The 57,521-nt window shown below is 68.7% G+C and carries 49 protein-coding genes (2 of these 49 cut by a window edge); 32 read left to right on the top strand and 17 right to left on the bottom strand.

The genetic code is table 11. The features are described from left to right. Together CDO46_RS16905 and argF are read right to left on the bottom strand one after the other, a co-directional pair. Positions 1-674, bottom strand: the 5' portion of a protein-coding gene (locus tag CDO46_RS16905; protein WP_087839657.1) for an argininosuccinate synthase. It extends 553 nt beyond the left edge of the window; 674 of the gene's 1,227 nt are visible here — the first part of the coding sequence; it begins with the start codon at positions 672-674; its stop codon lies beyond the left edge, outside the window. A gap of 402 nt (positions 675-1,076) precedes the next feature. Continuing rightward, a complete protein-coding gene (argF, locus tag CDO46_RS16900) occupies positions 1,077-2,027 on the bottom strand; it encodes an ornithine carbamoyltransferase (RefSeq protein ID WP_087839656.1) in 951 nt (316 codons plus the stop codon). Between the two features lie 459 nt (positions 2,028-2,486). Here argF and CDO46_RS16895 point away from each other — a divergent pair, with 459 nt between their 5' ends. Continuing rightward, complete coding sequence (locus CDO46_RS16895) at positions 2,487-2,810, top strand: DUF3579 domain-containing protein (RefSeq protein ID WP_087839655.1); 324 nt, start codon at positions 2,487-2,489, stop codon at positions 2,808-2,810. A gap of 140 nt (positions 2,811-2,950) precedes the next feature. Here the strand turns inward: CDO46_RS16895 and rpsT are convergent, their stop codons facing one another. Then, positions 2,951-3,214, bottom strand: coding sequence for a 30S ribosomal protein S20 (rpsT, locus tag CDO46_RS16890; protein ID WP_087780818.1), 264 nt, complete (start codon positions 3,212-3,214; stop codon positions 2,951-2,953). A gap of 193 nt (positions 3,215-3,407) precedes the next feature. On the opposite strand from rpsT, the gene murJ reads away from it, so the two are divergent. The 5 genes from murJ (at position 3,408) to CDO46_RS16865 (ending at position 9,139) form a co-directional block, all read left to right on the top strand. Beyond that, positions 3,408-4,976, top strand: coding sequence for a murein biosynthesis integral membrane protein MurJ (murJ, locus tag CDO46_RS16885; RefSeq protein WP_087839654.1), 1,569 nt, complete (start codon positions 3,408-3,410; stop codon positions 4,974-4,976). 30 nt (positions 4,977-5,006) lie between these two features. Next, positions 5,007-5,942, top strand: coding sequence for an AraC family transcriptional regulator (locus CDO46_RS16880; RefSeq protein WP_087839653.1), 936 nt, complete (start codon positions 5,007-5,009; stop codon positions 5,940-5,942). Between the two features lie 120 nt (positions 5,943-6,062). Further along, positions 6,063-7,043: a tripartite tricarboxylate transporter substrate binding protein gene (locus CDO46_RS16875; protein ID WP_165963079.1), complete on the top strand. Its 981-nt coding sequence runs from the start codon at positions 6,063-6,065 to the stop codon at positions 7,041-7,043. Continuing rightward, positions 7,043-8,212 (top strand): enolase C-terminal domain-like protein, encoded by a 1,170-nt coding sequence (locus CDO46_RS16870; protein WP_087839651.1) that lies wholly within the window; start codon positions 7,043-7,045, stop codon positions 8,210-8,212. Before CDO46_RS16875 ends, CDO46_RS16870 begins: the two co-directional genes overlap by 1 nt. An 18-nt stretch (positions 8,213-8,230) precedes the next feature. Beyond that, positions 8,231-9,139, top strand: coding sequence for a fumarylacetoacetate hydrolase family protein (locus tag CDO46_RS16865; protein ID WP_087839650.1), 909 nt, complete (start codon positions 8,231-8,233; stop codon positions 9,137-9,139). A 31-nt stretch (positions 9,140-9,170) separates the two neighbouring features. Here the strand turns inward: CDO46_RS16865 and CDO46_RS16860 are convergent, their stop codons facing one another. From CDO46_RS16860 to CDO46_RS16830, 7 genes are all read right to left on the bottom strand, one after another. Next, the gene (locus tag CDO46_RS16860) at positions 9,171-11,246 is read right to left on the bottom strand and encodes a sodium-translocating pyrophosphatase (RefSeq protein WP_087839649.1); all 2,076 of its coding nucleotides are present in this window, start codon (positions 11,244-11,246) and stop codon (positions 9,171-9,173) included. Between the two features lie 155 nt (positions 11,247-11,401). Beyond that, positions 11,402-12,055, bottom strand: a complete 654-nt coding sequence (gene adk / locus CDO46_RS16855) for an adenylate kinase (protein ID WP_087839648.1) — start codon at positions 12,053-12,055, stop codon at positions 11,402-11,404. A 224-nt stretch (positions 12,056-12,279) separates the two neighbouring features. After that, on the bottom strand, positions 12,280-13,056 hold the full coding sequence (gene kdsB, locus CDO46_RS16850) for a 3-deoxy-manno-octulosonate cytidylyltransferase (protein ID WP_087839647.1): 777 nt from the start codon (positions 13,054-13,056) through the stop codon (positions 12,280-12,282). Then, complete coding sequence (locus tag CDO46_RS16845; protein WP_087839646.1) at positions 13,049-13,252, bottom strand: Trm112 family protein; 204 nt, start codon at positions 13,250-13,252, stop codon at positions 13,049-13,051. Before CDO46_RS16845 ends, kdsB begins: the two co-directional genes overlap by 8 nt. Beyond that, positions 13,233-14,276, bottom strand: a complete 1,044-nt coding sequence (lpxK, locus tag CDO46_RS16840) for a tetraacyldisaccharide 4'-kinase (protein WP_087839645.1) — start codon at positions 14,274-14,276, stop codon at positions 13,233-13,235. The genes CDO46_RS16845 and lpxK overlap by 20 nt, the downstream gene beginning before the upstream one ends. Continuing rightward, the gene (locus tag CDO46_RS16835; protein WP_087839644.1) at positions 14,273-14,701 is read right to left on the bottom strand and encodes a biopolymer transporter ExbD; all 429 of its coding nucleotides are present in this window, start codon (positions 14,699-14,701) and stop codon (positions 14,273-14,275) included. The genes lpxK and CDO46_RS16835 overlap by 4 nt, the downstream gene beginning before the upstream one ends. A gap of 19 nt (positions 14,702-14,720) precedes the next feature. Further along, positions 14,721-15,320 (bottom strand): MotA/TolQ/ExbB proton channel family protein, encoded by a 600-nt coding sequence (locus CDO46_RS16830; RefSeq protein WP_087839643.1) that lies wholly within the window; start codon positions 15,318-15,320, stop codon positions 14,721-14,723. A 291-nt stretch (positions 15,321-15,611) separates the two neighbouring features. Between CDO46_RS16830 and xseA the strand changes: the two genes are divergently transcribed. The 9 genes from xseA to pcaF all read left to right on the top strand — a co-directional run bounded on the left by xseA (position 15,612) and on the right by pcaF (position 30,591). After that, positions 15,612-16,979: an exodeoxyribonuclease VII large subunit gene (gene xseA, locus CDO46_RS16825; RefSeq protein WP_087839642.1), complete on the top strand. Its 1,368-nt coding sequence runs from the start codon at positions 15,612-15,614 to the stop codon at positions 16,977-16,979. Between the two features lie 148 nt (positions 16,980-17,127). Then, positions 17,128-17,703: a superoxide dismutase gene (locus CDO46_RS16820; RefSeq protein WP_087839641.1), complete on the top strand. Its 576-nt coding sequence runs from the start codon at positions 17,128-17,130 to the stop codon at positions 17,701-17,703. A gap of 91 nt (positions 17,704-17,794) precedes the next feature. Further along, positions 17,795-19,213, top strand: coding sequence for a chloride channel protein (locus CDO46_RS16815; protein WP_087839640.1), 1,419 nt, complete (start codon positions 17,795-17,797; stop codon positions 19,211-19,213). Positions 19,214-19,303: 90 nt separating this feature from the next. After that, positions 19,304-24,430 carry an alpha-2-macroglobulin gene (locus tag CDO46_RS16810; protein WP_087839639.1) on the top strand — a complete coding sequence of 1,709 codons (5,127 nt, stop codon included), beginning with the start codon at positions 19,304-19,306 and terminating at the stop codon, positions 24,428-24,430. Positions 24,431-24,498: 68 nt separating this feature from the next. Beyond that, complete coding sequence (gene pbpC / locus CDO46_RS16805) at positions 24,499-26,796, top strand: penicillin-binding protein 1C (RefSeq protein WP_087839638.1); 2,298 nt, start codon at positions 24,499-24,501, stop codon at positions 26,794-26,796. Positions 26,797-26,933: 137 nt separating this feature from the next. After that, positions 26,934-27,623, top strand: a complete 690-nt coding sequence (locus tag CDO46_RS16800; protein ID WP_087839637.1) for a 3-oxoacid CoA-transferase subunit A — start codon at positions 26,934-26,936, stop codon at positions 27,621-27,623. 11 nt (positions 27,624-27,634) lie between these two features. Next, complete coding sequence (locus CDO46_RS16795; protein WP_087839636.1) at positions 27,635-28,273, top strand: 3-oxoacid CoA-transferase subunit B; 639 nt, start codon at positions 27,635-27,637, stop codon at positions 28,271-28,273. 4 nt (positions 28,274-28,277) lie between these two features. Next, on the top strand, positions 28,278-29,357 hold the full coding sequence (locus CDO46_RS16790) for a maleylacetate reductase (RefSeq protein ID WP_087839635.1): 1,080 nt from the start codon (positions 28,278-28,280) through the stop codon (positions 29,355-29,357). A 28-nt stretch (positions 29,358-29,385) separates the two neighbouring features. Then, positions 29,386-30,591: a 3-oxoadipyl-CoA thiolase gene (gene pcaF, locus CDO46_RS16785; protein ID WP_087839634.1), complete on the top strand. Its 1,206-nt coding sequence runs from the start codon at positions 29,386-29,388 to the stop codon at positions 30,589-30,591. 92 nt (positions 30,592-30,683) lie between these two features. Here the strand turns inward: pcaF and CDO46_RS16780 are convergent, their stop codons facing one another. After that, entirely contained in the window at positions 30,684-31,499 is an 816-nt protein-coding gene (locus tag CDO46_RS16780; RefSeq protein ID WP_217896322.1) for an intradiol ring-cleavage dioxygenase, read from the bottom strand. 140 nt (positions 31,500-31,639) lie between these two features. Further along, on the bottom strand, positions 31,640-32,554 hold the full coding sequence (locus CDO46_RS16775; protein ID WP_087839633.1) for a LysR family transcriptional regulator: 915 nt from the start codon (positions 32,552-32,554) through the stop codon (positions 31,640-31,642). Between the two features lie 130 nt (positions 32,555-32,684). Between CDO46_RS16775 and CDO46_RS16770 the strand changes: the two genes are divergently transcribed. Next, positions 32,685-33,272: a malonic semialdehyde reductase gene (locus CDO46_RS16770; protein ID WP_087839632.1), complete on the top strand. Its 588-nt coding sequence runs from the start codon at positions 32,685-32,687 to the stop codon at positions 33,270-33,272. Positions 33,273-33,332: 60 nt separating this feature from the next. Here the strand turns inward: CDO46_RS16770 and CDO46_RS16765 are convergent, their stop codons facing one another. From CDO46_RS16765 to CDO46_RS16745, 5 genes are all read right to left on the bottom strand, one after another. After that, positions 33,333-34,310, bottom strand: coding sequence for a tripartite tricarboxylate transporter substrate binding protein (locus CDO46_RS16765; RefSeq protein ID WP_087839631.1), 978 nt, complete (start codon positions 34,308-34,310; stop codon positions 33,333-33,335). A 74-nt stretch (positions 34,311-34,384) separates the two neighbouring features. After that, entirely contained in the window at positions 34,385-34,981 is a 597-nt protein-coding gene (locus tag CDO46_RS16760; protein WP_087839630.1) for a nuclear transport factor 2 family protein, read from the bottom strand. Positions 34,982-35,001: 20 nt separating this feature from the next. Then, complete coding sequence (locus CDO46_RS16755) at positions 35,002-35,877, bottom strand: intradiol ring-cleavage dioxygenase (protein ID WP_087839629.1); 876 nt, start codon at positions 35,875-35,877, stop codon at positions 35,002-35,004. Positions 35,878-36,109: 232 nt separating this feature from the next. Beyond that, positions 36,110-36,574 carry a DUF192 domain-containing protein gene (locus CDO46_RS16750; RefSeq protein WP_087839628.1) on the bottom strand — a complete coding sequence of 155 codons (465 nt, stop codon included), beginning with the start codon at positions 36,572-36,574 and terminating at the stop codon, positions 36,110-36,112. Positions 36,575-36,779: 205 nt separating this feature from the next. Further along, complete coding sequence (locus CDO46_RS16745) at positions 36,780-37,013, bottom strand: cold-shock protein (protein ID WP_087839627.1); 234 nt, start codon at positions 37,011-37,013, stop codon at positions 36,780-36,782. A 247-nt stretch (positions 37,014-37,260) separates the two neighbouring features. Between CDO46_RS16745 and clpS the strand changes: the two genes are divergently transcribed. The 16 genes from clpS to CDO46_RS16665 form a co-directional block, all read left to right on the top strand. Beyond that, the gene (gene clpS / locus CDO46_RS16740) at positions 37,261-37,581 is read left to right on the top strand and encodes an ATP-dependent Clp protease adapter ClpS (protein WP_087839626.1); all 321 of its coding nucleotides are present in this window, start codon (positions 37,261-37,263) and stop codon (positions 37,579-37,581) included. After that, a complete protein-coding gene (clpA, locus tag CDO46_RS16735; protein ID WP_087839625.1) occupies positions 37,578-39,869 on the top strand; it encodes an ATP-dependent Clp protease ATP-binding subunit ClpA in 2,292 nt (763 codons plus the stop codon). Before clpS ends, clpA begins: the two co-directional genes overlap by 4 nt. Positions 39,870-40,698: 829 nt before the next feature. After that, a complete protein-coding gene (locus CDO46_RS16730) occupies positions 40,699-42,327 on the top strand; it encodes a DEAD/DEAH box helicase (protein ID WP_087839624.1) in 1,629 nt (542 codons plus the stop codon). A 194-nt stretch (positions 42,328-42,521) separates the two neighbouring features. After that, positions 42,522-43,454, top strand: coding sequence for an ectoine/hydroxyectoine ABC transporter substrate-binding protein EhuB (ehuB, locus tag CDO46_RS16725; protein ID WP_087839623.1), 933 nt, complete (start codon positions 42,522-42,524; stop codon positions 43,452-43,454). Further along, on the top strand, positions 43,451-44,104 hold the full coding sequence (gene ehuC, locus CDO46_RS16720) for an ectoine/hydroxyectoine ABC transporter permease subunit EhuC (RefSeq protein ID WP_087839622.1): 654 nt from the start codon (positions 43,451-43,453) through the stop codon (positions 44,102-44,104). Before ehuB ends, ehuC begins: the two co-directional genes overlap by 4 nt. Beyond that, positions 44,101-44,769 (top strand): ectoine/hydroxyectoine ABC transporter permease subunit EhuD, encoded by a 669-nt coding sequence (gene ehuD / locus CDO46_RS16715; RefSeq protein ID WP_087839621.1) that lies wholly within the window; start codon positions 44,101-44,103, stop codon positions 44,767-44,769. The genes ehuC and ehuD overlap by 4 nt, the downstream gene beginning before the upstream one ends. Positions 44,770-44,796: 27 nt before the next feature. After that, complete coding sequence (gene ehuA, locus CDO46_RS16710) at positions 44,797-45,567, top strand: ectoine/hydroxyectoine ABC transporter ATP-binding protein EhuA (RefSeq protein ID WP_087839620.1); 771 nt, start codon at positions 44,797-44,799, stop codon at positions 45,565-45,567. A gap of 97 nt (positions 45,568-45,664) precedes the next feature. Further along, positions 45,665-46,348: a response regulator transcription factor gene (locus tag CDO46_RS16705; RefSeq protein WP_087839619.1), complete on the top strand. Its 684-nt coding sequence runs from the start codon at positions 45,665-45,667 to the stop codon at positions 46,346-46,348. Further along, positions 46,345-47,769 (top strand): HAMP domain-containing sensor histidine kinase, encoded by a 1,425-nt coding sequence (locus tag CDO46_RS16700; RefSeq protein ID WP_243724431.1) that lies wholly within the window; start codon positions 46,345-46,347, stop codon positions 47,767-47,769. Before CDO46_RS16705 ends, CDO46_RS16700 begins: the two co-directional genes overlap by 4 nt. Positions 47,770-47,891: 122 nt before the next feature. Beyond that, positions 47,892-49,004, top strand: coding sequence for an efflux RND transporter periplasmic adaptor subunit (locus tag CDO46_RS16695; RefSeq protein WP_087839618.1), 1,113 nt, complete (start codon positions 47,892-47,894; stop codon positions 49,002-49,004). Between the two features lie 9 nt (positions 49,005-49,013). Then, positions 49,014-52,133, top strand: coding sequence for an efflux RND transporter permease subunit (locus CDO46_RS16690; protein ID WP_087839617.1), 3,120 nt, complete (start codon positions 49,014-49,016; stop codon positions 52,131-52,133). Then, a complete protein-coding gene (locus tag CDO46_RS16685) occupies positions 52,126-53,346 on the top strand; it encodes a TolC family protein (RefSeq protein WP_087839616.1) in 1,221 nt (406 codons plus the stop codon). The genes CDO46_RS16690 and CDO46_RS16685 overlap by 8 nt, the downstream gene beginning before the upstream one ends. Before the next feature lie 104 nt (positions 53,347-53,450). After that, entirely contained in the window at positions 53,451-54,620 is a 1,170-nt protein-coding gene (locus tag CDO46_RS16680) for an ABC transporter substrate-binding protein (RefSeq protein WP_087839615.1), read from the top strand. 113 nt (positions 54,621-54,733) lie between these two features. Further along, on the top strand, positions 54,734-56,299 hold the full coding sequence (locus tag CDO46_RS16675; RefSeq protein WP_087839614.1) for an acyl-CoA carboxylase subunit beta: 1,566 nt from the start codon (positions 54,734-54,736) through the stop codon (positions 56,297-56,299). Next, a complete protein-coding gene (locus CDO46_RS16670; RefSeq protein WP_165963078.1) occupies positions 56,296-57,066 on the top strand; it encodes a GntR family transcriptional regulator in 771 nt (256 codons plus the stop codon). Before CDO46_RS16675 ends, CDO46_RS16670 begins: the two co-directional genes overlap by 4 nt. A 25-nt stretch (positions 57,067-57,091) precedes the next feature. Then, a protein-coding gene (locus tag CDO46_RS16665) for a tripartite tricarboxylate transporter substrate binding protein (RefSeq protein WP_176400773.1) crosses the window boundary here: on the top strand, positions 57,092-57,521 show its 5' end (the start). Its footprint extends 593 nt past the window's final position; the window shows 430 of its 1,023 coding nt (coding positions 1-430); the start codon lies at positions 57,092-57,094; its stop codon lies off the right edge, out of view.

The following is a 57,521-nucleotide window of genomic DNA, read 5'->3' as shown; positions in this document are numbered from 1 at the left end:
AGGTATTCGGGGGCGTCGGGCGCGGCTTCAGGCGCCACGGTCCAGCGCCACATCGATTCCTCGGCCTCGGCCTTCGGGTCTTCCAGGTGACGGCCTTCGTAGCTGATGTGCAGCAGGTTCGCGTCCATCGAGTAGGGCGCGCCGCCCTGCTTGTGCTTCATTTCGATGGGGATGCCGGCTTTTTCGGCGTAGGCCAGCAGCTTCTCGCGCGAGAGCAGGTCCCACTCGCGCCACGGGGCGACGACCTTGATGCCCGGCTCCAGCGCGTAGTAGCCCAGTTCGAAGCGGACCTGGTCGTTGCCCTTGCCGGTGGCGCCGTGGGAGACGGCGTCGGCCTTGACCGCGCGCGCGATCTCGATCTGGCGCTTGGCGATCAGCGGGCGGGCGATGGAGGTGCCCAGCAGGTACTCGCCTTCGTAGATGGTGTTGGCGCGGAACATCGGGAAGACGAAGTCGCGGACGAATTCCTCGCGCAGGTCGTCGATGTAGATGTGTTCCGGCTTGATGCCGAACTTCAGGGCCTTGGCGCGTGCCGGCTCGAGCTCTTCACCTTGGCCGATGTCGGCGGTGAAGGTGACGATTTCGCACTGATACGTGTCCTGGAGCCATTTCAGGATCACGGATGTGTCAAGACCGCCCGAGTAGGCAAGTACGACCTTCTTTACTTCGCTCATTGATGTTCCCAGGGCATGGACGGCCCGCGCTTGGGCGGTGCAGCTTTCTGGCCGGTCAGGTCACCGGGATATGGGGGCGCACCCAAGGGGCGCTCCGTGCCATATGCGCGGGATCGTGCAATCGCCCCCCGGCCTCACAAGGGCGATCCGGGATTGTACCACCCCCTACCCGCTTCGCGGGCCCCCTCCAGGGGGCGGCGCTGGCGGACCGGCAAAGCCGGATCCGCGGCGCCCTGGGTCTAGGACCTGTTTCTTGGTACGCCACACCGTTGCCGCCGTTGGCAGCCAGCGAAGCTGGGTGCGCAATTCAAAGAGCCGGTACTAGACCCAGGATGCGGCGGATCCGGCTTTGCCGGTCCGCCCGCATCGCCCCTGGGGGCGCGCGTAAGCGCGTAGGGGGGGTCATAGTTTGCCCAGAAGCAGAAATTCCATCAGGGCTTTCTGGACGTGCATGCGGTTTTCGGCTTCGTCCCACACCACGCTCTGGGGGCCGTCGATGACTTCGGCGGTGACTTCCTCGCCGCGGTGGGCAGGCAGGCAGTGCATGAAGACCGCGCCGGGGTCGGCCACGGCCATCATGTCGCTGTCGACGCACCAGTCGGCGAAGGCGGCGCGGCGCTCCTCGTTCTCGGCTTCGAAGCCCATGCTGGTCCAGACGTCGGTGGTGACCAGGTGCGCGCCCTTGCAGGCTTCCATGGGGTCGGCGAACTGCTTGAGCCGCTCGGCGTCGACGACGCCCGCGCGTTCGGGCTCGAGCTCGTATCCGGGCGGGGTCGAGACGTGGAGGTTGAAATCCAGCAGCTCGGCGGCCTGCAGCCAGGTGTTGCACATGTTGTTGGAGTCGCCCACCCAGGCCACGGTCTTGCCCTGGATCGAGCCGCAATGCTCGATGTAGGTGAAGATGTCGGCCAGGATCTGGCAGGGGTGGAACTCGTTGGTCAGGCCGTTGATGACCGGCACGCGCGAGTAGGCGGCGAAACGCTCGATCTTGGTCTGCTCGAAGGTGCGGATCATGACCAGGTCGACCATGCGGGAGATGACCTGGGCGGAGTCCTCGACCGGCTCGGAGCGGCCGAGCTGGGAGTCGCCCGTGGTCAGGTGGATGACCGAGCCGCCCATTTGGTACATGCCGGCTTCGAACGACACGCGGGTGCGGGTGCTGGCTTTCTCGAACACCATGGCGAGGGTGCGGTCGCTCAGGGTGAAGTGCGGTTCGTAGTTCTTGAACTTGCGCTTGATCAGCGCGGCGCGGCTGAACAGATATTCGATTTCCTCGCGCGTGAAGTCGTTGAACTGGAGGAAATGGCGCAGCGGAGGAGAGGTCTTCGGGTTTTGCTGGAGATTTGCGTTCATACGACGCCTCTGACAGGGAGTTGCCGAATCGGCGGGCGGTGCCGTGGCGCCGCGGGCCATCGACTCATCGGCTCGTTTCGCGGAAAGGGTCAATGATACCCGAGGCATTGTTACAGGCGGCGGGGGCGGTATCGGCCGCGCCAAGATTGTGCGCGTCGCGCCGGCGACCTGGTCCGCGTGGCGCCGGAAGCGGTCGTGCCGCGCTGCCCGCCGTTGAGCATGCGGGTGGAGGGCGAGGGGGACGATACGCTACAATGGCGAGCTTCCCTGGCGGGGCGTGCACCCGCCCGCTGCGAGCCTGGCGGGACCCTATCGGGCCTTGCCGGGTCCGCGTCGAGCCCCGCCGTCGCGCGGGGCGGCCCGGTCGGCGCATGCAACGCCGGTGTGCAACAGACCGGGCTCAGGATCCATCGGGTTCACGAGACCCCTCACCGCGGACTCCTTCCGCAGACAACGACGATGGCTGAAAGCGTCAGGCAGTTCATTATCCAGGGTATCACTTCCAACGGCAGCAAGTTCCGCCCCAGCGATTGGGCCGAACGCCTGGCCGGCGTGATGTCGCCTTTTCGGCCCAAGGGGAGCGTGGCGAGTCCTTTCACCTATTCGCCCTATGTCGTGCCCACCTTCATCGACGGCGTCAAGTGCGTGGTGGTCGACGAACGGCTGCGGGCGCTCGAGCCCCTGGCCTGGCAGTTCGTGAACGATTTCGCGCGCGACAACGATTTGCGCACGGTCGAGGCCTGCCTGATTCCCGACGCCCAGGGCAAGCCCCGGCAGCCCTGAGGGGCGGCGGGGCGTCTCCCTGCGCGAGCGGGGTATCTGCTTGCGATATGTATGGACGAACGAACGCCAGCCTGGCAGGAGGATATCCTGCCAGGCTGGCGTCTTGCGCGCGCGGCGCCGGGCCGCGCAGCGGAGTCAGATCAGGCCAGGGCCTTGACGGCGGCGGCCAGGCGGCTCTTGTGGCGAGCGGCCTTGTTCTTGTGAATGATCTTCTTGTCCGCGACGCGGTCGATGACGCTGGTGGCTTTCTGCAGCACTTCCGTGGCGGCGGCCTTGTCGCCGGCTTCCACGGCCTGGCGCACGCGCTTGATGGACGTGCGCAGCATCGAACGCAGGCTGGAGTTGTGCTTGTTGCGGACCACTGCTTGGCGGGCGCGCTTGCGTGCTTGGGCGGTATTAGCCATGAAAATTCCGTATCTGGTAGGGCGAAGTCACGACTTGCTATATGTGCTATACGCGGCGGCAGGAGCTTCGCAAAGCCAAAGACTATAGCCCCAAATGGCCGTAAAATCAAATGCTTCGTGGCGAAGTCCCCGCAAAACCACGAGCAAGGCAACCATACTCGCGCGGCGCGCCGCGTACAAGACAAGGTCATCCATGAATTTGCTGCGCGCCGCGGCCACGATCAGTAGTTATACCCTGTTGTCCCGCATCACCGGCCTCGTGCGCGACGTGCTGATCGCCCGGGCGTTCGGCGCGGGCAGCCTGACCGACGCGTTCTGGGTCGCCTTCCGCATTCCCAACCTGCTGCGGCGGCTGTTCGCCGAGGGAGCGTTCTCGCAGGCTTTCGTGCCGATCCTGGGCGAGGTCCGGAACCGCCATGCGCCCGAGGACACCCGCCGCCTCCTGGATCACGTGGCATCGCTGCTGACCTTCGCGCTGATGGCGGTGACGGCAGTGGGCGTGATCGCCGCGCCCTGGGTGGTCAGCGCAATGGGCAGCGGGCTGCGGGGCGCGGAGCGCGCGGCCGACTTCCAGGCGGCGGTCTGGATGACCCGCGTCATGTTCCCCTACATATTGTGCATGTCGCTGGTGGCCTTTGCCTCGGGCGTGCTCAATACCTGGCGGCATTTCGGCGTGCCGGCGTTCACCCCGGTGCTGCTGAACCTGTCGATGATCGCCGCCAGCCTCTGGCTCGCGCCGCATCTGGACGTCCCCCTCTATGCCCTGGCGCTGGGGGTGATGGCCGGCGGCGTGGCGCAGCTGGCGATGCAGTTCGCCGCCCTGGCGCGGCTGGGCCTGTGTCCCCGCATCGGCACGGGGCTGCGCGCGGCCTGGGCGGACCCTTATGTGCGGCGCATCCTGAGACAGATGCTGCCGGCCATCGTGGGTGTCTCGGTGGCCCAGGTGTCGCTGCTGATCAACACCAACATCGCCACCTGGCTGGCCCCGGGCAGCGTCACCTGGCTGTCCTTCGCCGACCGGCTGATGGAGTTCCCCACCGCGCTGCTGGGCATCGCGCTCAGCACCGTGCTGCTGCCCAACCTGTCGCAGGCGCATGCCGCCGGCCATGCCGAGGAATACAGCGCGTTGCTGGACTGGGGGTTGCGCCTGACGCTGCTGCTGGGCCTGCCCGCCTGCCTGGGCATGGCGCTGATGTCCAAGGCCCTGGTCAGCACGCTGTTCCACTACGGCGCCTTCACCGCCGCCGACGTCGCCCAGACCCGCATGGCGGTGGTCGCCTACGCGGTGGGCCTGATCGGACTCCTGTCCGTGAAAATCCTGGCGCCCGGTTTCTACGCCAGGCAAGATATCCGTACGCCGGTCAAGATCGCGCTGGTGGTGCTGGTGGCCACGCAGTGCCTGAACCTGGTGTTCGTGCCGTGGCTGCATCACGCCGGGCTCGCGCTGTCCATCGGGCTGGGCGCCTGCATCAATGCGCTCGCTCTTCTTGCGGGCCTGCGCCGGCGCGGCGTCTATCGGCCGGCGGCCGGGTGGGGCGGTTTCCTGGCGCGGGTGGCGGTGGCGCTGGCGGCCATGGGCGCCGCATTGTGGCTGGCCGAACAGCGTGTGGACTGGCTGGGCCTGCAGGCTCACGCCTGGCTGCGTGTGGCCCTGCTGCTGGGCGCGGTGGCCGGCGCCGCCGTGATCTATTTCGGCGCGCTGTTCGCGCTGGGTTTCCGGCTGCGCGATTTCCGGCGCCGCGCGGCTCCGCCCAGGGAATAGGAAGCGCCGGCAACCGGGAGCACCGAAGCGATGCCTGACGCGCCGATCAACCGCACGAGCGAATTCCTTCCGCATACCGCGTTCTGGATCCGCGATCAGGCCACCGCGGTCGGGCAGCCGCCGCTGCACAAGCACGAGTACTTCCAGGTCTACGTGAACCTGGCGGGCCGCACCGAGCACGTGCTGGGCGCGACAGTGCGGCCCATCCTGCCGGGCACGCTCAGCTTCATCATGCCGCTGCCCGTGCATTGCATCCGGCATGTCGAGCCGGCCGAATTCTTCGTCATCAACTTCCGCCGCGATTTCCTGCGGCCGGAGTCGCGCATCGACCTGCTGGAGCTGGAGGATGTCTCCGTCGACGAGATGCCCGAACTCGCGCCCTTCCTGTATCAGGAACACCTGGATTTCGAACTCGGCGCCGACGAACTGGCCGAGGTGCGCCGCTTGTGCCTGCGCATGCAGGCCGAGCACGACCGGGGTGGCTTCTATGCCATCGAATTCATCCGCGCCGACCTGTTCCGCCTGATCGGCCTGGTGTGCCGCCGGTACCAGGACGACCTCCAGGCACTGGCCCGAACCTCGATGCTCCAGGGCAGCCGCCGCGCATCGCTGGCCCGCGTGAGCCGCTTCATGCGCGAGCACCTGTCCGAGCCCATCACGCTGGCGGACGCGGCGGCCGCCGCCTACCTGTCGACCCACTATCTTGCGCATCTGCTCAAGCGGGAGACCGGCCGCACCTTCACCGAGATCCTGGCCGACCAGCGCATGGACCTCGCGTGCCGGATGTTGACGGGATCGTCGCGGCCGATCGCCGAGATCGCGGCCAGCGTGGGCTTTCCCGACGAGGCCTACTTCGCCCGGCGTTTCCGGCAGCTGCGCGGCGTGACGCCCAGCGCCTATCGCGGCCAGGCCGCGGGCCGCGATAGCCCGGCCGAACGGGGCGAGGCCTGGCAGGCGCCGTCCTGATTTTGTCCAAATAGTCGCCAATCCCGTCCATGGCCGGCGGCGGCCGCGCTTCCTATACTTTTTCGCATGCGCGGGGCGTGCGGGGCATGCCGTCCGCGCCACCGGAAAAGGGAGGGCGCCATGTATCGACCGTTACGCCGGCTGGGACTTGCCGCATGCCTGTGGGCAAGCGCGATGGGAGCGGCCGCCGCGGCCGAGGCGGACTACCCGTCCCGTGCGGTCCGCATGGTGGTGCCCTATGTCGTGGGCGGCAGCACCGACCTGCTGGGCCGCCAACTGGCGCAGCGGCTGGGCGCCGCGCTGGGCCAGCAGGTCTTCGTCGAGAACCAGGGCGGCGCCGGCAGCACGATAGGCACGGCCACGGTGGCGCGGGCGCAGCCCGACGGCTACACCATAGGACTGCTGGATACGGCCTTCGCCATCAATCCCAGCCTGTACGCCAACCTGCCCTACGACAGCCTGAAGGATTTCGATTTCCTGTCGGTGGTCGCCACCGCGACCGGCGTGCTGGTGGTCAACAGCAAGCGCATCAAGGCGCGGACGGTGCGGGAACTGGTGGCCGAGGCCAAGGCCAGGCCCGACCAGCTCAGCTTCGCGTCCGCCGGCGCGGGCACCGTCGTCCACCTCCATGGCGAGACCTTCAAGACCGCCGCCGGGATCAAGCTGCTGCACGTCCCCTACAAGGGTGCGGGGCCGGCGATCGCGGACCTCCTGGGAGGGCAGGTGGACATGATGTTCAACCTGCCGGCGCTGGTCGTGCAGCAGGTCAAGAGCGGCGTGCTGGCTCCGATCGCGGTGACCGGCGACAAGCGTTCGCCGCTGTTCCCCGACACCGCGTCCTTCGCCGAGGCGGGCTATCCGGGCGTCGATGCCGTGTCGCTGTGGGTGGTGGCCGCGCCCAAGGGCCTGCCCGCCGCCGTCCACGACAAGCTGGTGGCCGCCATCGAACAGGCCATGGCGGGGCCGGACATGCAGGCCAAGCTGGCCGAGAGTTCGTTCGAGCGCACCGTCGTGCCGTATCCGCGCAGCGTGGATTTCGTGCGCGAGCAGATGGCCAAGTTCGCCGCCGCGGTGAAGGCTTCCGGCGCGACGGTGAACTGATGCGCATCGTCGACGTCATCGAGAAGACGGTCGCGCTGGAGTCGCGCCTGTCCAACGCCCGCTCCGATTTCAGCCAGATGACCGCCACCGTGGTGGCGGTGGTCTCGGACGTGATCCGCGACGGGCGGCCGCTGGTGGGATTCGCGTTCAACTCCTTCGGCCGCTATGCCTGCGGCGAGCAGATCCGCGACCGGATCGCGCCGCGCATCCTGGGGGCCGATCCCGACAGCCTGCTGGATGCGACGGGACGCAACTTCGATCCGGCGGCGATCCTGGCCTGCGGGCAGCGGCGGGAGCGGCGCGGCGGCTACGCGGAACGCGCCATTCCCATGGGCACGGTGGACGTGGCCGTATGGGACCTGGTGGCCAAGGTCGAGGACAAGCCGCTGCACGCCGTGCTGGCCGAGCGCCACGGCGGCGGGCGGGCACGGACGCATGCCCCGGTGTATGTCGGTGGCGGCTGGTATTTCCCGGGCCAGGCCGCGCGCGACCTGAAGGACGAGATGATCCGTTACCGCGACGCCGGCTACCGGATGGTGAAGATGAAGATAGGCGGTTTGTCCGTGGACGAGGACTGCCGGCGCATCGAGGCGGTGCTGAGCGAGATGGGCGACGGCCGGGCCCTGGCCGTGGACGCGAGCTGCGCGTTCGGCCGCGACACCGCGCTGGACTATGCCCGGGCCATCGCGCCCTACGGCCTGCGCTGGTTTGAAGAGCCCTGCGATTTCCTGGAGTACGACATCTATGCCGAACTGGCCCGCGCCTACGAGGGGCCCCTAGCCACCGGCGAGAACATGGCCTGCGGCAAGGAGCTGGACCATTTCCTGTCCTACGCGGGCTTTCGTCCGGATCGCGACATCATCCAGCTCGATCCTCCGCTGTCCTTCGGCATCACCGAATACCTGAACGTGCTGGAGGTGGCCGGCAGGCACGGCTTCGCCCGTTCCGCGATGTATCCGCACGGCGGCAACCTGATGTGCCTGCACCTGGTCGGCGGCCTGGGGCTGGGAGGATGCGAGTCCTACCCGGACACGTTCGGGATCTTCAGCGGCTTCGGCGAGGAAGTCGCCATCGCAGACGGGCAGGCCATCCTGCCGCAGTCGCCGGGCATCGGCTTCGAGCGCCAGCCCGGCCTGTACGCCGTGATGAAGGACATGGCGGGACGTTGACACAAGAAAGGAGCAAGGATGAAGATCGGACGCATGGCCACCGTGGCCGGAGCGCACGTGTGCGCGATCGAGGGAGATCGCGTCGTCGACCTGGCGCTGGCCGCCTGCGCGGCGGACCGAGAATGGATGGCGCCGTTGTTTCGCGACCTGCGGCTGTTCCTGGCAGCGGGCGACATGGCCCGCGAGGCGGCCGCCGGCCTGGCCGCGTCCGGGCCGGCCGTCCCGCTGGAGTCGGTGCGCCTCCTGGCGCCCATCGAGGCGGGATCGAAGATCCTCGCGCACGTCGTCAACTACTTCGACCATGGCGCCGAGGGCAAGCTGACGCCGCCCGAGCAGCCTTTCTTCTTCACCAAGCTGCCCGGCACGGTGGTGGCTCCCGGCGACCCCATCGGCGGCCACGACTTCTCGAGCAAGATGGACTACGAGGCGGAACTGGCGGTCGTGATCGGCAGGGAAGGGCGCGACATCGCCGAAGAGGACGCCTACGACCACGTGGCGGGCTACACCGTCTGCAATGACGTGAGCTACCGCGAGCTGCAGGCCAACGAGGCGGCGCCGACGCTGACCGGCCGCTACGGACAGAACTGGCTGCAGGGCAAGAGCCTGGACCGCTCCTGCCCGCTGGGGCCGGCCATCGCGCTGGCGCGGGACATTCCCCGGCCGTATCCGCTGCGCATCATGTGCCGGGTCAACGGCGAGACCCGCCAGGATGCGTCCACCGAGCAGATGATCTTCAAGATCCCGGCGCTGGTCGCGCACATTTCGCGTGCGATGACCCTGCGGCCGGGCGACGTCATCGCCACCGGCACGCCCGCGGGCTGTGGCGTGGCCGACGGCCGCTACCTGCGGCCGGGCGATGTCGTCGAATGCGAGATCGAGAGGGTGGGAAGCCTGCGCAACACGGTGATGGCGGCGGTCCGGGCCTGAGCGGCCCGGACCCCGCCGCCGCGCCCGGCCGCTAGAGCAGCGGCACCAGCAGCAGCGCGACGATGTTGACGATCTTGATCAGCGGGTTCACCGCCGGTCCGGCCGTGTCCTTGTAGGGGTCGCCCACGGTGTCGCCGGTGACGGCGGCCTTGTGGGCCTCGGAGCCCTTGCCGCCGTGGTGGCCTTCCTCGATGTATTTCTTGGCGTTGTCCCAGGCGCCGCCGCCGGTGCACATGGAAATGGCGACGAACAGCCCGGTCACGATGGCGCCCATCAGCATGCCGCCCACCGCCATGCGCGCCGACTCGCCGCCCATCAGCACGCCGATGACCAGGGCCAGAACGATGGGCACCACCACGGGCAGCGCCGAGGGCACCATCATTTCCTTGATGGCAGCCTTGGTCAGCATGTCCACCGCCTTGCCATATTCTGGCTTGCCGGTGCCTTCCATGATGCCGGGGATCTCGGTGAACTGGCGCCGGACCTCGACCACCACCGATCCCGCGGCGCGGCCCACGGCTTCCATCGCCATCGCCGCGAACAGGAAGGGAATGAGGCCGCCCACGAACAGGCCGATGATGACGGCCGGCTCGGCCAGCGAGAAATCGACGTTCTTGCCGAGATGGTCGAGCGCGTGGGTGAAGTCGGCGAACAGCACCAGCGCGGCCAGGCCGGCCGAGCCGATGGCGTAGCCCTTGGTGACCGCCTTGGTGGTGTTGCCCACCGCGTCCAGCGGATCGGTGATGTTGCGCACCGATTCGGGCATCTGCGCCATCTCGGCGATGCCGCCGGCGTTGTCGGTGATGGGGCCGTAGGCATCCAGCGCGACGATGATGCCGGCCATGGACAGCATGGCGGTGGCCGCGACGGCGATGCCGTACAGGCCCGCCAGCGTATAGGCGGCGTAGATGGCCAGGCAGACCAGGATCACGGGCGCGGCGGTGGACTTCATCGAGACCGCCAGGCCGGCGATGATGTTGGTGCCGTGTCCGGTGGTCGAGGCCTGCGCCACGTAGCGCACCGGCTTGTATTCGGTGCCGGTGTAGTACTCGGTGATCCAGACGATCAGGCCGGTCAGCACCAGGCCCACCACCGTGCAGCCGTAGAGCCGGCCCAGGCTGTTGCCGTCGTCCAGCGGGGTGCCGGCGAACACCCAGGCCGTCAGCGGGTAGAACACCACCAGCGCCAGGATGCCCGCCACCGCCAGGCCCCGGTACAGTGCGCTCATGATGCGCTTGCCGGGGCTGGCCTTGACCGCCATGCAGCCCAGGATCGAGGCGATGATGGAGAAACCGCCCAGGACCAGCGGGTAGATCACCGCCTGCAGCGGCGCCACCTCGATCACCAGCGAGCCCAGCAGCATGGTGGCCACGATGGTGACGGCATAGGTCTCGAACAGGTCCGCCGCCATGCCGGCGCAGTCGCCCACGTTGTCGCCGACGTTGTCGGCGATGACGGCGGGATTGCGCGGGTCGTCCTCGGGGATGCCGGCCTCGACCTTGCCCACCAGGTCGGCGCCCACGTCGGCGCCCTTGGTGAAGATGCCGCCACCCAGCCGGGCGAAGATGGAAATCAGCGAGGAGCCGAACGCCAGGCCGATCAGGGGCTGCAACTGCTCGTGCAGCCCGGCGCCTTCGGCGCCCGACAGGTTGGTGCCCAGCAATACCCACAGCAGCACGGTGATGCCGGTCAGCCCCAGGCCCACCACCAGCATGCCTGTGATGGCGCCGCCGCGGAAGGCGACGGTCAGGGCTTCGTTCAAGCCCCGGGTGGCAGCCTGGGCGGTACGCACGTTGGCGCGCACCGAGACGTTCATGCCTATGAAGCCCGCGGCGCCGGAAAGCACGGCGCCCACTGCGAAGCCCAGCGCGCACGGCCAGCCCAGGCCGGGCACGAGGCCGATGACGATGAACAGCACCACGCCGACGATGGCGATGGTCGTGTACTGACGGGCGAGATAGGCTTGAGCGCCCTGCTGCACGGCCGTCGCGATTTCCACCATGCGGGTATTCCCGCTTTCCTGCTTGAGGATCCAGAAGGTGGAAATCGCGCCGAACGCCACGGCCAGAAGGCCGCATACGAGCGCGAATGACAGACCGGTTGCCATGCAACTCCTCCTTTTGTTCAACTACGAAAGTTTCAAAAACTACCGAGCAAACAAAAAACAGTGCAAGACATCCCCGATCCAGGGCACAGCGGATCCGGCTTTGCCGGTCCGCTAGTGCCGCCCCTGGGGGCGCGCGTAAGCGCGTAGGGGGGGCTTTATTTCAGCGCATCGAACAGGCGGGTCTTGATCTCGTCGACCGAGCCGACGCCGGAGATCTTGCGGTAGCGGGGCGCCTTCGCGTCGCCTTCGGCGGCCCACTGAGAGTAATAGTCGACCAGCGGCCGGGTCTGCTGCCGATAGACCTCGAGACGCTTGCGCACCGTCTCTTCCTTGTCGTCGTCGCGCTGGACGAGCGGTTCGCCCGTGACGTCGTCGACACCGGCGTTCTTGGGCGGGTTGAAGCGCAGGTGGTAGGTGCGGCCGCTGGCCAGGTGCACCCGGCGGCCGCTCATGCGTTCGATGATCTCTTCCTCGGGGACGTCCACCTCGATCACGAAATCCAGCGGCACGCCGGCCGACCGCAGCGCCTCGGCCTGGGGGATGGTGCGGGGGAATCCGTCGAACAGATAGCCATTGGCGCAGTCCGGCTCTTTCAGCCTGTCCTGGACGAGGCCGATGATGATGTCGTCGGACACGAGTCCGCCGGCATCCATGACTTTCTTGGCTTCGATGCCCAGGGGCGTGCCGGCCTTGACCGCGGCCCGCAGCATGTCGCCGGTGGAAATCTGGGGAATGCCGTAACGGTCCTTGAGGAACGCGGCCTGAGTGCCTTTGCCGGCGCCGGGCGCTCCGAGCAAGATTAGACGCATTGATGCTTCCTGATTGAGTTGGTGTTCTTGGCCTGCGGCGTTACCGGCGCACACACCGCTGGCCCGGCCCATCAGGGTCCAGGCCGCGAACTTGTCGCCGGGATGGTGATGAAGGCCGATGCGCTGCGGCATGCGGTCGATGTCGGTATGCCGACCCCCCTATGGCCGCGTGTTTCAGGCACGAGTGTCCCCAAACTTACCTCAAGCGCGCGGCGCCGGTCAAATCAGCTTTGGGCCGCCACCAGCCGCCGCACGAATTCGAGATCGGCGGCCGTGTCGACGCCCGGCGCGGGGGCCTGCGGCGTGACGTGGACCTGGATGGCATAGCCGTGCTCGAGCGCGCGCAACTGTTCCAGCGACTCCCATCGTTCGAGCCGGCCCTGGGGCAGGGTGGGGAAACGGCGCAGGAAGCCCACGCGATAGGCGTAGAGGCCGATGTGGCGCAACGCGGGCAGGCCGGGCGCGAAGACGCGCTCGCCGCCGGCCAGGGCATCGCGGGCCCAGGGGATGGGGGCGCGCGAGAAATACAGGGCATGGCCGTCGGCGCCGCAGACGACCTTGACGAAGTTGGGGTTGAACAACTCTTCGGGGGTGTCGATGGGATGCGCCGCCGTGGCGATGGCCGCCGCGCTGTGGCGGTCCAGCGTCTGGGCCACGTGGGCCACCAGCGCGGGATCGATCAGGGGTTCGTCGCCCTGGATGTTGACCACGATGTGCGTGTCGTCCAGCTCGAGCGCGTCGCAGGCCTCGGCCAGCCGGTCGGTGCCGGTCGGATGGTCGGCGCGGGTCATCAGGCTGTCGAAGCCGTGCGCGCGAACCGCGTCGCGGATGGCGGCGTCGTCGGTGGCCACCAGGATGCGGGATGCGCCGCTGGCCTCGGCCTGCCGCGCGACGCGGACGATCATGGGGACGCCGCCGATGTCCGCCAGCATCTTGCCGGGCAGGCGCGTGGAAGCGGCGCGGGCCGGGATGATGGCGGTGAAGTCGGCCTGATCAGGCATGGGGTGCCTCGGCGGCCGGGGCATCGGTCTCGTCCTGCCAGGGCTGGGCCTCGGATTCGAGCATGACCGGAATGCCGTCGCGGATCGGGAAGCTCAGGCGGTCGGCGCGGCAGCCCAGGAGGCGAGCGGCGCGGTCGTGGCGCAGGGGCCCCTTGCAGAGCGGGCAGACCAGGATGTCAAGCAGGCGTATGTCCATGGAGTCGGGTTTCCAGCCAGTCGAAGAACGCGGGGTCGGACAAATGCGCCGAAACGGTGACGGCCCACACGCGCGGGTCGTCCACCGCCGGACATTTTACGGCGTCCTTGTCGGTGACGAGTATGAGATCGGCTTCGATCGCGGCAAACGGCGGGCGCGCGTAATCGTAGTGGTCGGGCAGGCCCAGCGTGACGTCCAGCCGGACGCCGGCGCGGCGCAGCGTGGCGAAGAAGCGGCCGGGGTTGCCGATGCCCGCCACCGCGGCGATGCGGCGCATCGAGGCCAGCTCCGCCAGCGGCCGCCGTTCGCCGTCGGCCAGGCGCCAGGCGCCGTCGACGACGAGGTCCATGTCCACGGCGCGGACGCCGGCCGGCGCGGCGGGCAAGGGGGCGCCGGCGCCGCCGCTGCGATTCGTGACGATCGCGTCGACATCGCGCAGGCGAGACGCGGGCTCGCGCAGCGGACCGGCGGGCAGCAGCCGGCCGTTGCCGATGCCTCGTTCGTCCTGCACCACGATCTCGAGGTCGCGGGCCAGCGCAAGATGCTGCAGTCCATCGTCGGACAGGATCACGTCGACATGGGGGTGTGCTGCCAGCAGTGCGCGCGCGGCGTCGGCGCGGCGGGGGTGGACCGCCACCGGGACGTCGGCCTGGCGTGCGATCAGGGCCGGCTCGTCGCCGAAGTCCGCGGGGTCCAGCTGGCCGCAGCCCACGCGGGGAGCGGGGCCGACCCGCACCCCGTAGCCCCGGCTGATCACGCCCGGTTGGCGGCCGCGCGCCCGCAGGGCGCGAGCCGCGGCCACGATGAAGGGAGTCTTGCCGGTGCCGCCGACATAGACGTTGCCGACCACGACGACCGGCACGCCCACCCGCTCGGCCCGCCGCCAGCCTGCCCGGTAGCCGAGGCGCTTGGCGGCGACCACGGCCGAGGCCAGCAGGGACAGGGGGGAAAGCAGCCACGACAGCCATCCGCCCGTCTGCCACTGGCGTTGCAGCACCGAGCGCAGGGCGGGGTCCGGCATCATCTGCCCGATGCCGCCGGCGCGGCCTGTGTGGTGAATCCTATGCGCGAGATGCCGGCCCGCCCCGCCGCTTCCATGGCCCGCACCACGGCCTGGTGGGTGGCCGCGGCGTCCGCGTCGATCACCAGCGAGGGATCGTCCCGTCCGGCCGCCGCCTTGCGCAGCGCCTCGGACAACTGGTCGGCATCGGCAATGGGCAGCGCCTTGCCGTTGAGCGCGTAGCGGCCGTCGGCCGCGACCGTGACGGTCAGGCCGGCGGAGGCTTCGGCGGACTGCGCGGTCGCGTCGGGCAGGCGCACGGACAACTGGCTGAAGCGCGAGAAGGACGTGCTGGCGGCCAGGAAGATCAGGATGACCAGCAGGACGTCGATCAGCGGGATCAGGTTGATGTCGGGCTCGTCGGTATCGAGGTGGCGGCGGAAGTTCATGGGCGGGCGCCGGGCCGCATCACTCGGCTTGCAGGCTGTCGGCCAGGCGGGCGGCGGCCCGTTCCAGGTCGTGCAGGCTGTCGTTGATGCGGGCGCGGAAATAGCGGTAGAAGATCATGGCGGGGATGGCGATGAAGATGCCCAGTCCCGTGTTGTACAGTGCCACCGAGATGCCGTGCGCCAGTTGCGCGGGATCGCTGCCGGCCGGCGCGTACGAGCCGAAGATCTCGATCATGCCGACCACGGTGCCGAACAGGCCCATCAGCGGCGCCACCGCGGCGATGGTGCCGATCGCGCCGACGTAGCGGTTCAGGTTATGGGCGACCGTCTCGCCCGATTGCTCGAGCGCGTCCTTGAGCGCGGGGCGCGAGCGATGGGCGTTGCGCAGTCCCGCGGCCAGGACGCGGCCCAGCGGCGAGTCGGCTTCGAGCCGGGTCACGATTTCGGGAGTGATGCGCCGCTTTTGTACCAGGGCCAGGACGTCCTCCAGTAGCCTGGGCGGGGCGATCCTGCTTCGACGCAGGGCGAGCAGGCGTTCGACGATGAGCGTCAGCGCGATGAACGAAGTGGCGATCAGCGGCCAGATGGGCCAGCCGGCCTCGCGGACGATGGCGAGCAAGAAACCTCTCCTTTTCGATGAAGGCGAGAATGTACGGGCGTGGGCGGGCGAGGGCAAGTCGCCGGCTCGAAAGTATCCACAGAATCTGTGGATAATTATGTGTGTAACTTGGCCCCGGGCCACGAAATATGCGGTTCTTGCTAGGATGCCCGCTTTTGATTCAGTGATCGGTGAAGTTAAAAAACCAATCAAATCAATGGCTTATAAGAAAATAATGCTGTCTGTGACAGAGAAATTACTTGACAACCATAGTTTTCAAGCCTGTGGAAAGCTTCTTGCCTGGAAACCCTCATGAATTCTGGTTTTGCGTCCGCACATGACGATTTTTCGCGGGGGATCCTGACTATCTCCCAGCTAAACCGCGCGGTGGCGGGCTTGTTGGAGCGCAACATCCCTCTGGTGTGGGTGCGGGGCGAAGTGTCGAATTTCACCGCGGCGGCTTCCGGCCATTGGTATTTCACGCTCAAGGACGGAGGCGCCGCCGCGCGCGGCGTCATGTTTCGCGGACGGGCCATGCTGGTGGGCTTCACGCCCCGGGAAGGCGACCGCATCGAGGTCAGGGCGCGCGTGTCGCTGTACGAGCCGCGCGGCGATTATCAATTGCAGGTCGAGGCCATGCGCCGGGCCGGCCAGGGCGATCTGTTCGAAGCCTTCCTGCGGCTCAAGGAGAAGCTGTCGGCCGAAGGGCTGTTCGACCCGGCCCGCAAGCGCCCGACCGCGGCCGTGCCGCGCGCGCTGGGCATCGTCACGTCCCTGCAGGCGGCGGCGCTGCGCGACGTGCTGACAGCGCTGGCGCGGCGGGTGCCGCATGTCCGGGTGGTGATCTATCCGGCTCCGGTCCAGGGGGACGAGGCCGGGCCGAGGCTGGCGCAGGCCATCGCGCTCGCGAACCGGCGCGCGGAGGTCGATACGCTGCTGCTGGTGCGGGGCGGTGGCAGCATCGAGGACTTGTGGGCGTTCAACCATGAAGGGCTGGCGCGGGCCATCGTCGCCAGCGCGATCCCGGTCATCAGCGGCGTCGGCCACGAGACCGACTTCACCATCGCCGATTTCGCCGCCGACCTGCGGGCGCCCACGCCCACGGCGGCCGCCGAGATGGCGGGCCTGCCGCGCGAGCAGTGGCTGGCACGCCTGCGCCAGGCGGCCCAGGACCTGAGACGGGCGCAGCGGCGCCGTCTCGAGCAGGCCGGGCAGCGGCTCGACCGCGCGGCGGCGCAACTGATATCCCCGCGCGAGCGCCTGGCGCGGCAGCAGGAACGGCTGGCTGCGCTGGTGCGCGGCCTGGGCGCGGCCTGGGCCGGCGCCCAGCGCGACCGCGAGGCCGAGGCCGGCCTGCTGCGGCAGCGGCTGATCGCCCAGTTGCCGGACCCCGCGCGGCTGTCGGCGCGGGTGGACGACCTGGCGCGCCGCGTGCGGCAGTGCCAGGCGTACCAGCTCGCCCGCCTGCAGCAGCGGCTGGCCTCGCATGCCGCGCACCTGCGCGCGCTGGGGCCCGAGCAGACGCTGGCGCGCGGCTACGCCATCGTGCGCGACGAGCAGGGGGGCATCGTGCGCCAGGCACGCAGCTTGCAAGCCGGCGCGCGGCTCGACCTGAGCTTCGCCGAAGGCGCCGCCCAGGCCTCGGTGACGGCGGTCGAGCCCGACCGCGGGCTGGTGTGAAGGCCTCGATCCGCGCGGCCGCCAGGGCGTGACATGACTGCGTCGCCCTGGCGCGTTAACCTTGCGTGACGCGGGGACTTCCGAGCCAAGCGGCATACTTGCCGATAAAATGCCCCCGCAAACCTCCCAACCAGAAGCAGGAGCTCAGATGGAACACACTCTTCCGCAATTGCCGTATCCCCAGGACGCCTTGGCTCCGACCATCTCCAAGGAAACGCTGGAGTACCACCACGGCAAGCACCACCAGACCTACGTCACCAATCTGAACAACCTCATCAAGGGCACGGAGTTCGAGAACGCCTCGCTCGAGGACATCGTCAAGAAGTCGTCCGGCGGCATCTACAACAACGCCGCGCAGCACTGGAACCACTCCTTCTACTGGAACTGCCTGACGCCCAAAAGCACCCCGCCCGCCGGCAAGCTGGCCGATGCCATCAACGCCAAGTGGGGCAGCTTCGATGCGTTCAAGGACGCCTTCAACAAGCAGGCCGCCGCCAACTTCGGTTCGGGCTGGACCTGGCTGGTCAAGAAGGCCGACGGCTCGGTCGACATCGTCAACACCGGCGCCGCGGGCAATCCGCTGACCACCGGCGACACGCCGCTGCTGACCTGTGACGTGTGGGAACACGCCTACTACATCGACTACCGCAATGCCCGCGTGAAGTACCTCGAGAACTTCTGGGGCATCGTCAACTGGGAATTCGTGGCCAAGAACCTCGGCTGATTCCCGTCGCGGCCCCGCGGGGCCGCCGCATGACGCGCGCTGTCGCAAGCTTAGGCTTGAATGCACAGCGCGCGTTTTTCATTGTTTCAACATGAAAGCTCGACGCTCAGTGCCCTGGCGCGACCAGGCCTCCATCACCGTGCGGCGCAAGGGACGGCAGGTCCTGCGTGTATCGCGCAAGACCTTCCGCTACGCGCTGGTCCTGTGCGGGGCGGCGGTCGTGGCCTTGCTGTCGCTGGCCTTCGCCTGGCTGGCCGAGATCGCGCTGGAGTGGAACCGCCACTGGACCTCGGCCGCGCCGTGGGCCGCGCTGGTGGTCGTTCCCCTGGCGATGGCGGGCCTGCGCTGGCTGACCTTGCGGCTCGCGCCTATGGCGCGGGGCAGCGGCATTCCGCAGGTCATCGCGGCCACCTCGATCCCGGCATCCATCGCCTCCTCGGGGCTGGTGTCGCTGCGGCAGGCGCTCTGGAAGATTCCGCTGACCGCCATGGCGCTGCTGGCCGGCGCCTCGGTGGGGCGCGAGGGGCCTTCGGTACAGGTAGGCGCGGCGGCCATGCTGGCCTGGGGCAGGTTCTGGCAGGAGCGGATAGGCGTCAAGCTGGAATTCCGGGCGAACGAACTGATCGCCGCGGGCGCGGCCGGCGGCCTGGCGGCGGCATTCAATACGCCGTTGGCAGGCGTGGTGTTCGCCATCGAGGAGCTGGGACGGGGCGCGGCCGTGCGCTGGAACCGCCTGGCGTTGTCGGGCGTGCTGGCGTCGGGTTTCATCGCGCTGGCCATCGCCGGCAACAATCCTTATTTCCATGCCGCGGCGGCGGCCGGGTTCGCCCAGGGGGCGTGGGGCTGGACCCTGGCCAGCGGCGTGTTGAACGGCGCCGTGGGCGGGCTGTTCGCCGCCACGATGGTGCGCGGCGTGACGGGGCTGGTTCCGGCGCGGTGGCGCCCCTGGCTGCAGCAGCATCCGGTGCGGGTGGCCTTCCTGTGCGGCCTGGTCGTGGCGGTGCTGGGCTGCCTGACGGGCGGTGCCACCTACGGCACCGGCTATGAGCAGACCGCAGCGCTGCTGAACGGGCACCCCGTCGAGAGCGCCTGGTTCGGAATCGCCAAGTGGGCGGCGACCATCGCCTCGTACGTCTGCGGCATTCCCGGCGGCATCTTCACGCCGTCGCTGGCCATAGGCGCGGGCATGGGCGAACACATCGTGCAACTGGCCGGTCCCGCCGCCGATCCGCGCACGCTGGCGCTGGTGTCGATGGCGGCCTTCCTGGCGGCGGCGACCCAGGCCCCCATCACGGCCAGCGTGATCGTCATGGAGATGACGCGCAGCCAGGACCTGATGTTCCACCTGCTGATGGCCACGCTCGTCGCGTCGCTGGTGTCCCGGCAATTCTGCCCGCGGCCGTTCTATCACGCGATGGCGCTGCGTTTTCACAAGGAAGTCATGCATCCCCACCACCGGCCATCCGCCGGGCCTGCAAACGCCGCGCCGCCAAGTGGTGCCCAAATGTAATTTTGTGAAGTCCATGCTTCACAATAGGGGGCTCTCACCCTCTAATAGCGGCTACGGAAAGCACGCACGAAGGCGTGTCCGGGGGATTTCATGGCAGACAAGAAGAAGGCGGCCGCCTGGGCCGCGGGCGTGGTATTGCTGGCCGCGGTGGCGGTCGGCGCATGGTGGGCGGGCAAGCAGTCCGGGGGAGGGGGCGGCGAGCCGCCCGCCTCCGAGCTGGTCGGCAGTGCCGATCCCTTCACATTGCTCGAGTGCAGGACGCGGTTGTTCGACGAGTCGCTGGCGCTGGCCGTGACGTTCTCGCAGCCGCTCGACCGCCGCCAGTCGCTGGGCAAGCTGCTGCAGGTGGTCGACCTGGGAGCGGCCTCGGGCGACGACGAGGCCGCCAAGACCCAGGGCAAGCCGCAGCCCGGCCAGGCGCTGCCGGAAGGCAAGCCGGTGGCGGGCGAATGGTCGCTGGGCGACAACCCGCGCGTCGCCTATTTTCCCTACATCCAGCCGAACCGCCGCTATGCGATCGCCGTACCCGAGTCCGTCAAGGGCGCGGGCGGCCAGGCGCTGCCCGAGGCCTTCGGCTGCGAGGTGGCCAGCGAAGCCATGCCGCCGTCCTTCTATTTCGCCAGCCGCGGGGTGGTGCTGCCCGCGGGCCAGAACGGCGGGCTGCCGGTGGTCACGGTCAATACGCCCGAGGTCGACGTCCAGTTCCTGCGCATCGACCCGGCGCAGTTCCCCCGGTTCTTCGAGCAGGTGCTGGGCGTGCGCCGGCCCGTCGCCAAGACCGACCCGGACGCCGAGGACGAGAGCGACGAAGACGACGAGTGGCGCTACAGCGGCAACCGCAGCCTGAAGGGCACGGTGGGAAGCTGGGACCTGGACCGCCTGAAGGACGTGACGCGCAGCGTCTATGCCGGCCGCTTCCTGACCGACGACAAGGCCAACCGCCGCCACGTCACCTTCCTGCCGGTCGAGGGCATCAAGGAACTGAAGGACCCCGGGATCTACGTGGCCGTGATGAGCCAGCCCGGACGTTTCCGCGACGAATACCAGGTCACCTACTTCTACGTCAGCGATATCGGCCTGCATACGCGGCGTTATGCCGGCCAGCTCGACGCGTTCGCGACCTCGCTCAAGAGCGGCAAGGCGATGGACGACGTCGAGTTCGAACTGTTGGACGCGAACGCGAAGTCGCTCGGCCGCGCCAAGGCCGACGGGCAAGGGCGGGCCGTGTTCACCGGCAGCTTCGAGGCCGCGCGCATCCTGCTGGCGCGCCGGGGCGCGGAGCTGTCCGTGGTGGCGTTGGCCGAGCCCGCGCTGGACCTGTCCGAGTTCGACGTGGGCGGCTATCCGTCCCGCGACAACAAGCTGTTCGTCTATGCCGGCCGCGATCTCTACCGGCCGGGCGAGCGCTTCGACGTATCCGTGCTGGTGCGCGACGCCGACGGACGGGCCGTGCAGGCCGCGCCCATCACCGCCACGCTGAAGCGGCCGGACGGCCGTACCGTGCGCACCGCCCTGTGGCGGCCCGACGCGCAGGTGCCGGGCTACGTGCGGGAGGCCATCGAACTGCCAGCCGACGCGCAGACGGGTACCTGGCTGCTGGAGACGCGGCTGGATCCGGCGGCCCGCGCGGCGGATGCCTCGTGGAAGTTCCAGGTGGAAGAGTTCCTGCCCGAGCGCATGAAGCTGGACCTGAAGTCGCGCGAAGGCGTGCTGGAGGCCGGCCGGCCCCTGAACGTGAAGGTGCAGGGCGACTACCTGTACGGCGCGCCCGCGGCCGGCAACCGGCTGTTGGGGACGGTATCCATCGAGCGCGACCGCTATGCGCTGCCACGGCAATGGCCGGGCTTCCTGTTCGGCGACTTCGCCGACGACGATCGCAAGCAGCGGCGCGACCTGGAGGAGACCACGCTGGACGACAAGGGCGCGGCGGCCGTCGCCGTGCCGGTGGACGTGTCCGGCACCGCCTCGCCCATGAAGGTGAAGGCCAGCTTCAGCCTGCTGGAATCGGGCGGCCGCCCCGTGGTGCGTTCCATCGAGCGCAGCGTCTGGCCGGCGCCGTCCCTGATCGGCGTGCGCCCGCTGTTCGATCGCGACGTCGCGCGCGAGGGCACGATGGCCGAGTTCGAGGCGGTGCGCGTGGATCCGCAGGGCAAGGTCGTGCCGCTCAAGCAGGCCCAGTTGCGCGTATATCGCGAAGAACGGGTGTACTACTGGCGCTTCGACGATCAGCGCGGATGGAACAGCGGATTCACCGAAACCGAGGAACTGGTCGAGTCGCGCGTGCTGGCGCTGCCCGACCGCGTGAAGTTCGGCGTGCCGGTCAAGTGGGGCCGCTACCGGCTGGAGCTGAGCGATCCGGAGCACGGCGATACGCTGCGCTACCGCTTCTATGCCGGCTGGGGAGCCCAGGATGCGGAAGAAATGGGCAACCGCCCGGACCGGGTGCAGCTCAAGCTGGACCACGCGCCCGTGCGCGAGGGCGAGACGGTCAAGCTGTCTATCACGCCGCCCCACGACGGCGAGGCGCTGATCGCGGTCGAGGGCGGCACCATGCTGTGGAGCCAGCGCACCAGCGTGAAGGCGTCGGGGTCCACGGTCGAGATCCCGGTTGGCAAGGACTGGAGCCGCCACGACCTGTACGTGTCGGTCACCGTGTTCCGTCCGGGCAGCCAGGGAGACCGCGTCACGCCGGCGCGCGCGCTGGGCCTGGCCTATCTGCCGCTGTCCCGCGACGATCGCAGGCTGGCCGTGGAGCTGGCCGCGCCGGCCAAGGTGCTGCCCGAGAAGCGGACCACCGTGAAGGTCAAGGTCGGCAACGCGGGGCAGGGCCAGCAGGCGTACGTGACGCTGTCCGCGGTCGACGTGGGCATCCTGAACATCACGCGCTATGCGACGCCCGACCCCTTCGACTTCTTCTTCGGCAAGCACCGCTATGCGCCCGAGCTGCTGGACCTGTACGGCAAGCTGATCGAGAAGATGGAAGGCACGCAGGGCAAGCTGAAATGGGGCGGGGACGCCGCGATGCGCGACACCCGCAGCATGCCGGTGAAGGTGCGGCTGGTGGACCTGTTCAGCGGGCCGGTGCGGCTGGACGAGCAGGGCGAGGCGCAGATTCCGCTCGACCTGCCCGACTTCAACGGCACGCTGCGCCTGATGGCCTCGGCCTTCACGCCCGACCGCTTCGGCAACGCGCAGGCCGAGATGGTGGTGGCGGCGCCGGTGGTGGCCGAGTTGTCGACGCCGCGCTTCATCAGCCCGGGCGACGAGGCAGCGATCGCGCTGGACGTGACCAACCTGAGCGGCGCGCCGCAGACGCTGACGGTGAACCTCGAGGGCCTGGACCCGGTACGGATACGGGGCGGGTCGCAAAGCGTGAGCCTGGCCAACCAGCAGCGCACCACGCTGCGCTTCGTGGCCGAGGCCACGGGCGCCTACGGGCTGGGGCGGCTGCGATTGACGGTCGACGGCCAGGGAGGCGCGAACCCCATCCGCATCGTGCGCGAGTCGCTGTTGCAGGTCCAGCCGCCGGTCGCGGCGACGCGCGACGTGCGCCGCGTCCGGCTGGGACAGGGCGAGAGCCTGAAGCTGGAGTCCAGCTGGATCGCGAAGCTGTATCCGGATTCGGCCAGCGCCAGCGTGGCGATCTCCAACAAGCCGCCGTTCAACGTCAAGCGCCTGGTTCAGGGGCTGCTGGACTATCCCTATGGATGCCTGGAGCAGACCGCCAGCGCGGCCTATCCCCATGTATTCATCGGCGAGGACGAAGCCCGTGCCTGGGGGCTGACGCCGCGCACGCGGGCCGAGCGCGAACGCATGATCGAAGGCGCGGTCGGCCGTATCGCCGGCATGCAGAAGGCAGGCGGCGGCTTCGCGCTGTGGGGCGACGGTGCCCAGGAGATCTGGCTGTCGGCCTATGTGACAGGCTTCCTGCAGGATGCCCGCACGGCGGGTTTCAACGTGCCCGACCTGGTGTCGCGCCGCGCCTCCGACTGGTTGCTGAGCCAGTTGCAGCAATCCTCGGCCAACTTCCCCAGCCTGCCGCAGAACCTGCTGGCCCAGCTTGCCGCCGGCCCCGGCCAGCGGCTGCGTGACAACGACTACAACCTGCTGCGCGACAGCCATCGCCGCTTCGCCGAGCTGGCCAACGCGGCCTACGTGCTGGCCCGCGAGCAGAAGGCGCCGTTGTCCACCCTGCGGGTGCTGTACGACAACTACCGCGACCGCTCGCGCTCGCCGTTGCCGCTGGTGCACCTGGGCATCGCCCTGAAGCTGATGGGCGACGAGACGCGCGCGCGTTCGGCCTTCGACGAGGCGATGACGCGCGGCTACGGCATCGACGTCAATCGCTACGGCGGCTATGGCGAATGGCTGGGCGACTACGGTTCGGCGCTGCGCGACTACGCGATGTCCTATGCGTTGATGATGCAGCACCAGATCGATCATCCGCGGCGCGAGGCCCTGCTGGGCGACGTGGCCGGCCGCCTGGGCAGCCGCAGCTATCTGTCCACCCAGGAGCAACTGGCGCTGTTCCTGGCCGCGCGGGCGGCGGGCGGCGTTGCCGGGGCGCAATGGACGGCGAGGCTGCGCACGGCCCAGGGCGAGCAACAGCTCAGTTCGCGCGACACCGAGGCACGCAGCTTCACGGCCGCGCAGCTGGCCGGCGGCGTGGACATCGTCAATACGCAGGCCGATCCGCTGTTCGTCGAGGTGGACGTGCAGGGCTACCCGCGCCAGGCCGAGGCGCCGCGCGCCTCCGGCGTCACGATCGCGCGCAGCTGGTACGAGTCGGACGGACGTCCCTGGAACGGCCGTCCGCTGCAGACCGGCGAGATGCTGATCGTCAAGCTGGACGTCGCCTCCGACCGCCGCATCGAGGACGCGCTGGTGGTGGACCGCGTGCCCGCGGGGCTCGAGGTCGAGAACATGAACCTGAGCCAGGGACCGGACATGGCGGACTGGAAGGTGGGCGGCGTGCAGGTGTCCGAGGCGTTGAACGACACGCGCATCAAGCACCGCGAGTACCGTGACGATCGTTATGTCGCGGCCGTGGCCATACAGGGGCCGGTCACCGTTTTCTATCGCGTGCGGGTGGTCACGCCGGGCCGCTTCGTCGTGCCCGCGCCGGTGGTCGAGGACATGTACCGTCCCGAGATCCGCGCCGTGGGTGCGTCTTCCGGCCCGCTGGTGATCAGCGACCCGCGCGGAGGCGCGCGCTGAGGCGGCGCTGGTTCGCCGCCGCGGCGGCGGGAGCGGTCGCGCTGGGGGCGCTGTGGGCGGCGGACCGGATGCATCCGCTACCGGCCCAGGCCTTCCGGCCGGCCGATGGTGGCCTGGTGGTCACGTCGGCCGACGGCAGCCCCCTGCGTGCCTATCCGGGCGAGGACGGCATCTGGCGCTACCCCGTTTCGCCCGAGGACGTGTCCCCGCTGTATCTCCAGGCGCTGCTGACCTACGAGGACCGCTGGTTCTACTGGCATGGTGGCATCAATCCCTACGCCATGGCGCGCGCGGCCTGGCAGTGGGCGGCTTCGGGCCGCATCGTCTCGGGCGGTTCGACCCTGACCATGCAGGTCGCGCGCATGATCGACCCGACGCTGCGCGGCGCACCGCGCAGCATGGGTGCCAAGCTGCGCCAGATGGCGCGGGCGGTGCAACTGGAATGGCACCTGTCCAAGCGCGACATCCTGGCCCTGTACCTGAATCATGCGCCCATGGGCGGCATCGTCGAAGGCGTCGAGATGGCCAGCCGCGCCTACCTGGGCAAGCCGTCGCGCCAGCTGAGCCATGCCGAGGCCGCGCTGCTGACGGCGTTGCCGCAGGCGCCGTCCCGGCTGCGGCCCGACCGCGCGCCCGAGGCGGCCCGGGCGGCGCGCGACAAGGTGCTCGCCCGGATGGTCGAGCGCGGCCGCTGGACCGCCGAGGTGGCCGGGGATGCGCGCATCGAGCGCGTGATCGTGCAGCCGCTGCGCGGCCACTGGCTGGCGCCGCTGGCCGCCGAACGCCTGCGCCAGCGGCCGCGGGGGACCGCCGCGGCCCGCCGCGTGGTCCGGTCCACCCTGGACGCCGAATGGCAGTCCATCGTCGAGGACATGCTGCTGGATCGCGTGGATACGCTGCCGCCCAAGGTGTCGATGGCCGTGCTGGTGATGGACAACGACAGCATGGAGGCGCGTGTCTACGCGGGATCGGCCGATTTTTCCGACGCCCGCCGGGCGGCCCACGTGGACATGGTCCGGGGCGTGCGTTCGCCGGGCTCGACGCTCAAGCCCTTCCTGTACGCGATGGCGCTGGACGAGGGCATGATCCATTCCGAGAGCCTGCTGGTCGACGCGCCGCAGACCTTCGGCGGCTACCGGCCGGGCAATTTCCAGGCGTCCTTCTCGGGGGCGGTCAGCGTGTCCGAGGCCTTGCAGCGTTCGCTCAACGTGCCCGCGGTCGACCTGCTCGATCGCATCGGCCCAGCGCGCTTCGCATCGGCGCTGCGCGCGGGCGGGCTGCGCCTGCGCATCCCGGCGGGCGCGGCCCCCAACCTGAGCCTGATCCTGGGCGGGGCGGGTACCACGCTGGAAGAGCTGGTGGGCGCCTACCGCGCCTTGGCGCGCGGCGGCATCGCCGGCCGCGTGCGGCTGACCGCCGACGAGCCGCGCGTCGAGTCCCGCATCATGAGCGAGGGCGCGGCCTTCATCGTGCGCGACATCCTGGAGAGCGGCGGCCGGCCCGACCGGCCGTTCTATGCCGGCGGCCGGGGGCTGGCCTGGAAGACCGGCACGAGCTTCGGCTTTCGCGATGCCTGGGCCGTGGGCGTGACCGATGCCTGGACGCTGGGCGTCTGGGTGGGCCGGCCCGACGGCACGCCCAATCCCGGTTTTTTCGGCGCCAACGTCGCCGCGCCGCTGCTGCAGGACCTGGTGGCAGCGCTGCCGGCGGCCGCGCCCGTTCCCCGCGTGCCGCCCGCCTCGGTACGCGCGCAGTCGATCTGCTGGCCGCTGGGCCTGCGGACCGACAGCACGCCCGAAGGCATGTGCCTGCAACGCCGCCAGGCCTGGGCGCTGGACGATGCCGTGCCGCCCACGCTGCCCGAGCGCGGAACGCAGGGCGGACTGGTGGAGACGATCTGGGTCGATCCCCGCTCGGGAATGCGCACCGATCCGGGATGCCGCGTGCCGGGCACGCCCAGGCAGGTCGCGCGCTGGCCGTTGGCCCTGCAGCCGTGGGCGGAGGCGGGAATGCTGCCCGGAACCGGCGCGGCGCGCTGGCATCCGGCGTGCGGGGCAGTCTCGCACGCGGGCGCGGGCGTGCGGCTCGAAGGCCTGGACACGGGGGCGATCCTGCGCCCGGTGCCGGGACGCGACCGGATCGACGTGCAACTGCGGGCGCTGGGCGGCGACGGGACGCTGTGGTGGATGCTGGATGGCAAGCCGGTCCGCCGCACCGATGGCGCGAGTCCGGTCTCGCTGCGTTTCACCTCGAACGGCGCGCATACCGTCACCGTGATGGACGAGGGCGGTCGCTACGACAGCGTGCGCTTCGCCGTGCGCGGACTGCCGGAACACGTTCGGAATGACGGCTCGGGAGGCTTATGATGATTCTGGCCTCTTGCCCCTCGTGCGTAATCGATGTTTAATATTCGAACAATAGTTCGCGTATAGAACTTTTCCGTTTTGCAATCAGGTACGCCACCTGCGTCCCCCCGGATGGCAGGCATCGTGCGGAGACATAGATGATCAACAAAATCGTGGCTTCGGTGGCCGAAGCGCTGGCCGGCGTCAAGGACGGCTCCACCATATTGGTAGGCGGGTTCGGCACGGCCGGCCTGCCCAACGCGCTGATCGACGGGCTGATCGAGCAGGGCGCCAAGGATCTCGTGGTGGTGAACAACAACGCCGGCAACGGCTATACGGGCCTGGCCGCGCTGCTGCAGACCGGGCGCGTGCGCAAGGTGATCTGCTCCTTCCCGCGGCAGACCGACTCCTACGTGTTCGACGAGCTCTATCGCGCCAAGAAGATCGAGCTCGAGCTCGTGCCCCAGGGCAACCTGGCCGAGCGCATCCGCGCCGCCGGCGCGGGCGTGGGCGCCTTCTACACGCCCACCGGCTTCGGCACGCTGCTGGCCGAGGGCAAGGAAACGCGGCACATCAACGGCCGCGACTACGTGCTGGAATACCCCATCCACGGCGACGTGGCGCTGATCTCGGCCTACAAGGGCGATCGCTGGGGCAACCTGACCTATCGCAAGACCGCGCGCAACTTCGGGCCCATCATGGCGACCGCCGCCAGGATGGCCATCGCCCAGGTGCACGAAACCGTCGAACTGGGCGAGCTCGATCCGGAAGCGGTCGTGACGCCCGGCATTTTCGTCAAGCGCGTGGTGGCCGTCGGGGCCCAAGCCAACGCCCAACAGGCCGCCTGAGGAACATGCACATGAACAAGATGAATCGAGACCAGATGGCCCAGCGCGTGGCGCGCGACATTCCCGAGGGCGCCTACGTGAACCTGGGCATCGGCCTGCCCACGCTGGTGGCCAACCACCTGCCGGCCGATCGCGAGGTCCTGCTGCACACCGAGAACGGCCTCCTGGGCATGGGCCCCGCGCCCGAGAAGGGCCAGGAGGACTGGGACCTGATCAACGCCGGCAAGCAGCCAGTCACCGCGCTGCCCGGTGCCGCCTATTTCCACCACGCCGATTCCTTCGCGATGATGCGCGGCGGCCACCTGGACATCTGCGTGCTGGGTGCCTTCCAGGTGTCGGTCAAGGGCGACCTGGCCAACTGGCACACCGGCGCGCCGGACGCCATCCCCGCCGTGGGCGGCGCGATGGACCTGGCCATCGGCGCCAAGCAGGTATTCGTGATGATGGACCTGCTGACCAAGACGGGGTCCAGCAAGCTGGTGGAAACCTGCTCCTATCCGCTGACCGGCGTCGGCTGCGTGAGCCGGGTCTATTCCGACCTGGCCGTGTTCGACATCAAGAAGGACGGGGTCTACGTCAGCGATGTGGTCGACGGACTGTCGTTCGACGAGTTGCAGCGCCTGTGCGGCGTGCCGCTGCGCAAGGCCTGACGCCATGGACGCCTTCGTCTACAACGCCCATGCCGCCCGCGTGGTGTTCGGCGCGGGTTCGCTGCAGCACCTGGAACGGGAGATCGGGCTGCTGGGCGCGCAGCGGGCGCTGGTGTTGTCCACGCCCGGCCAGCGCAAGCTGGCCGAGCGCGTGGCGGCCCTGCTGGGGGCGAAGGCGGCGGGTATCTTCGACGGCGCGGTCATGCATGTGCCGATCGAGGCGGCCCGCCAGGCGCGCGACGAGGCGCGCCGGCTGGAGGCCGACTGCGCCGTCGCCATCGGCGGCGGCTCCACGGTGGGCCTGGGCAAGGCCATCGCGCTCGAGTCGGGGCTGCCGATCCTGGCCATTCCCACGACCTACGCCGGTTCCGAGATGACGCCCATCTACGGCATCACCGAAGGCGGGCTGAAAAAGACGGGCAAGGACGCGCGCGTGCTGCCGCGTACCGTGATCTACGATCCCGACCTGTCGACGGGGCTGCCGGTGGGGCTGTCGGTCACCAGCGCCATGAATGCCATGGCGCATGCCGCCGAAGGCCTCTACGCGCAGGACAGCAATCCCATCATGTCGCTGATGGCCGAAGAAGGCCTGACGGCCATGTCCCGCGCCTTGCCGGGCATCGTGCGCCGGTCCGGCGACATCGAGGCCCGCTCGCAGGCGCTGTATGGCGCCTGGCTGTGCGGCACCGTGCTGGGCAACGTCGGCATGGCCCTGCACCACAAGCTTTGCCACACGCTGGGCGGCAGCTTCAACCTGCCGCACGCCGAATGCCATACCATCGTGCTGCCGCATGCGATGGCCTACAACGCCCCGGCCGCGCCGGAGGCCATGGCCCGCATCGCGCGTGCCATCGGCACCCAGGACGCGGCGGCGGGGCTCTACGATCTTGCCCGCGACAACGGCGCCCCCGTTGCCCTGCGGGATCTCGGCATGCCGGAGGCCGATCTCGATCGCGCCGCCGACATCGCGGTGTCCAATCCCTATTGGAACCCGCGTCCCATCGAGCGCACGGCCATCCGCGCGCTGCTGCAGAACGCCTGGGCGGGTGTACGCCCGGTCACCAACGTCAGTCGCAACCCCTAGAACAGTTTTACCCAATCCGAGACAGAACATGACTACACACGCCTTCATCTGCGACGCGATCCGCACCCCCATCGGCCGCTACGGCGGCGCCCTGGCGTCGGTGCGCACCGACGACCTCGCGGCGATCCCGCTCAAGGCCCTGATGGAACGCAACCCCCGGCTGGACTGGGCCGCCGTCACCGACATCATCTTCGGCTGCGCCAACCAGGCAGGCGAGGACAACCGCAACGTCGCCCACATGGCCTCGCTGCTGGCCGGCCTGCCGCTGGAGCTGCCGGGGTCGACCGTCAACCGCCTGTGCGGTTCGGGCCTGGACGCGGTCGGCACCGCCGCGCGCGCGATCAAGTCGGGCGAGGCCGGTCTGATGCTGGCTGGCGGCGTCGAGAGCATGAGCCGCGCCCCGTTCGTGATGGGCAAGGCCGAGACCGCGTTCTCGCGCAACGCGCAGATCTATGACACGACCATCGGCTGGCGCTTCGTCAACAAGCTGATGAAGCAGATGTACGGCGTGGACTCCATGCCCGAGACGGCCGAGAACGTCGCCACCGACTACAAGATCGAGCGCGAGGCCCAGGACCGCATGGCACTGGCCAGCCAGGCCAAGGCCGCCGCGGCCCAGAAGTCCGGTTTCTTCGACGCCGAGATCACTCCCGTGACGATTCCCCAGAGGAAGGGCGACCCCATCGTCGTGACCAGGGACGAGCATCCGCGCGAGACCAGCATGGAAGCGCTGGGCCGCCTGAAGGGCGTGGTCCGCCCCGACGGCACGGTCACCGCCGGCAATGCCTCGGGCGTGAACGACGGCGCTTGCGCGCTGCTGCTGGCCAGCGAGGCCGAGGCGGCCCGCCACGGCCTGACGCCGCGCGCCCGCGTGGTGGGCATGGCGACCGCCGGCGTGCCGCCCCGCATCATGGGCATGGGGCCCGCGCCCGCCACCCGCAAGGTGCTGGCGCTGACCGGCCTGACCCTGGACCAGATCGACGTGATCGAGCTGAACGAGGCGTTTGCCGCGCAGGGCCTGGCGGTGTTGCGCGACCTGGGCCTGGCCGACGACGACGCACGCGTGAATCCCAACGGCGGCGCGATCGCGCTGGGCCACCCGCTGGGCGCCAGCGGCGCGCGGCTGGCCACGACGGCCATCAACCAGCTGCACCGCACCGGCGGCCGCTATGCGCTGTGCACGATGTGCATCGGCGTGGGCCAGGGGATCGCCGTCATCCTCGAGCGGGTCTGATCCCGGCCACGGGCGCCGCCGACGCGGCGTCCGGCACCGATGCCCCGCGGCAGGCGCCCCGGGGCATCGTCGTTTCCGGGCTGGCGAGGCGCTCAGCCCAGCATGCCCACGATCGCGCGTCCGACGTAGCCGTGGCCCGGACTGCCTTTCATCACCACGGTCTGCGCGGCGATCTCGGCCGGCGAGTTGTCGCTTAAGATCCCGTCCTTCTCCAGGCTGATGCGCGCATACGCCTGGAGGCTGGATTCGTAGCCGCGCGTCTCGCCATAGACGGCGCCGCAGGCATCCTGCGGCAGCGCCAGCTGCGAGGTCAGGTACTTGCGGTCGTAGCGCGGGGCGCCGTCAGCGGTGGGGTAGACCTCCAGGTGCAGGTGCGGATAGCGCCCGGGGTAGCAGCCCGGGAAGATGGTCTGGAAGCTGACCTGGCCGTGGGCATCGGCCACCTGGACCCCGCGCAGGAAGTTCTCGTCGCGCAGCTCCCGGGTGTACAGCGAATAGCCGCCGTCGCGCGTGCAATGCCACAGATAGACCGCCCGGCCGGGCAGCGGCGCGCAGCCGGCGCTGACGTCGACCAGCTTGATGGTCAGCTGCAGCGGCACGCCCTGAGCCGTGCCGCCGGCACCGCCGAAGCTGCTGCGCAGGTCGCTGCGCACGACGCCGGACGAGGCCAGGACGTTGGCCGCGTTGCTGGTGGGGCCGCCGCCGTTGGCGGGGTAGGGGCCGGCGGTTTCCTCGGGCAGCGCGATGCAGGTGCCCACGGCCGCGGCATCGCCGGCTCGGGCGAGGCCGGGCAGGCCCAGCGCCGCGGCGCTCGCGCCCAGCATGCGGGTCAGCGCGAGGCGCCGGGCCATCCGGCGCAGGTCGCGTTCCAGTTCGGTCGGGGCAAGCGCCGGTTGCGGTTCTGTCATGTGTCTTCCATCGCGGGTCGCCGTGCCGGGCGAAGGGAGGGGCAGGGGCCGCACGCGGCGCCGCCGCTATGGTACTTCGGCGCGCCGGACCGCGGCATGATCGTTTCGCAAGCATACGAAACCGGGATATGCCGCCGGGCTCAACTGGCCCATTTGCGGTCGAAGTCCATCTTGCGGAAGTGTTCCACCATGAAGTCGATGAAGGTGCGCGTCTTGGCCGGCAGGTACTGCCGGTGCGGGTAGGCCAGGTTGATGGTCAGGCGCGGCAGGTCCCAGTCGTCCAGCACCGGCACCAGCCGCCCCGCCACGATATCGTCGTAGACGATGTACTTGGGCTGGACCAGGATGCCCAGGCCTTCGCGCGCAGCGGCGCACAGGACCTGGCCGTCGTTGGCTTCCAGCACGCCCTTCACCGGCAGCACGCGGACTTCGCCCGCGCGCGAGAAGCGCAATTCGTCGTAGCGGTTGGAATACGTGTAGAGCAGCAGCCTGTGGTTCGCCAGTTCGTCGATGGTGCGCGGCGTGCCATGGCGGTGCAGGTAGCCGGGCGAAGCAGCCAGGATGCGCCGTGTCTCGGCCAGCCGGCGGATGGTCAGGTTGGAGTCGGATTCGTATTCGCGCGTGCGCACCGCCAGGTCGATGCCGTTGTCGATCAGGTCGTAGTAGCGGTTGGCGGTGATCACATGGACGTTGACGTTGGGAAAACGCCGGTTGTATTCGGGCAGCAGCGGCGCGATGTGGCGCATCGCGAACGACAGCGACGAGGTCACGCGCAGATCGCCCACCGGGTTGAGCACCGTGGCGTTGACGGCCGACTCGGCCTCCTGCATCTCGCCCAGGATGTTCTTGCTGCGCCGGTAGAACTCCTGCCCGACCTCGGTCAGGTACAGGCGCCTGGTGTTGCGCTCGACCAGCCGGGCCGACAGGCGTTGTTCCAGCGTGGCCAGATGGCGGCTGGCAGCGGCGGTCGACAGGCCGGCGGCCTCGGCGGCGCGCGTCAGGCTGCCCAGTTCCGCGATGTGGACGAACAGCTCCAGTTCGCGCCAGCGGTCCATGCTTGTCCCTCGATTATTAGCAGAATTGCAAAAGTGATTTCCGTTTGCCGGAGCTATGCCGGCGTTTTCGTCCGGGCTGCGCACTTATAATCCGGAACCTCACGACTATTCCGCCCAATCGGAGCTCTTCATGGCCATCATTTCGCAGGAAGCCCTAGACCAGTTGTTCATGTCCGCCCGCACGCAGAACGGCTGGCTGGACAAGCCCGTGTCCGACGAGCAGCTCAAGCAAGTCTACGACATTGCGAAAATGGGGCCGACCTCGATGAACTGCCAGCCGATGCGCGTGGTGTTCCTGCGCACCCAGGAAGCCAGGGAACGGCTCCTGCCCGCGCTCAGCCCGGGCAACGTGGACAAGGTCAAGGCCGCGCCGGTCACCGCCATCATCGCCACCGACACCCGCTTCTACGAGTTCATGCCGCAGCTCTGGTTCCGCGAGGGCGCCAAGGAAATGTTCGAGGGCAACGCCGCGTTGGCCGCCGCCACGGCCGCCCGCAACGGCACCCTGCAGGGCGCCTATTTCATCATCGCCGCCCGCGCCATCGGCCTGGATTGCGGTCCGATGAGCGGCTTCGACATCGCCAAGGTCAACGCCGAGTTCTTCCCCGACGGCCGCCTGACCGCCAACTTCATCTGCTCGCTGGGCTACGGCGACACGTCCAAGCTGTTCGATCGCCAGCCGCGCCTGTCCTTCGAGCAGGCCGCCACGCTGCTCTGATCCCCGCGACCCGCGGTCCGGCCCCGGCGGCGGCCGGGGCCGGACCGCATCGGGACCGGCTCATTGCTGCTCGATGCCGGCCTTCTGCATGACCGTGCGCCACCGCTCGATCTCGGCGCCGACATGGCTGGCCATCGCCTGAGGCGTGGAGGCCTCCGGCAGGCAGGCCGCCGCCAGCGCCTGTTTGCGGACGTTTTCGTCGGCAAGCACCCGGCGCACCGCCTGGTTCATCTTGTCGACGACGGCGGCGGGGGTGCCGGCCGGGAAGGCCAGCCCGTACCAGGTCGTCACGTCGTAGCCGGCCACGCCCGACTCCAGCGCCGTGGGCGTCTGGAGCAGGCCTTCATAGCGCCGCGGCGACGTCACCGCCAGGGGCTTGAGCTCCCCGGCGCGAATGTGGCCCAGCAGGGGCGAGGCCACGTCCACCAGCAGTTCCACCTCGCCGCTCAGCACGGCGGCCACCGTGTTCGGCGTGCCCTTGTAGGGGACGTGGACGATGTCGATGCCGGTGACCTGGCGCAGCAGTTCGCCGGCGAAATGCTGGGTGCTGCCGATGCCGACGCTCGCGTAGTTCAGCTTGCCGGGCTGCGCCCTGGCCATTTTCACCAGGCCGGCGATATCGGTGGCCGGGAAGTTCTTGCCGGCTGCCACCACCAATGGCTGGGCGCACAGCATGGAGACCGGCGCGAAGTCCTTGACCGAATCGAAGGGCAGCTTGCGGTAGATGGCCGCCGAGACCGCGTGTCCATTGTTCATGACGAACACCGTGTGGCCGTCCGCGGCGGCGCGCGCCACCGTGCCCGCGGCCAGCGTGCCGCCGGCGCCGGGCTTGTTCTCCACCACGATGGGCTGGCCCAGGATTTCCGCCAGGGGCTGGGCCACCATCCGGGCGATGATGTCGGTGCCCCCGCCGGGAGCAAAGCCCACCACCATGCGCACGGGCCGGCTGGGCCAGTCCTGGGCGGCCGCAGGCAGGGCCAGGGTCAAGGCGAGCGCGCACAGCAACGCGCCCGGCCGTTTCGGGTCGGTATGGAACATCGGTAGTCTCCTGTGTGCTTCTTATTGTGGTTTGCCGCCGGCCCGGAGCCGGCGGCAGGCTTTCCCGCGAGGCGTCAGGGCCGCGCGGATCCCGCCAGCCAGGCCTTGCCGCGAGCGTACAGCGCCTGGACTTCCTGGCCGTGCAGGCCGGGCATGGTGGTCTTGACGTCCATGCCTATCTTGACCTGCAGATAGGCCAGGTGGCGATAGCCCTCGGGGAAGCGCGCCAGCAGCGCCGCGTCCAGTTCCGGGCGGGCGGCCGGGTCCACCGGGTCCATCCTGTCTTTTTCGTAGATGGGCTGGCGTTCGACCATGCCCCAGCGGCCGCCGCGCTTTTCCAGGAAATCGTAGAAGCGGCCGGTGCACACCACGTCGCACAGCACGCCGTCCACGGTGGCGCGCTGGGAAATGGTCATCTTGGTCTGGGCGACGGCCCGGTCGCCTTCGCGGTCGATGGTCATGCCACCCAGGAAGTGCAGGATGTTGACCCCGCGCTCCATGCCTTCCCGGCTTTGCCGGATGAATTCGGTGGCCGGGGCCTGGCACCAGGTCGCGTTCATGCGGCCGTCCTCGTGCCAGACGGTGGCGAAGCGTTCCCAGTCGCCGGCGTCGCGCCACAGCGCCCAGTTCTCCACCAATTCGCGTATGGCGAGTTTTTCTTGGTCGTACATGAGTCCTCCAGTCGGGAAAATCAGGGGGTGGACCCGGAGACCGGGTTCAGCACGAAGTCGAAGTCCAGCGTATGGAAGGGCTGCGCGCTGGTGCCGCCGTCGGGCGTGGGGCCGGGCTCGTGCCGGACCCATTGCGCGATCAGCGACGAGCGCACGCCGAATACCGCGTCGGAGTCCAGGTATTGGTCGCCGTCGCGGAAGACGTGGGTGACCAGGGTCTCGTAGCCCTCGGCGCGGATCATGAAATGCAGGTGGGCGGGCCGCCAGGGATGGCGGCCCAGCGCGGCCAGCATGCGGCCGACGGGGCCGTCGTGGGGGATGGGATAGGCTTCGGCCAGGATGGAGCGGAAATGGAAGCTGCCGTCCGGCGCGGAATGGATGCGGCCGCGGCCCCGGTGGGTGGGATCGTCGGGATTCTGCACGTCGTAGAAGCCTTCCGCGTCCGCCTGCCAGACCTCCATTTCCGCGCCGCCAATGGGCGTGCCGTCCACGCTCCTGACCGTGCCGCGCACGAAGCACGGGTCGCCCTTGGCGCCGTTGGCGATGTCGTCTCCCAGCGCGTACTCGGGCGCGCCTTCGACGAAGAACGGACCGAAGACCGTGGCTTCCGTACAGGCGGGTGGCTTGCGGTGGTTCATCGCGGTCACCAGCGTCGACAGTCCGAGCGTGTCGGACAGCAGGATGAACTCCTGCCGCTTGTCGTCGGTGATGTGTCCCGTGGCGGTCAGGAACTCGATGCCCGCGGCCCATTCCGCTTCCGTCAGTTTCACCTCGCGGGCGAATTCGTGCAGGTGCTGCACGAGGCTGGTCATGATCTGCTTCAGGCGGGCGTCGGGCGCCTGGGCGTGCCGGGCCAGCACGGCCTGGGTGATGGTGTCTTCGTTCAGGTTGCGCAAGGCGTGGTCTCCTGGATGCTTGTTTCTTCCGCCTGCCACGGGCGTGCTCAGGTCGGCTACTGTAGACGTGGCCGGGGACGATTTGAATGGAAAAACCGGAAAAGAGTTTTACGCCAGGCGCAAGGGTGGCCCGGGGCGGCACGCTGAAGGTGCAAGGATGGCGGCGGGAAGGAGAGTCGGAGGCGGGCCCGTCCCGGCATGGGCCGGGACGGGCGCCGGCCGGCAGCAGGTCCTAGCGGACGCCGGGGATGCCTTCCAGGCGCGAGCCGGCCTTCAGCCCGCGCTTGGCGAACCAGCCGCGTTCCATTTCCAGGGCGTAGCGCACGGGCTGGGCGGCGCAGTGGCTGTCTTCCGCCCTGGGCGCCATGTCCTCGATGTTGGCGATGGTGCCGTCATCGGCGATGAAGGCCACCGACAGCGGAATCAGCGTGTTGCGCATCCACATGCATTGGGTGCCGGGCATCTCGAAAATGAACAGCATGCCCTGGTTGGGCCCCAGGCGTTCGCGGAACATCAGGCCGCGCTCGCGCGTGGGCGGGGTACTGGCGACCTCGGCGTGGATCAGGTGCATGCCGGCCCGCAACGTTTGCACGGGCAGCGTGGCCTGGGCCGAGGCGGTCGAGGCCAGGAGGGCGGTGGCGATGCAGGCGCCTGCGCCGGCAGCCAGGCGCGGCAGGAAGGAACGTATGCGGGTCATGACGTCGGCAGGGGAGCGGAAAAGGGTGGGGGCGAGCGTCCACGGGGCGGCGCCGCCGCGGAAGGCTCCCGGCGAGGGTAGCATGACCAGGCCCACGACAAGGTTAAAGGCGCGATGGGCCGGCGCTGGGGGGAAAATGTAGGGGCCCGCCGGAGCAGGTGGCTCTGGCGGGCCCGGGCAGTTCAGGCCGCCGGACCGGAGCCGGTCAGGCCGCTTCGCTGATGTTCAGCGCCTGCTTGCCCTTCGGACCCTGGGCCGCCTCGAAGGTGACCTTCTGGCCTTCTTTCAGGGTCTTGAAGCCGTTCATCTGGATGGAGGAGAAATGGGCGAACAGGTCGTCGCCGCCGTCGTCGGGCGTGATGAATCCGAAGCCCTTGGCATCATTGAACCATTTGACGGTGCCGCTACCCCTCTTGCCTTGGCTGATATCGCTGGACATGACGTAATGCCTTCTTGTAGTCAGTTACAACATATGCGAGGCGCGCTCCCCCGGTGCCGTAGGCAGTCGATCGTGCGCTTCGCCGGTGCGAGTTTTGGTGGGTTTGCTACTTCCGGGGCTTGATAAACCTGGCCCCAGGCATCAAATAATGGGAAAGATGTCCGGCTGCGTCAAGCTCGGGATGGCCCGGGCATATAGGAGTATGCTGATGGCTTGCGGGGCACTTTCAAGTGGATAGAATAGGCGCATGGGCACCGGGTTCGATTCTCAACCGGATCAGACAACGCTGCTTGAGCGGGAACCGTCGAAGACCAAACCACCTCCAATGTTCACGGTGGTGTTGTTGAACGATGATTTCACGCCGATGGAGTTCGTTGTGCTGGTATTGGAGAAATTTTTCAGCAAGGGGCGCGAGCAGGCCACCCAGATCATGCTCAAGGTGCATCACGAGGGTCGCGGCGTCTGCGGAATCTATCCGCGGGACATCGCCAGGACCAAGATCGACCAGGTAAGCCGTTTCTCACGGCAGAACCAGCATCCGCTTCAGTGCATCATGGAGGAAGCGTGATTTCTCAAGAATTGGAAGTTAGCCTTCACATGGCGTTCGTCGAGGCCCGTCAGGCTCGGCACGAATTCATCACGGTAGAGCATCTGCTGCTCTCGCTGCTCGACAATCCGTCGGCGGCCGAGGTGCTGCGCGCTTGCGCCGCCAACCTGGACGACCTGCGCCGCAACCTGCGCAATTTCGTCAACGACAACACGCCCGTGATCCCGGGCACGGAAGAGGCCGATACCCAGCCCACGCTGGGTTTCCAGCGCGTCATCCAGCGCGCGATCATGCACGTGCAGTCCACGGGCAACGGCAAGAAGGAAGTGGCCGGCTCCAACGTGCTGGTCGCCATCTTCGGCGAAAAGGATTCCCACGCGGTCTATTACCTGCACCAGCAGGGCATCACCCGCCTGGACGTGGTCAACTTCATGTCCCACGGCATCACCAAGCAGCCCCAGCTGGAGTCCTCCAGCACGCCCAAGGAACCCGAGGCGGAAGCCGAGGCCGAGGCCAAGCAGTCGCCGCTGGACCAGTACACCCAGAACCTGAACGTGGCCGCCAAGGCCGGCAAGATCGATCCGCTGATCGGCCGCGACAGCGAGGTCGAGCGGGTCATCCAGGTGCTGTGCCGCCGCCGCAAGAACAATCCGCTGCTGGTGGGCGAGGCCGGCGTGGGCAAGACCGCCATCGCCGAGGGCCTGGCCTGGCGCATCACCGAAGGCGCCGTGCCCGACGTGCTGGCGGATGCCTGCGTCTATTCCCTGGACATGGGCGCGCTGCTGGCGGGCACCAAGTACCGCGGCGACTTCGAGCAGCGCCTGAAGGCGGTGCTCAAGCAGCTCAAGGAAAGCCCCAAGGCGGTGCTGTTCATCGACGAGATCCACACCCTCATCGGCGCCGGCGCCGCGTCGGGCGGTACGCTGGATGCCTCCAACCTGCTCAAGCCGGCCCTGTCCTCGGGCCAGCTCAAGTGCATAGGCGCGACCACGTACACCGAATACCGCGGCATCTTCGAGAAGGATCATGCCCTGTCGCGGCGCTTCCAGAAGATCGACGTCAACGAGCCCAGCGTCGAGCAGACCGTGCAGATCCTGCGCGGCCTCAAGCAGCGGTTCGAGGACCACCACAGCGTCAAGTACTCGTCGGCGGCGCTGTCGGCGGCCGCCGAACTGTCGGCCAAATTCATCAACGACCGCCACCTGCCGGACAAGGCCATCGACGTCATCGACGAGGCCGGCGCGGCCCAGCGCATCCTGCCCAAGTCGCGGCAGAAGAAGGTCATCGGCAAGGCCGAGATCGAGGACATCGTGTCCAAGATCGCCCGGATTCCGCCGCAATCGGTCTCCAGCGACGACCGCAGCAAGCTGGCCACGCTCGAGCGCGACCTGAAGGCCGTGGTGTTCGGCCAGGACGCCGCCATCGACGCGCTGTCCGCGTCCATCAAGATGGCGCGCTCGGGGCTGGGCAAGCCCGACAAGCCCATCGGCGCGTTCCTGTTCTCCGGTCCCACCGGCGTCGGCAAGACCGAGGTGGCCAAGCAGCTCGCCTTCATCCTGGGCATCGAGCTGCTGCGCTTCGACATGTCCGAGTACATGGAGCGCCATGCCGTCTCGCGCCTGATCGGCGCGCCGCCGGGATACGTCGGCTTCGACCAGGGCGGCCTCCTGACCGAGGCCATCACCAAGAAGCCGCACTGCGTGCTGCTGCTGGACGAGATCGAGAAGGCCCACCCCGAGGTCTTCAACATCCTTCTGCAGGTCATGGACCACGGAACGCTGACGGACAACAACGGCCGGAAGGCGGATTTCCGCAACGTCATCATCATCATGACGACCAACGCCGGTGCCGAAACCCTGCAGAAGAACGTGATCGGCTTCTCCGGCGCGCGCGAGCAGGGCGACGAGATGGCGGAAATCAAGCGCATGTTCACGCCGGAGTTCCGCAACCGCCTGGACTCGATCATTTCGTTCAAGGCCCTGAACGAAGAGATCATCCTGCGCGTGGTCGACAAGTTCCTGATGCAGCTGGAAGAGCAACTGCACGAGAAGCGCGTCGAGGTCATTTTCACCGATGCCCTGCGCGCCTACCTGGGCAAGAAGGGCTTCGATCCGCTGATGGGCGCGCGTCCCATGCAGCGCCTGATCCAGGACACCATCCGCCGCGCGCTGGCCGACGAACTGCTGTTCGGCAAGCTGGTCAGCGGCGGCCGGGTGACCGTGGACATGGTCGACGACGAGATCAAGCTCAACTTCGACGATACGCCACCCAAGGCCGCGCCGCAGCCGGAGGTGGAACTGGCTGACTGACCCCCCCGTACGCGCTTACGCGCGCCCCCCAGGGGGCGGCACTGGCGGACCGGCGGAGCCGGATCCGCTGTGCCCTGGGTCTGTGTGGGGCCGTCGACGGTTGTTGGCGGCCTGTTTTTTTGCCGCCGGGCCGCCCCCAAGGCAAAAAGCGCCCCCTCGGGGGGCAGCGCCGCCGCGTAGCGGCAAGCGTGGGGGCATATTTTTTGCCGCCGGGCCGCCCCCAAGGCAAAAAGCGCCCCCTCGGGGGGCAGCGCCGCCGCGTAGCGGCAAGCGTGGGGGGCATATTTTTTGCCGCCGGGCCGCCCCCAAGGCAAAAAGCGCCCCCTCGGGGGGCAGCGCCGCCGCGTAGCGGCAAGCGTGGGGGCATATTTTTTGCCGCAGGGCCGCCCCAAGGCAAAAAGCGCCCCCTCGGGGGGCAGCGCCGCCGCGTAGCGGCAAGCGTGGGGGTATTTTTTTGAGGTGTGTGGTTTTGTGGGGTATCTATTAGGGTAAATCTGGGGTAATATTGCTGTACTGCACAAATCACGCCATCGCCCTGTCGGGCACCGGTGTGGCCTTCATGCAGACGATCGGTAACCAAGTGGGTTGACCGAAAACTGCATCGTCTCTGACCTCGTTTTTCCCTTTGCGTTGCGCGCACGGTGATATCGGTCGGCGCCGATGATCCGTCCGGAGCGGCCGTGTCCGTCTCCGCAGCGTAGCGCCAGCTTTCCAGGCTCGATGAATCCGGCCCCGTCCTTGGCGGGGCCATGGCCGCGTTTTTCGCGCGTCCGGGTATGTCCGGTGGGGAAAGGCTTGCGTTGCGCCATACGTAACGTAAGGAATGAATATGTCTTTCACTGAACTCGGCCTTGCTCCCGCCATCGTCGGCGCGCTGACCGAAGCCGGCTTTACCGAGCCGACGCCGGTCCAGGCCCGGGCCATCCCGCTGGCGCTGGAGGGGCACGACCTCATGGTGTCGTCCCAGACCGGTAGCGGCAAGACCGCGGCCTTCATGCTGCCGGCCCTGAACCGGCAGGTCCAGGCTTCGCCGCTGCGCACGCCCGGCGTGCGCGTGCTGGTGCTGACCCCCACGCGCGAGCTGGCCCAGCAGGTGTCGGAAGCCACCCGCACCTATGGCAAGGCGCTGAACTGGCTGCGCACGGCCACGGTCGTCGGCGGCATGCCCTATGGTGCCCAGTTGAAGGCGCTGTCGCGCCGGGTCGACGTGCTGGTCGCGACCCCGGGCCGTCTGCTGGACCACGTCCAGTCCGGCAAGGTGAACCTGTCCGAAGTCGAGGTCCTGGTGCTGGACGAGGCCGACCGCATGCTGGACATGGGTTTCATCGACGACATCGAGGCCATCGTGGCGCGCACGCCCGCCACCCGGCAGACGCTGCTGTTCTCGGCCACGCTGGACGGCTCGGTGGCCCGGATGGCTGCCAAGATGATGCGCGACCCCCAGCGCATCGAGATCGCCAGCCAGAAGGAAAAGCACGCCAACATCACCCAGTCGCTGCTGTACGCGGATGACATGGAGCACAAGATGCGCCTGCTGGACCACCTGCTGCGCGACGTCAACATCCAGCAGGCCATCGTCTTCACCTCGACCAAGCGCGCGGCCGACGATCTGGCCGACACGCTGGCCGACCAGGGCTTCGCCGCCGAGGCGTTGCATGGCGACATGAACCAGCGCCAGCGTACCCGTACCCTGGGCAACATGCAGCGCGGCCGGGTGCAGATCCTTGTCGCCACCGACGTGGCGGCGCGGGGTATCGACGTGCAAGGCATCAGCCACGTCGTCAACTTCGACCTGCCCATGCAGGCCGAGGACTACGTGCACCGCATCGGCCGTACCGGCCGCGCGGGCCGCGACGGCCTGGCGTTCACGCTGGCCGCGCATGGCGAGCGTCACAAGATCCGCACCATCGAGCGTTATACGGACCAGAGCATCCCCGTCCAGGTGATCCCCGGACTCGAGCCGCAGCGCGCGCCGCGGCACGGCTCCGACCGTCCGCGCCGCGGCGGCCCCGGCGGCAAGCCGGGCTGGCGCCAGGGCGGCCGTGGCGGCTACCAGAATCGTGAAGGCGGGCAGCGGCAGTACGAAGGCCGTGGCCATTTCGACCGCAACCGCGACGAGCGTCCGGCTTTCGGCGACCGTCCGCGCGGCGAGCGCCGCCATGGCGAACCGTCCCAGGGCGAACGCCAGGGCTACGGTGAGCGCCGGTACGAGCCGCGCTTCCAGGACGATCGCCGCGAGCGTTCGCCCGAAGGCCAGGGCTACGCCGCCCGGCCGCGTGGCGACCGTCCGCAGGGCGAGCGCACCTGGGGCGATCGTCCCCAGGGCGGCCGCCCCGAAGGTGACCGCCGCGAGCGTCCGGCCCAGGCCTGGGCCGACCGTCCCCGCGCAGCCCGTCCGGAAGGCGATCGCCGCGACGCGCCCGTGCGCCGCTTCGATTCCCGTCGTCGCGCCGCCTGACGGCATCCTGCAAGGCCAACCCGGCGCGGCGGCCAGCCGCCGCGCCCGACGCCCCCGACCCGCGGCCCCAGGCCGCGCGCGGGGGCGTTTTCACGTCCGGCCATCGCGCATCGTCCAGATCATTCGCCTTCAATTGATTTGAACTGAAATATTATTAGGAGATATGATTTGCCTTGGTATTGCCCGGGCGACTCATGACTCGTTTTCTTCTTGCGACGTGGACGGCGGTATGGCTGGCAGGCATCGCGCCTTCGGCGGGAGCGGCCGACGCTGGCGCCACTCCCGGGGCCGCGGCCCAGCCCGACAGCCTGCAGCGCGCCGTCCAGGCCGGCCGGTTGCGCATCGGCTATGCGAACGAGGCGCCGTTCGCCTACATGGACAGCCGGGCGGGCCGATTGACGGGCGAAGCCCCGGAAATCGCCCGTGTGATCCTGGGGCGGCTGGGCATAGGCGAGGTCGAAGGCGTGCTGACCGAGTTCGGCGCGCTGATCCCGGGCCTCCTGGCCGGCCGTTTTGACATGATCGCCGCCGGCATGTACGTGCTGCCCGACCGGTGCCGCCAGATCGCCTTCTCCAATCCCACCTACGGCGTGGGCGACGGGTTCCTCCAGCGTACGGACAATCCGCGCCGATTGCATGGCTATGCCGACGTGGCCGCCGACCCCGGCGCCCGCGTGGGCGTGGTGGTCGGGGCGGTGCAGAACGACTACGCCGCGCGCGCGGGCGTGCCGCCGTCGCAGGTCGTGGTGTTTCCCGACGTGGTCAGCGCGGTCGAGGGCGTGGTGGCGGGGCGGGCGGACGTCTATGCCGCGACGGCGCTGACTTTGAACTACGTGCTGACCAAGGTGCCGGACTGGCAGATCGACAAGGTGGCCCGGTTCGTCCAGCCTACCGAGAACGGCGAAGCGGTGCGCGGGTACGGCGCGTTCGGCTTCCGCCAGGGGGACGTGGCGCTGCGCGAAGCCTTCGACCGCGAGCTGGCGCATTTCATCGGGACGCCCGAGCACCAGCGCCTGGTCGAGCCTTTCGGCTTCACCGCGAACGAACTGCCGGGCGACGCGACGTCGGCGCAGTTGTGCGGGCAGTCTCCCGCCGCCGCGCCCGCCCCGGCCTCCGATCCGTCATGACCGACCTTCCCGAGCTGTTGCCGCCCTTGCTGCGCGGCCTGTGGGTCACCTTGCAGCTCACCGCGGGCGCGGCGGCGCTGGCCATCCCGGCGGCGCTGCTGTCCGGCCTGGGGCGCATGTCGCGGCGGCCCTACCTATCGTGGCCCGCGGCCTGCTACGTGGAGGTGTTCCGCGGAACGTCCGCGCTGGTGCAGCTTTTCTGGGTCTACTACGTGCTGCCTCTGCTGGGCCTGCGGCTGCCGGCGGTCTGGGCGGGCATCCTGGTGCTGGGCCTGCATACCGGGGCCTACGGAGCCGAGATCGTGCGCGGCGCGATCGCCAACGTGCCCAAGGGGCAGGCCGAGGCCGCGGTGGCGCTGAACATGACGCCGACGGCCACGCTGTGGCGCATCCTGGTGCCGCAGGCCGTGCCGCTGATGCTGCCGCCGGCCGGCAACCTCCTGATCGAACTGCTCAAGAACACCGCCCTGGTGTCGCTGATCACCATCACCGACCTGACCTTCAGCGCGCAACTGCTGCGCAGCGAGACTTTCCGCACCGTGGAGGTGTTCAGCATCGCGCTGCTCATGTATTTCGCCGCCGCCCAGGTCCTGAACGGCGGCATGCGGCTGCTGGAGCGGCGTGCGGCCCGCCACCGGGGGCGGGCATGAGCGCGGCCGCCAGCCAGCCGCTGTTCGACTGGGGCTATGCCCGCGCCGTGCTGCCCACCTTGCTGGACGGCCTGGCGATCACCGTGCAGGCCACGCTGCTGGGCATGGCGCTGGCCGTGACGCTGGGGCTGGTGCTGGCGCTGATGCGAAGGGCACCGCTGCGGCCGCTGGCCTGGGGCGCGGCGCTGGTCATCGAGTTCGTGCGCAGCACGCCGCTGCTGATGCAACTGTTCTTCCTGTTCTACGTGCTGCCGGTCACGGGCGTGCAGTTCTCGCCGCTGGCCACCGGCGTACTGGGACTGGGCGTGCACTACGCCGCCTACTGCGCCGAGGTGTACCGGGCCGGCCTGGAAAGCGTGCCGCGCGGGCAGTCGGACGCGGCGCTGGCGCTCAATCTCGGTCGCTGGCGGACGCTGCGGGACGTCATCCTGCCGCAGGCGATCCCGCCCATCGTGCCGGCGCTGGGGAACTACTTCGTCGCCATGTTCAAGGATACGCCGCTGCTGTCGGCCATCACCGTGGTGGAACTGCTCCAGGCCAGCAAGATCGCCGGTTCGGCCACGTTCCGCTATACCGAGCCGCTCACGCTGGTGGGGCTGATCTTCCTGGCGCTGAGCCTGGCCGCGGCCTGGGGAGTGAGGCGCGTGGGAGCCAGGCTGCGCTGAGCCGAACGACGACATGAAGGAGGACGCATGAGCGCCAGTGTCACGCTGGAGAATGTCTGCAAGCGCTACGGCGAGGTCGAGGTGCTGCGGGGCCTGGACCTGCACATTCCGGCCGGCCAGACGGTCGCGCTGATCGGTCCGTCGGGGTCCGGCAAGTCGACGCTGCTGCGCCTGCTGATGACGCTGGAGCGGCCCGATGCCGGCCGCATCCTGATCGATGGCGAATCCATGTGGACCGAACGGCGGGGCAGCAGGGAAGTCCCGGCCCGGCCGGCGCATCTGAGCAGGGTGCGGGGACGGATAGGCATGGTGTTCCAGCACTTCAACCTGTTCCCCCATATGACGGCATTGCGCAATGTGGCCGAGGCGCCCAGGCACGTGCTGGGGCTGGGCCGGGACGAGGCCGAGCAGCGGGCGCGCGAATACCTGGACATGGTGGGGCTGGGAGACAAGCTGGATCGGTATCCCGCCAATCTTTCCGGCGGCCAGAAGCAACGGGTCGGCATTGCCCGCGCGCTGGCCATGCGGCCGGAAGTCATGCTGTTCGACGAGGTGACCTCGGCGCTGGACCCGGAACTGGTGGGCGGCGTGCTGGAGATCATGCGGGAGCTGTCGGCGCGGCGCACCATGACGATGATCGTCGTGACGCACCAGATGAAGTTCGCCGAGCGCAGCTCGGACCGCACCCTGTTCTTCGACGGCGGCCGCATCGTCGAGGACGGACCGTCCGCCCAGGTCTTCGGTCATCCGGCCCGCGCGCGCACGCGCCAGTTCCTGGAAGCCGTCATCGAGGCCTGAGGCGGCCGTCCCGGTCGCGGCAACGAGGGTAGACTATTAGGAGCCCGGCGCCATCCACGCGCGCCGGATCTTCATCAGTCGGGAATCGTTAGCCGCCATGCGCTGCCTGGTCATCGAAGACGAAGTCGATACTTCGCGCTATATCTGCAACGGTCTGAAGGAGGCCGGCCACGAGGTGGCGGCCTGCCGCGACAGCGCCGACGGGCTCAATCGCGCCATGACCGAGGCCTGGGACGTCATCATCCTGGACCGCATGCTGCCCAACGACGTGGACGGCCTGTCCATCCTGACCACGCTGCGAGGCATAGGCAAGACGACGCCCGTGCTGATCCTGAGCGCGCTGGCGGGGCTGGACGAGCGGGTCAGGGGGCTGCGCGGCGGCTGCGACGACTACCTCACCAAGCCGTTCGCGTTCTCCGAGCTGGCGGCGCGGGTCGAGGCCCTGTACCGCAGGGCCCGTGCCCGCGACGATGTGCGCGAACTGCGCATCGCCAATCTCCGGGCCGACCTGACCAAGCGCACCGTCGAGCGCGACGGCAAGACCATCACGCTGCAGCCGCGCGAGTTCCGCCTGCTGGTCTACCTGCTGTTGAACCAGGAACAGGTCGTGACCCGCACCATGCTGCTCGAGGCGGTCTGGGACTATCGCTTCGATCCGCAGACCAACGTGATCGATGTGCAGATCAGCCGCCTGCGCAACAAGATCGACAACGGCTTCGCGCCTCCCCTGATCCATACGGTGCGCGGGGTGGGGTACATGATCTCGGCGGCGCCGCGTTGAGCACGGCCTACGACGACTATCCCGGCCGCCAGACCGGGCCGCTGGCCTTCGTCCGGCGACTGTGGCAGTCGGTCGCGTTCCGGCTCGCGCTGGGCTATGGCGTGTCGGTGGTGCTGTTCATGATGGTGCTGCTGTCGGTGCTGTACGTGCAGACCATCGGCGTGCTGCAGAACCGCATCGACCGGCAACTGGTGTCGGCCAGCCACCGGATGGTCAGCCATTTCGAGGCCTACGGGCCCGAGCGGCTGGCCGACGACATCACCGAGACCCTGACCGACGGCGTCAACTCCGATACCGAGGTCTACCTGCTGGCCACAGCGGCGGGCAAGAAAATGGCGGGCAACATCGCCGTTTCCCGCGACCTGCTCAAGCCCACCTTCGGGATCGTCGAAAAGCAGGTGCTGCGGGACGGGCGCATCTCCTACAGCCGGTTCCGCACGGAACTGCTGGCCGACGGGTCCGTCCTGCTGGTCGGCCGCGACATGCGCGACCAGAAGGACCTCGAGCAACTGGTCGGCAACGCGCTGATGGCGGCGGCGGTGGTCTCGGTGCTGCTGGCCATCATCGGCGCCATCGTGTTCCGCGACCAGCTCGAGAGCCGGGTCGGCGCGATCCGCCGCACCGCCGCCCAGATCGAGGCCGGCGACCTGACGCAGCGCATCCCGGTGTCCGGCAAGGACGACGAGTTCGCGCGCCTGAGCCACGACATCAACCTGATGCTGGACCGGATCGAGATCCTGATGGACGGCGTGCGGCACGTCTCCAACACCATCGCCCACAATCTGCGCACGCCGCTGTCGCGGATCCGCGCCAAGCTGGAAGTGGCCAGCCGTCCGGGCACGGACCCGGCGCAGGTGGCGCAGGCCACGACCTTCGCCATCCGCGAGATCGAGGAACTCACCATCGTCTTCGACAAGCTGCTGCAGATCGCCGAGGCGGAGTCGGGCGCTCGGCGCCAGGCTTTCCAACCGGTATCGCTGAACGACATCGTGGCCGACGTGGTGGAACTGTACGAGCCGGTGGCCGAGGAAAAGGGCGTGGAGCTGCGCGTGCGCATGGACGAAGACGTCATGGCGGCGGGCGACAAGGACCTGCTGGCCAGCGCCGTGGCCAACCTGCTGGACAACGCGATCAAATACGCCGGCAGCCCCGCCCGCGTCACGGTCAGCACGCAGCGAGAAAGCGACACGGTGTCGCTGGTGGTGCAGGACAACGGGCCCGGCATCCAGGCCATCGAGCGCTCCAAGGTCGGGACCCGGTTCTTCCGGCTCAACCGCCGCGTACCGGGCTACGGCCTGGGCCTGGCCAGCGTGACGGCCATCGCCAGCCTCCACAACGCTTCGTTGGACCTGGACGACGCCGGCCCCGGCCTGGTGGCCCGTATCACGCTGCCCAGGCTGGGAAAAATGACAAAACGGTAATGTTTCGGCCATGCTTTCCCTTTCAGCCGGTCGCTAACATCACGCGATCCGGATCAGGAGTGCCTCGCGCCGTGGGACGCGTCGACGACCGATCCGAGCCGTAAAATCGTCAAAGGTTGCTCATGCCGCGTTTTGCCCATTTTGTCGTCGTCACCTGTCTGCTTGCCCTGGCGGCCTGCTCGGACAAGCAAGAGGCTCCTCCGGCTCCCACCGAAAACGCCGCGCCGCTCGCGCCCGGGCAGGTCCGCGTCAAGCCGGCCTCGCTCAAGTACATGGAAATCCAGGAAATGGGGACCCAGGGCGCGGTGCACGTGGTGTGGGCGCCGGCCCGGGTGGCTTTCCGCGAGGAACAGGTGGCCGAGGTGGTGGCGCCGGCATCCGGCCGCATCCTCCAGGTCCAGGCCCAGGTGGGCGACGTGGTCAAGGCCGGAACGCCGCTGGCGACGCTGTCCAGCCCCGACGCCTCGCGCGTGCGGGCCGACTACGCCAATGCCCAGGTCGAACTGCGGGTGGCCCAGGCCGAGGCCAAGCGCCAGCGCCTGATGATGGAGAAGGGCATCGGCATCGAGGCCGAACTGGTCGTGGCCGAGGCCAAGCTGCAGGAGGCCCAGCACAACGCCGACGTGGCGTCGCGGGCCGCCAGCTTCCTGGGCGGCGGCGGCAGCGACACGCTGCTGCTGCGCGCGCCGCGCGCCGGCGTGGTTATCAACCGCAACACCACGCCCGGCGCGTCGGTGGGACCCGATTCCGGATCGCTGTTCACCGTGGGCGATCCGACCGCGCTGTGGATCAACGCCGACGTCTTCGAAAGCGACCTCAGCACGATCGCCCAGGGGGCGCCGGTGCAGATCGTGGTGGCCTCGCTGGACCGGCCCCTGACGGGCAAGGTGCTGCGCGTGGGCTCGGCCCTGAACGCCCAGACCCGCCGCGGGCAGGTGTTCATCACGCTGGACGACTCCAATCCCAACCTGCGCGCGGGCATGCTGGCCCGGGCCGGCATCCAGAGCCGCGCCGCCGAGGGGTTGTCGGTGCCCGTCACCTCGGTGCTGATCAAGGACGGCCAGCGCTCCATCGTATTCGTCCAGGTCTCGGACAACGTGTTCGAGGCGCGTACCGTGTCGCTGGGCCAACCGTCCAACGGCTACATCCCCGTATTGTCGGGCATCGAGCCGGGCGACAAGGTGGTCACCAAGGGCGGCTTGCTGCTCGACGGCGCCGCCAACCAACTGCTGTAAGGATCCGCCATGCGTTCACTCATTGCGCTGGTGGTCCATCGCCGCCTGGTGGCGCTGACCGCGACGCTGATCGTCGCCATCTACGGCGTCTACGCCTTCCTGAACACCGCCATCGAGGCCTATCCCGACGTCACCAACGTCCAGGTGGGCGTCATCTCGCTCGCCCCCGGCCTGGCGCCGGAAGAGGTCGAGCGGCAGGTGACGTTTCCCCTCGAGCGGGCGCTGAACGGCACGCCCGGGCTGGTGTCGCTGCGGTCCGAGAGCTATTTCGGCCTGTCGATGATCACCATGGTCTTCGACGACAAGACCAAGAGCTTCGACGCGCGGGTGCAGGTCACCCAGCGGCTGCCGTCGGCCGACCTGCCCGACGGCGTGACGCCGGAGATGGCGCCCGACAACACGCCGCTGGGCAAGATCTTCTATTACCGGCTCAACAGCGACCGCCATACGCTGGCCCAGCTGCGCTCCGAGCAGGAATGGACCGTGGCCCGGGTCCTCAAGCAGATCCAGGGCGTGGCCGATGTGGTCAGCATGGGCGGCTTCGTCAAGGAGTTCCACATCGAGGTGGATCCGGCCAAGCTGATGGCGCACAACCTGACGCTGGACCAGGTGGTCGAGGCCGTCTCGAAGTCCAACCAGAACGTGGGCGGCGGGCTGCTGCGCCGCGGCGAGCAATCGCTGATCATCCGCGGCATCGGCCTCTTGCGCACGCCGCGCGACATCGAGACCATCGTGCTGGACGTGCACAACAACACCCCCGTGCGCGTCAAGGACGTGGCCCGCGTGGTGCAGTCCTACACGCCGCGCCAGGGCTCGGTGGGGATGAACGACGAGGACGACATCGTCGAAGGCATCGTGCTGCTCAAGCGCGACGAGAATCCCAGCAAGGTGCTGGACCAGGTCCACGCCAAGGTGGACGACATCAACGCGCACATGCTGCCCACGGGCATGCGCATCGAGCCCAGCTATGACCGCTCGCACCTGGTCGGCCATACGCTGCATACCGTCTATCACAACCTGCTGTTCGGCGCGACGCTGATCGTGGGCGTGCTGTGGCTGTTCCTGCGCAGCCTGCGCGGTTCGCTGATCGTCGCGGTGGTCATCCCGCTGTCGCTGCTGGTGGCGTTCGTCGGCCTGCATTTCCTGGGCATGCCGGCCAACCTCATCTCCATGGGCGCCATCGACTTCGGCATCATCGTCGACGGCGCGGTGGTGCTGACCGAGGCCATCATCCACAAGGCCAGGCTGCGAAAACCCGCCTCGCGCCGCGACATGTTCGAGTTGATCATCGAGGCCGCCATGTCGGTGGCCAAGCCGACGCTGTTCGCGATGGCCATCGTGATCGCGGCCCTGATCCCCGTGTTTTCGCTGGAAAGCATCGAAGGCCGCATCTTCCGCCCGCTGGCCATGACCTACACTTTCGCGCTGGTCGGCGCGCTGGTGTTCGCGCTGACGCTGGTGCCCGCGCTGTGCGCGCTGCTGCTGCGTCCCAAGGACGTGGTGGCGCCCGAGCCGGCGGTGTTCCTGCGCATGCACCATGCCTATTCGGGATGGATCGCGCGCGTGCTGGAAAGCCGCCGCAACCGGCGCAACGTGTTCGCCGTGGCCGTCGTGGCGCTGTTGCTGGCGCTGTACGCGGGTTCGCAACTGGGGACCGAGTTCCTGCCCGAACTGGACGAGGGCGACGCCTACGTGCTGGTGCAGATGCCGCCGTCGATCTCGCTGGAGAAGGGGCAGGAGCTGCTGCGCACCATACGCATGCGGCTCAAGGAGGTGCCCGAGGCGATCTCCGTCACCAGCGAGCAGGGGCGGCCGGAAGACGGCACCGACAACGAGACCATCAACGTCGCCAAGGTGCTGGTGCGCCTGAAGGAACGCGCCCAGTGGCGCAAGGGCCTGACCAAGGACGAACTGGTGGCCCAGATGCGCCAGTCCCTGGCGGACATCCCTGGCGTGCAGTTCAACTTCGCCCAGCCCATCCGCGACAGCGTCGAGGAATCGACCTCGGGCGCGCGCGGCCACGTGGTGCTGAAGGTGTTCGGCAGCGAGATCGAGACCATGCGCGGCATCCTGCAGCAGACCAAGGAGGCCGTCAGCCACATCGATGGCGTGGTCGACCTGGACCTGTACCGCGACGCGCCGGCCCCGCAACTGCACATCGAGTTCAACCGCGACGCGCTGGCGCGCTACGGCATTTCCATGGAAGTGGCCGACACCGCCGTCGAGACCGCGCTGGCGGGCAAGGTGGTCACCACCGCCTGGGAAGGCGAGCGCAGCGTGCCCGTGCGGGTGCGCCTGCCCTACGTGGACCGGATGGACGAGGCACGCATACGCGAGATCCAGGTCTCGGCGCCCGACGGCACCTACGTGCCGCTGCACGCCCTGGCCAGCATCAGCTTCAAGGTGGGCAACTCCTCGATCTTCCGCGAGGGCAACGCCCGCTACATGGCGCTGAAGTTCAACGTCCAGGGGCGCGACATGGGCTCGGTCGTGAAAGAGGCCATCGCCGCCTTCAAGAAGGACGTGAAGATGCCCGAGGGCTACATCGCCCAGTGGGGCGGCCAGTGGGAGAACCAGCAGCGCGCCTCGGCCCGCCTGAAGATCGTCGTGCCGCTGTCGCTGCTGGTGGTGTTCGTCCTGCTCTTCAGCGCGCTGGGCAGCGCGCGCAGCGCGTCCATCATCCTGCTGACCGCGCCGTTCGCCATGATAGGCGGCATCGTCGCGCTGCACCTGACCGGCATCGACCTGTCCATCAGCGCGGCGATCGGCTTCATCGCCCTCTTGGGGCAGGTGGCGCTGGCCGGCCTGCTGGTCCTGAGCGCGGTCGAGAACCTGCGGCGCGAGGGCGTGGCGCTGGTTCCCGCGCTGATCGAGGGGGCCGCCGAGCGCATGCGCTCCATCCTGATGGTGGCGCTGCTGGGCCTGATCGGCCTGTTGCCCATGGCCTTGTCCACCGGCGTGGGCAGCGAGACGCAGCGTCCGTTCGCTTCCGTGGTGGTGGGAGGCATGGCGGTGCTGCCGCTGGTGGCGCTGTTCGTGCTGCCCGTGCTGTATGCCTGGCTGGGACCCAGGCGCATGCTGACCGCCGAGGAGCGCGACGCGGCATCTATGGACAACGAAAATGCGTAAGTATCTAGGTATCCTGCTGGTCGCGCTGTGCCTGCCGGCGGCGCGCGCGGCCGATCTGCCCCCGGCGCTGGGCACCGAAGTGTCGCTGCCCCAGCTGCTGGAACTGGTCAAGACCTCCAGCCCCGCGCTGCAGGCCGAGCGCACGCAGGTGGCGATGGCCGAGGCCGACCTGATGACGGCCCAGACCTTCTCCAACCCCAGCGTGGCCTATACCCACAAGCGGGGCGAGAAGGAAACCACCATCTCGCAGGACATTCCGATCTTCGGCCAGCGCGGCGCCCGCATCGAGAGCGCCAAGAGCGGCGTCGAGGCGGCCCGGGCACAACTGCGGCTGGTCTATGCCCAGGCCCTGCAGGATGCGGCCCGGGACTTCATGTCGCTGCTGGTATCGCAGGAGCGCGAGAAGCGCTGGCTGGACGCCAAGGACGACCTGGAAGGCGCCTTCCGCATCGTGCAAGGCCAGGTCCAGGCGGGGGCGCGCAGCCGCTACGATCTGACCCGGCTCGAGGTGGAACGCGCCTCGCTGGATGCGCAACTGGCCCAGGCCCAGGCCGAGACGCTGCAGGCGTCCGCCCGGGTGGCGGCCAGTGTCGGCGCGCCGGCGTGGCGGCCGCGCGCGGCCGGTTCCATCGTCTCGCACTGGAATGCCCTGAGTTTCGACGCCATCTGGCCGCAGGCGCAGAACCGCCTGCCCGCGGTGCGCGCGGCGCTGGCCCAGCAAGCCTTCGCCGAGAAGCAGCTGGAGGCCGAGCGGCGCCAGGCCTATCCCACGCCCACTTTCATGGTCGGCCGGCTGAACAACAACGAGGGCCGCAGCACCGAGTACGGCGTGTCGGTGGCCATTCCGCTGTTCGACCGCAACCAGGGGCCCATCGCGCGTGCGGCCGCCGAGGCCGACGGCATGCGCCTGCGCAGCCGGGCCATTGTCGTGGCCGCGGAAAGCGAACTGCGCCGCGCCACCGAGCAGCTCAACCGTCGCCAGCAGCTGGCCGACCGCTTCGAGAAGGAAGGCCTGTCCATGATCCCGCGCCTGCGGCAGATGGCGCAGGATTCCTACACGCTGGGCCGGGGCAGCATCCTCGACCTGGTCGATGCGATCCAGGCCGTGGCCGAGAAAAAGAACACCTACCTGGACTTGCTCGAGGCGGTGATGCAGGCCGAGGTGGATGTGCGCATCGCCTCGGGGGAACTGGGGGCCGACCTGCTCGAATGACCCGGAAGCGGCCGCCCGCCGGCCCCCCGGCGGCGTAAACTAGCGGACATGGCCGGCCCCATCGCGGGGGTTTTTTCCGGCCGGTTCTCATTCCGGGGGTTCAAATGAAATCATGGGCATTGCGCGGCTTCCTGCTGGCCGGGCTGGCGCTGGCAACGGCCGCGAAAGCGGACATCACCGTCGGCATCGATCTCGCCACCACCGGCCCGGCGGCGGCGATCGGCATTCCCTCCAAGAACGTGGTCATGATGTGGCCGCCCACGCTGGGCGGCGAGAAGGCCAACTACATCATCCTGGACGACGGGTCCGACCCGACCAACACCGTCACCAACGTGCGCAAGCTCACTTCCGAGCAGCGCATCGACGTCCTGGTCGGCCCCAACACCACGCCGGCCGCGCTGGCGGTGCTGGACGTGATCGCCGAAAGCAGGACGCCCATGGTGGCCCTGGCGGCCAATGCCTCCATCATCGAGCCCCATGCCGACGCCAAGCGCAGATGGGCCTTCAAGATGCCCCAGAACGATTCGCTCATGGCCAGCGCCATCGTCGGACACATGGCCCGCGCCGGGGTGAAGACGGTCGGCTTCATCGGCTTCAACGATTCCTATGGCGAGAGCTGGTGGAACGAGTTTTCGCCGCTGGCGCAGAAGGCCGGCATCAAGGTCGTCGCCAACGAGCGCTACAACCGTACCGATACCTCGGTGACCGGACAGGTGCTCAAGCTGATGGTGGCCAAGCCCGACGCCATCCTGGTGGCCGCCTCGTCCACCCCGGCGCTGCTGCCGCAGAAGACGCTGGTGGACCGCGGCTACCGGGGCAAGCTCTACCAGACCCACGGCATCGCCACGCCCGAGTTCCTGCGCCTGGGCGGCAAGGCGGTGGAAGGCACGCTGTTCCCGACCGGCCCCGGCGTGGTGGCGCACGGCCTGCCGGCCTCGCACCCGGTCAAGAAGGTGGCCACCGAGTTCGTCGACCGCTATGAGGCCAAGTTCGGCGCCGGTTCGGTCACCCAGTTCGCGGGCGACGCCTGGGGAGCCTGGATGCTGCTGGACGATGCGGTGGGACGCGCGCTGAAGAAGGGCGCCAAGCCCGGCACGCCGGAGTTCCGCGCCGCGCTGCGCGACGCGATCGAATCGACCACCAACCTGACCGTACCCAACGGAGTATTGAACATCTCGGCCAGCGACCACCAGGGGTTCGACGAACGCTCGCGCGTCATGGGCGTCGTGCGCGACGGCAAGTTCGCCTACGAGGGCGAAGGCAAGAGCAGGTAAGCACGGTACGGGGCGCCCCAGGGGGGCGCCCTTTTTGTTGTGCAATAAAATTGTCGACAATAATAAAGAAGGCAATTATAGTGGGCCGACATTCACCGGTCCGAGGAGACGGCATGAGCTGGCGGGCGGAAGCGGACGAGATCCGGCGCAGGCGGGAACTGGCGCGGGCATGCGGCGGCGAAACATCGGTGGCGCGCCAGCACGCGGCCGGCAAGCTGACGGTGCGCGAACGCATCGACAAGCTGCTGGACGCCGGGTCGTTCCAGGAGGTCGGGCAACTGGCCGGCCGGGCCGTCTATACGGAGGGCAAGCTGACCGGTTTCGAGCCCGCGCCCTATGTGATGGGACTGGGCCGCATCTCCGACCGGCCCGTGGCGGTGGGGGGCGAGGACTACACCATCCGCGCCGGCACCGGCTTCGGCAGCGACCGCCGCAAGGGCGGGCAGGGCGGCTTCGTCGAGGACCTGGCCTTCCACTACCGCATTCCGCTGGTCAACCTGATCGACGGCACCGGCGGCACCGTCAACACGGTCAAGCGCAAGGGCTACTCGGTCACGCCAGGCTACGGCCAGGACGGCTTCGAGCGTTCGGTGTCGCTGATGGGCATGGTGCCCGTGGTGAGCGCGGTCATGGGAACGGTGGCGGGCGGCCCGGCGGGGCGCGCCATGCTGGCCCACTGGACCGTCATGGTGCGCGACAGCAGCCAGATCTTCGCCGCCGGCCCGCCGGTGGTCGAGCGCGCCTTCGGCGTCAAGCTGCACAAGAACGACCTGGGCGGCGCCAAGATCGCCGCCGACACCGCCGGCACGATCGACAACGTGGCGCCGGACGAGGAAACCTGCCTGGCGCAGATCCGGCGCTTCCTGTCGTACATGCCGCAGAACGCCTGGGAGCTGCCGCCCGTGCTCATGTCGGGCGACCCCGTGGACCGCTGCGAGGACGCGCTGGTGGACATCGTGCCCCGGTCCGAGCGGCAGGCCTACAACATGAAGAAGCTGGTGGGCATGGTCGTTGACCGCGGGTCGGAGTTCGAGATCCAGCCGGGCTTCGGCCGGGCCGTCATCACGATGCTGGCGCGCATGAACGGCAAGGTCGTGGGGGTGGTGGCGAACAACCCCATGTTCGGCGGCATCGTCGACGTGAAGGCGGCGCGCAAGCAGACGCATTTCATCGATCTGTGCGATGCCTTCAACATTCCGCTGATCTTCTTCGTCGACGTGCCCGGTCTCCTGATCGGGGTCGAGTCCGAATCCGAGGCCATCATGCGCTTCGGCATCCAGCAGCGCTACGTGCTGGCGCAGGCCACGGTGCCGATCTACACGGTGCTGGTGCGCAAGTGCTTCGGGGTCGCGGGCGGCAGCGTGATCGACCGCTCGGGGCTGAACTTCAAGATCGCCTGGCCGTCCGCCAGCTGGGGTTCGCTGCCCATCGAAGGGGGCGTCAAGGCGGCCTACCGCGCCGACATCCAGGGCGCCGCGGACCCGGCCGCGCGCGAAGCCGAGATCGAGGCCGAGCTGCGGGCGCTGTCCTCGCCATTCCGCACCGCCGAGGCCTTCGCGGTGGAGGACCTGATCGACCCCCGCGAGACGCGGCCCTACCTGTGCCAGTTCATCGATGCGGCGCAGGGCCGGCTGCGGACCACGCTGGGCCCCAAGCTGCGCGCGGGAGTGCGCCCGTGACACCGGCACGGCCCGCGCCGCCCGACACCAGCCGCGCCGCGGCGTTCCTGCAGGCCTTCGAAGAGGACCGCGGCACGCCCATCGCGTTCTGGTGGGTGTTCGCCGGGCCGTCCAATACGCTGACGCTGCCCGAGCAGATCGCGGCCAGCGTCGGCGACCGCATCATCTCGCATGCCATCGCACCGGGCGAATGGATACGCGAACAGGAGATCGGCCAGCAGTTCGGCGTCAGCCGCAGTCCGGTGCGCGAGGCCATGCGCCTGCTGGAGCGCGAGGGCGTGGTGCGCATACACGCCAGGCGGGGCGCCCGCGCGACCTTCCTGGCGCAGAAGGAAATCCAGGACCTGTTCGAGGTGCGCGCCAGCCTGGTGCGCCTGGTCGGGCGCCGTGCCGCCGAGCACCGCCCCGAGCGGCTGCTCGAACTGCTGGAGATCGGTTTCTGCACCCTGGGCGAGACGGCCGACGACCCGGCCACCGCGCGCCGCTACGGCGAGACCGCGGCGCAGATGACCCTGCTGTGCGCGGCGCTGTGCGGCAACGACCGCCTGTTCCCGCTGATCGCCTCGCTGTCCATGCAGATGCTGCGCTACACCAGCCTGGGGCTGCGGTCGTGTGAGCGGCGCCGCCGTTCCCTCGTCCTGTGGCGCGGCGCCATCGATGCCATCCGGCGCGGCGATGCCGACGCCGCCGAACAGTTTTTCGCCAGTCGCCTGGAAGAGAACTGGCGGGAGATCCGCCGTTTGTTGGAGACCGAAGTGCCAGCGTAGAACACATTCCCGTCAGGAGGGAAGCATGGAGACTATCTATCAAGGCCGCCGCCGCGTGATCGCCGCGCTGGGGACGGGCATGGGAGGATTGCTGCTGGGCGCGGCCGCACGGCCGGCGTGGGGTGCGTGGCGGCCCGACCAGAACGTGGAGTTCGTCGTGCCGGCCGGGCCGGGCGGCGCGCTGGACCAGACCGGCCGCGCGATGAAGCAGTTCTACGACGAGAGCCACGTGCCGGGCGGCAAGACCTTCCTGGTCACCAACAAGCCAGGCGCGAACGGCAAGATCGCCTTCGAGGTACTGTTGCAGAAACGGGCCGATCCGCACTACCTGTCGATCAATTCCCACGGCTACATCTCGAGCTACCTGACGGGCAACCTCGACATCCTGCCGCATCGGGACCTGACCCCCATCGCCGTGATCCAGGACGAGTTCGTGGTGGCGGCGGTGCGCACGG

The organism is Pigmentiphaga sp. NML030171 (genome assembly GCF_002188635.1).
In the GTDB taxonomy this organism is placed as follows: Bacteria; Pseudomonadota; Gammaproteobacteria; order Burkholderiales; family Burkholderiaceae_B; genus Pigmentiphaga; species Pigmentiphaga daeguensis.
The sequence above is the reverse complement of the archived record's forward strand: the minus strand, read 5'-3'. Positions and strand labels throughout refer to the sequence as shown.

Excerpts from the sequence above, each read along its gene's own strand:
- argF (WP_087839656.1), bottom strand. The coding sequence starts at position 2,027 with ATGAACGCAAATCTCCAGCAAAACCCGAAGACCTCTCCTCCGCTGCGC.
- CDO46_RS16895 (WP_087839655.1), top strand. The coding sequence starts at position 2,487 with ATGGCTGAAAGCGTCAGGCAGTTCATTATCCAGGGTATCACTTCCAAC.
- rpsT (WP_087780818.1), bottom strand. The coding sequence starts at position 3,214 with ATGGCTAATACCGCCCAAGCACGCAAGCGCGCCCGCCAAGCAGTGGTC.
- murJ (WP_087839654.1), top strand. The coding sequence starts at position 3,408 with ATGAATTTGCTGCGCGCCGCGGCCACGATCAGTAGTTATACCCTGTTG.
- CDO46_RS16880 (WP_087839653.1), top strand. The coding sequence starts at position 5,007 with ATGCCTGACGCGCCGATCAACCGCACGAGCGAATTCCTTCCGCATACC.
- CDO46_RS16875 (WP_165963079.1), top strand. The coding sequence starts at position 6,063 with ATGTATCGACCGTTACGCCGGCTGGGACTTGCCGCATGCCTGTGGGCA.
- CDO46_RS16870 (WP_087839651.1), top strand. The coding sequence starts at position 7,043 with ATGCGCATCGTCGACGTCATCGAGAAGACGGTCGCGCTGGAGTCGCGC.
- CDO46_RS16865 (WP_087839650.1), top strand. The coding sequence starts at position 8,231 with ATGAAGATCGGACGCATGGCCACCGTGGCCGGAGCGCACGTGTGCGCG.
- CDO46_RS16860 (WP_087839649.1), bottom strand. The coding sequence starts at position 11,246 with ATGGCAACCGGTCTGTCATTCGCGCTCGTATGCGGCCTTCTGGCCGTG.
- adk (WP_087839648.1), bottom strand. The coding sequence starts at position 12,055 with ATGCGTCTAATCTTGCTCGGAGCGCCCGGCGCCGGCAAAGGCACTCAG.
- kdsB (WP_087839647.1), bottom strand. The coding sequence starts at position 13,056 with ATGCCTGATCAGGCCGACTTCACCGCCATCATCCCGGCCCGCGCCGCT.
- CDO46_RS16845 (WP_087839646.1), bottom strand. The coding sequence starts at position 13,252 with ATGGACATACGCCTGCTTGACATCCTGGTCTGCCCGCTCTGCAAGGGG.
- lpxK (WP_087839645.1), bottom strand. The coding sequence starts at position 14,276 with ATGATGCCGGACCCCGCCCTGCGCTCGGTGCTGCAACGCCAGTGGCAG.
- CDO46_RS16835 (WP_087839644.1), bottom strand. The coding sequence starts at position 14,701 with ATGAACTTCCGCCGCCACCTCGATACCGACGAGCCCGACATCAACCTG.
- xseA (WP_087839642.1), top strand. The coding sequence starts at position 15,612 with ATGAATTCTGGTTTTGCGTCCGCACATGACGATTTTTCGCGGGGGATC.
- CDO46_RS16820 (WP_087839641.1), top strand. The coding sequence starts at position 17,128 with ATGGAACACACTCTTCCGCAATTGCCGTATCCCCAGGACGCCTTGGCT.
- CDO46_RS16815 (WP_087839640.1), top strand. The coding sequence starts at position 17,795 with ATGAAAGCTCGACGCTCAGTGCCCTGGCGCGACCAGGCCTCCATCACC.
- CDO46_RS16810 (WP_087839639.1), top strand. The coding sequence starts at position 19,304 with ATGGCAGACAAGAAGAAGGCGGCCGCCTGGGCCGCGGGCGTGGTATTG.
- pbpC (WP_087839638.1), top strand. The coding sequence starts at position 24,499 with ATGCATCCGCTACCGGCCCAGGCCTTCCGGCCGGCCGATGGTGGCCTG.
- CDO46_RS16800 (WP_087839637.1), top strand. The coding sequence starts at position 26,934 with ATGATCAACAAAATCGTGGCTTCGGTGGCCGAAGCGCTGGCCGGCGTC.
- CDO46_RS16795 (WP_087839636.1), top strand. The coding sequence starts at position 27,635 with ATGAACAAGATGAATCGAGACCAGATGGCCCAGCGCGTGGCGCGCGAC.
- CDO46_RS16790 (WP_087839635.1), top strand. The coding sequence starts at position 28,278 with ATGGACGCCTTCGTCTACAACGCCCATGCCGCCCGCGTGGTGTTCGGC.
- pcaF (WP_087839634.1), top strand. The coding sequence starts at position 29,386 with ATGACTACACACGCCTTCATCTGCGACGCGATCCGCACCCCCATCGGC.
- CDO46_RS16780 (WP_217896322.1), bottom strand. The coding sequence starts at position 31,499 with ATGACAGAACCGCAACCGGCGCTTGCCCCGACCGAACTGGAACGCGAC.
- CDO46_RS16775 (WP_087839633.1), bottom strand. The coding sequence starts at position 32,554 with ATGGACCGCTGGCGCGAACTGGAGCTGTTCGTCCACATCGCGGAACTG.
- CDO46_RS16770 (WP_087839632.1), top strand. The coding sequence starts at position 32,685 with ATGGCCATCATTTCGCAGGAAGCCCTAGACCAGTTGTTCATGTCCGCC.
- CDO46_RS16765 (WP_087839631.1), bottom strand. The coding sequence starts at position 34,310 with ATGTTCCATACCGACCCGAAACGGCCGGGCGCGTTGCTGTGCGCGCTC.
- CDO46_RS16760 (WP_087839630.1), bottom strand. The coding sequence starts at position 34,981 with ATGTACGACCAAGAAAAACTCGCCATACGCGAATTGGTGGAGAACTGG.
- CDO46_RS16750 (WP_087839628.1), bottom strand. The coding sequence starts at position 36,574 with ATGACCCGCATACGTTCCTTCCTGCCGCGCCTGGCTGCCGGCGCAGGC.
- CDO46_RS16745 (WP_087839627.1), bottom strand. The coding sequence starts at position 37,013 with ATGTCCAGCGATATCAGCCAAGGCAAGAGGGGTAGCGGCACCGTCAAA.
- clpS (WP_087839626.1), top strand. The coding sequence starts at position 37,261 with ATGGGCACCGGGTTCGATTCTCAACCGGATCAGACAACGCTGCTTGAG.
- CDO46_RS16730 (WP_087839624.1), top strand. The coding sequence starts at position 40,699 with ATGTCTTTCACTGAACTCGGCCTTGCTCCCGCCATCGTCGGCGCGCTG.
- ehuB (WP_087839623.1), top strand. The coding sequence starts at position 42,522 with ATGACTCGTTTTCTTCTTGCGACGTGGACGGCGGTATGGCTGGCAGGC.
- ehuC (WP_087839622.1), top strand. The coding sequence starts at position 43,451 with ATGACCGACCTTCCCGAGCTGTTGCCGCCCTTGCTGCGCGGCCTGTGG.
- ehuD (WP_087839621.1), top strand. The coding sequence starts at position 44,101 with ATGAGCGCGGCCGCCAGCCAGCCGCTGTTCGACTGGGGCTATGCCCGC.
- ehuA (WP_087839620.1), top strand. The coding sequence starts at position 44,797 with ATGAGCGCCAGTGTCACGCTGGAGAATGTCTGCAAGCGCTACGGCGAG.
- CDO46_RS16705 (WP_087839619.1), top strand. The coding sequence starts at position 45,665 with ATGCGCTGCCTGGTCATCGAAGACGAAGTCGATACTTCGCGCTATATC.
- CDO46_RS16695 (WP_087839618.1), top strand. The coding sequence starts at position 47,892 with ATGCCGCGTTTTGCCCATTTTGTCGTCGTCACCTGTCTGCTTGCCCTG.
- CDO46_RS16690 (WP_087839617.1), top strand. The coding sequence starts at position 49,014 with ATGCGTTCACTCATTGCGCTGGTGGTCCATCGCCGCCTGGTGGCGCTG.
- CDO46_RS16685 (WP_087839616.1), top strand. The coding sequence starts at position 52,126 with ATGCGTAAGTATCTAGGTATCCTGCTGGTCGCGCTGTGCCTGCCGGCG.
- CDO46_RS16680 (WP_087839615.1), top strand. The coding sequence starts at position 53,451 with ATGAAATCATGGGCATTGCGCGGCTTCCTGCTGGCCGGGCTGGCGCTG.
- CDO46_RS16675 (WP_087839614.1), top strand. The coding sequence starts at position 54,734 with ATGAGCTGGCGGGCGGAAGCGGACGAGATCCGGCGCAGGCGGGAACTG.